The organism is Spongiibacter pelagi, from assembly GCF_014705705.1.
GTDB classification, from domain to species: Bacteria; Pseudomonadota; Gammaproteobacteria; order Pseudomonadales; family Spongiibacteraceae; genus Spongiibacter; species Spongiibacter pelagi.
This window is the reverse complement of sequence record NZ_JACXLD010000008.1, coordinates 57,672-105,409: the sequence shown is the minus strand read 5'-3', so window position 1 is coordinate 105,409 and position 47,738 is coordinate 57,672. Positions and strand designations below refer to the sequence as shown.

General features: G+C 51.8%; 42 protein-coding genes (1 of these 42 only partly in view). 34 read left to right on the top strand and 8 right to left on the bottom strand.

Annotated elements, in window-relative coordinates:
• Positions 1 to 240: 240 nt before the first annotated feature.
• Genes IB286_RS15750 through IB286_RS13165 form a run of 4 tightly spaced genes read left to right on the top strand, consistent with a single transcriptional unit; the run spans position 241 to position 3,265 of the window.
• Entirely contained in the window at positions 241 to 1,884 is a 1,644-nt protein-coding gene (locus IB286_RS15750; protein WP_190766316.1) for a hypothetical protein, read from the top strand.
• A 10-nt stretch (positions 1,885 to 1,894) separates the two neighbouring features.
• Entirely contained in the window at positions 1,895 to 2,290 is a 396-nt protein-coding gene (locus tag IB286_RS13175) for a hypothetical protein (protein WP_190766314.1), read from the top strand.
• Positions 2,291 to 2,332: 42 nt separating this feature from the next.
• Positions 2,333 to 2,821 carry a tRNA adenosine(34) deaminase TadA gene (gene tadA, locus IB286_RS13170; RefSeq protein WP_263399083.1) on the top strand — a complete coding sequence of 163 codons (489 nt, stop codon included), beginning with the start codon at positions 2,333 to 2,335 and terminating at the stop codon, positions 2,819 to 2,821.
• A gap of 21 nt (positions 2,822 to 2,842) precedes the next feature.
• Positions 2,843 to 3,265, top strand: a complete 423-nt coding sequence (locus IB286_RS13165; protein ID WP_190766309.1) for a GFA family protein — start codon at positions 2,843 to 2,845, stop codon at positions 3,263 to 3,265.
• A 29-nt stretch (positions 3,266 to 3,294) separates the two neighbouring features.
• Here the strand turns inward: IB286_RS13165 and mltF are convergent, their stop codons facing one another.
• Together mltF and IB286_RS13155 are read right to left on the bottom strand one after the other, a co-directional pair.
• Positions 3,295 to 4,734 carry a membrane-bound lytic murein transglycosylase MltF gene (gene mltF / locus IB286_RS13160; RefSeq protein ID WP_190766307.1) on the bottom strand — a complete coding sequence of 480 codons (1,440 nt, stop codon included), beginning with the start codon at positions 4,732 to 4,734 and terminating at the stop codon, positions 3,295 to 3,297.
• On the bottom strand, positions 4,731 to 5,357 hold the full coding sequence (locus tag IB286_RS13155; RefSeq protein WP_190766305.1) for a 2OG-Fe(II) oxygenase family protein: 627 nt from the start codon (positions 5,355 to 5,357) through the stop codon (positions 4,731 to 4,733). Before IB286_RS13155 ends, mltF begins: the two co-directional genes overlap by 4 nt.
• A 233-nt stretch (positions 5,358 to 5,590) precedes the next feature.
• On the opposite strand from IB286_RS13155, the gene purL reads away from it, so the two are divergent.
• From purL to IB286_RS13135, 4 genes are all read left to right on the top strand, one after another.
• Complete coding sequence (gene purL / locus IB286_RS13150; RefSeq protein WP_190766303.1) at positions 5,591 to 9,538, top strand: phosphoribosylformylglycinamidine synthase; 3,948 nt, start codon at positions 5,591 to 5,593, stop codon at positions 9,536 to 9,538.
• A 136-nt stretch (positions 9,539 to 9,674) separates the two neighbouring features.
• On the top strand, positions 9,675 to 11,549 hold the full coding sequence (secD, locus tag IB286_RS13145) for a protein translocase subunit SecD (protein ID WP_190766300.1): 1,875 nt from the start codon (positions 9,675 to 9,677) through the stop codon (positions 11,547 to 11,549).
• A 9-nt stretch (positions 11,550 to 11,558) separates the two neighbouring features.
• Entirely contained in the window at positions 11,559 to 12,482 is a 924-nt protein-coding gene (secF, locus tag IB286_RS13140) for a protein translocase subunit SecF (RefSeq protein ID WP_190766299.1), read from the top strand.
• A 71-nt stretch (positions 12,483 to 12,553) separates the two neighbouring features.
• Positions 12,554 to 12,862 carry a c-type cytochrome gene (locus IB286_RS13135; RefSeq protein ID WP_190766297.1) on the top strand — a complete coding sequence of 103 codons (309 nt, stop codon included), beginning with the start codon at positions 12,554 to 12,556 and terminating at the stop codon, positions 12,860 to 12,862.
• An 81-nt stretch (positions 12,863 to 12,943) separates the two neighbouring features.
• Here IB286_RS13135 and IB286_RS13130 read toward each other — a convergent pair whose 3' ends face one another.
• The gene (locus IB286_RS13130) at positions 12,944 to 13,747 is read right to left on the bottom strand and encodes an inositol monophosphatase family protein (RefSeq protein WP_190766295.1); all 804 of its coding nucleotides are present in this window, start codon (positions 13,745 to 13,747) and stop codon (positions 12,944 to 12,946) included.
• A gap of 301 nt (positions 13,748 to 14,048) precedes the next feature.
• On the opposite strand from IB286_RS13130, the gene IB286_RS13125 reads away from it, so the two are divergent.
• From IB286_RS13125 to IB286_RS13070, 12 genes are all read left to right on the top strand, one after another.
• The gene (locus IB286_RS13125) at positions 14,049 to 15,671 is read left to right on the top strand and encodes a CTP synthase (protein ID WP_190766293.1); all 1,623 of its coding nucleotides are present in this window, start codon (positions 14,049 to 14,051) and stop codon (positions 15,669 to 15,671) included.
• Positions 15,672 to 15,696: 25 nt separating this feature from the next.
• On the top strand, positions 15,697 to 16,548 hold the full coding sequence (kdsA, locus tag IB286_RS13120) for a 3-deoxy-8-phosphooctulonate synthase (RefSeq protein WP_190766291.1): 852 nt from the start codon (positions 15,697 to 15,699) through the stop codon (positions 16,546 to 16,548).
• Between the two features lie 52 nt (positions 16,549 to 16,600).
• Entirely contained in the window at positions 16,601 to 17,884 is a 1,284-nt protein-coding gene (gene eno / locus IB286_RS13115) for a phosphopyruvate hydratase (RefSeq protein WP_190766289.1), read from the top strand.
• Positions 17,885 to 17,951: 67 nt separating this feature from the next.
• Positions 17,952 to 18,236: a cell division protein FtsB gene (gene ftsB, locus IB286_RS13110; RefSeq protein ID WP_190766339.1), complete on the top strand. Its 285-nt coding sequence runs from the start codon at positions 17,952 to 17,954 to the stop codon at positions 18,234 to 18,236.
• A complete protein-coding gene (gene ispD / locus IB286_RS13105) occupies positions 18,236 to 18,952 on the top strand; it encodes a 2-C-methyl-D-erythritol 4-phosphate cytidylyltransferase (protein ID WP_190766288.1) in 717 nt (238 codons plus the stop codon). Before ftsB ends, ispD begins: the two co-directional genes overlap by 1 nt.
• Positions 18,949 to 19,449 (top strand): 2-C-methyl-D-erythritol 2,4-cyclodiphosphate synthase, encoded by a 501-nt coding sequence (gene ispF / locus IB286_RS13100; RefSeq protein WP_190766286.1) that lies wholly within the window; start codon positions 18,949 to 18,951, stop codon positions 19,447 to 19,449. Before ispD ends, ispF begins: the two co-directional genes overlap by 4 nt.
• 2 nt (positions 19,450 to 19,451) lie before the next feature.
• On the top strand, positions 19,452 to 20,537 hold the full coding sequence (gene truD, locus IB286_RS13095) for a tRNA pseudouridine(13) synthase TruD (protein WP_190766284.1): 1,086 nt from the start codon (positions 19,452 to 19,454) through the stop codon (positions 20,535 to 20,537).
• A 54-nt stretch (positions 20,538 to 20,591) separates the two neighbouring features.
• On the top strand, positions 20,592 to 21,230 hold the full coding sequence (locus IB286_RS13090) for a protein-L-isoaspartate(D-aspartate) O-methyltransferase (RefSeq protein WP_190766282.1): 639 nt from the start codon (positions 20,592 to 20,594) through the stop codon (positions 21,228 to 21,230).
• A 25-nt stretch (positions 21,231 to 21,255) separates the two neighbouring features.
• The gene (locus IB286_RS13085) at positions 21,256 to 22,179 is read left to right on the top strand and encodes a DUF368 domain-containing protein (protein ID WP_223826389.1); all 924 of its coding nucleotides are present in this window, start codon (positions 21,256 to 21,258) and stop codon (positions 22,177 to 22,179) included.
• Between the two features lie 56 nt (positions 22,180 to 22,235).
• Positions 22,236 to 23,048, top strand: a complete 813-nt coding sequence (locus tag IB286_RS13080) for a peptidoglycan DD-metalloendopeptidase family protein (RefSeq protein ID WP_317889765.1) — start codon at positions 22,236 to 22,238, stop codon at positions 23,046 to 23,048.
• Positions 23,049 to 23,160: 112 nt separating this feature from the next.
• On the top strand, positions 23,161 to 24,138 hold the full coding sequence (rpoS, locus tag IB286_RS13075; protein ID WP_190766278.1) for an RNA polymerase sigma factor RpoS: 978 nt from the start codon (positions 23,161 to 23,163) through the stop codon (positions 24,136 to 24,138).
• Positions 24,139 to 24,273: 135 nt separating this feature from the next.
• Positions 24,274 to 25,449 (top strand): pyridoxal-phosphate-dependent aminotransferase family protein, encoded by a 1,176-nt coding sequence (locus IB286_RS13070; protein WP_190766276.1) that lies wholly within the window; start codon positions 24,274 to 24,276, stop codon positions 25,447 to 25,449.
• 68 nt (positions 25,450 to 25,517) lie between these two features.
• Here the strand turns inward: IB286_RS13070 and IB286_RS13065 are convergent, their stop codons facing one another.
• Complete coding sequence (locus IB286_RS13065; protein ID WP_190766274.1) at positions 25,518 to 26,597, bottom strand: hypothetical protein; 1,080 nt, start codon at positions 26,595 to 26,597, stop codon at positions 25,518 to 25,520.
• 183 nt (positions 26,598 to 26,780) lie between these two features.
• On the opposite strand from IB286_RS13065, the gene IB286_RS13060 reads away from it, so the two are divergent.
• From IB286_RS13060 to IB286_RS13035, 6 genes are all read left to right on the top strand, one after another.
• Entirely contained in the window at positions 26,781 to 27,938 is a 1,158-nt protein-coding gene (locus IB286_RS13060) for an efflux RND transporter periplasmic adaptor subunit (protein ID WP_223826388.1), read from the top strand.
• A 2-nt stretch (positions 27,939 to 27,940) separates the two neighbouring features.
• Positions 27,941 to 28,618 carry an ABC transporter ATP-binding protein gene (locus IB286_RS13055; protein WP_190766272.1) on the top strand — a complete coding sequence of 226 codons (678 nt, stop codon included), beginning with the start codon at positions 27,941 to 27,943 and terminating at the stop codon, positions 28,616 to 28,618.
• Positions 28,619 to 29,830 (top strand): ABC transporter permease, encoded by a 1,212-nt coding sequence (locus IB286_RS13050; protein WP_190766269.1) that lies wholly within the window; start codon positions 28,619 to 28,621, stop codon positions 29,828 to 29,830.
• Between the two features lie 5 nt (positions 29,831 to 29,835).
• On the top strand, positions 29,836 to 31,032 hold the full coding sequence (locus IB286_RS13045) for an ABC transporter permease (protein ID WP_190766267.1): 1,197 nt from the start codon (positions 29,836 to 29,838) through the stop codon (positions 31,030 to 31,032).
• Between the two features lie 47 nt (positions 31,033 to 31,079).
• On the top strand, positions 31,080 to 32,213 hold the full coding sequence (locus IB286_RS13040; RefSeq protein ID WP_190766265.1) for a cation:proton antiporter: 1,134 nt from the start codon (positions 31,080 to 31,082) through the stop codon (positions 32,211 to 32,213).
• A 149-nt stretch (positions 32,214 to 32,362) separates the two neighbouring features.
• Positions 32,363 to 33,208, top strand: coding sequence for an HDOD domain-containing protein (locus IB286_RS13035; protein WP_190766263.1), 846 nt, complete (start codon positions 32,363 to 32,365; stop codon positions 33,206 to 33,208).
• A gap of 38 nt (positions 33,209 to 33,246) precedes the next feature.
• On the opposite strand, the gene IB286_RS13030 is transcribed toward IB286_RS13035, so the two are convergent.
• The 4 genes from IB286_RS13030 to IB286_RS13015 are packed head-to-tail and all read right to left on the bottom strand — an operon-like array spanning position 33,247 to position 36,770.
• Complete coding sequence (locus IB286_RS13030) at positions 33,247 to 34,011, bottom strand: YciK family oxidoreductase (RefSeq protein WP_190766261.1); 765 nt, start codon at positions 34,009 to 34,011, stop codon at positions 33,247 to 33,249.
• Between the two features lie 35 nt (positions 34,012 to 34,046).
• Positions 34,047 to 34,709 carry an HAD family hydrolase gene (locus IB286_RS13025; protein ID WP_190766259.1) on the bottom strand — a complete coding sequence of 221 codons (663 nt, stop codon included), beginning with the start codon at positions 34,707 to 34,709 and terminating at the stop codon, positions 34,047 to 34,049.
• A 3-nt stretch (positions 34,710 to 34,712) separates the two neighbouring features.
• Positions 34,713 to 35,429 carry a bifunctional 2-polyprenyl-6-hydroxyphenol methylase/3-demethylubiquinol 3-O-methyltransferase UbiG gene (gene ubiG, locus IB286_RS13020; RefSeq protein ID WP_190766257.1) on the bottom strand — a complete coding sequence of 239 codons (717 nt, stop codon included), beginning with the start codon at positions 35,427 to 35,429 and terminating at the stop codon, positions 34,713 to 34,715.
• A gap of 24 nt (positions 35,430 to 35,453) precedes the next feature.
• Positions 35,454 to 36,770, bottom strand: a complete 1,317-nt coding sequence (locus IB286_RS13015; RefSeq protein ID WP_190766255.1) for a TRZ/ATZ family hydrolase — start codon at positions 36,768 to 36,770, stop codon at positions 35,454 to 35,456.
• Between the two features lie 260 nt (positions 36,771 to 37,030).
• Here IB286_RS13015 and gyrA point away from each other — a divergent pair, with 260 nt between their 5' ends.
• The 8 genes from gyrA to rpsA form a co-directional block, all read left to right on the top strand.
• Positions 37,031 to 39,697 carry a DNA gyrase subunit A gene (gyrA, locus tag IB286_RS13010; RefSeq protein ID WP_190766253.1) on the top strand — a complete coding sequence of 889 codons (2,667 nt, stop codon included), beginning with the start codon at positions 37,031 to 37,033 and terminating at the stop codon, positions 39,695 to 39,697.
• 39 nt (positions 39,698 to 39,736) lie between these two features.
• Positions 39,737 to 40,816, top strand: a complete 1,080-nt coding sequence (gene serC / locus IB286_RS13005; RefSeq protein ID WP_190766251.1) for a 3-phosphoserine/phosphohydroxythreonine transaminase — start codon at positions 39,737 to 39,739, stop codon at positions 40,814 to 40,816.
• A gap of 21 nt (positions 40,817 to 40,837) precedes the next feature.
• Positions 40,838 to 41,986, top strand: a complete 1,149-nt coding sequence (pheA, locus tag IB286_RS13000; RefSeq protein WP_190766249.1) for a prephenate dehydratase — start codon at positions 40,838 to 40,840, stop codon at positions 41,984 to 41,986.
• A gap of 27 nt (positions 41,987 to 42,013) precedes the next feature.
• On the top strand, positions 42,014 to 43,153 hold the full coding sequence (hisC, locus tag IB286_RS12995; protein WP_190766247.1) for a histidinol-phosphate transaminase: 1,140 nt from the start codon (positions 42,014 to 42,016) through the stop codon (positions 43,151 to 43,153).
• Positions 43,150 to 44,067: a prephenate dehydrogenase/arogenate dehydrogenase family protein gene (locus tag IB286_RS15505; protein WP_317889764.1), complete on the top strand. Its 918-nt coding sequence runs from the start codon at positions 43,150 to 43,152 to the stop codon at positions 44,065 to 44,067. The genes hisC and IB286_RS15505 overlap by 4 nt, the downstream gene beginning before the upstream one ends.
• Positions 44,068 to 44,078: 11 nt before the next feature.
• The gene (gene aroA / locus IB286_RS15500) at positions 44,079 to 45,386 is read left to right on the top strand and encodes a 3-phosphoshikimate 1-carboxyvinyltransferase (RefSeq protein ID WP_317889763.1); all 1,308 of its coding nucleotides are present in this window, start codon (positions 44,079 to 44,081) and stop codon (positions 45,384 to 45,386) included.
• An 11-nt stretch (positions 45,387 to 45,397) separates the two neighbouring features.
• Positions 45,398 to 46,090 (top strand): (d)CMP kinase, encoded by a 693-nt coding sequence (cmk, locus tag IB286_RS12985; RefSeq protein WP_190766334.1) that lies wholly within the window; start codon positions 45,398 to 45,400, stop codon positions 46,088 to 46,090.
• Positions 46,091 to 46,227: 137 nt separating this feature from the next.
• On the top strand, positions 46,228 to 47,738 hold the 5' portion of the coding sequence (gene rpsA, locus IB286_RS12980) for a 30S ribosomal protein S1 (protein ID WP_190766245.1). Its footprint extends 166 nt past the window's final position; the window shows 1,511 of its 1,677 coding nt (coding positions 1–1,511); it begins with the start codon at positions 46,228 to 46,230; the stop codon falls past the right edge of the window.

Below are 47,738 nucleotides of genomic sequence, written 5' to 3'. Positions count from 1 at the left end.
GAGTGGCTCTGGATGTACAACAATGAACGGCCCAACTCGGCGATAGGAGGCATACCTCCAAGACAACTGCTAAAAGCAGCTTAAATTCTACGAATAGCTGTTGCGGTAAATGGGGGGATTACAAAGTCAATAAATTTTGATTGCGGCGATGCGCAAGGCCGAGTAAAAAGATCATCTGACAACTCGCTGATGAGGCGTATGATGAGCAAGGACGGTTTCTTTAAGCTTGGCATAATTCTAGTGCTTAGCACGTTTATCACTGCTTGTAGTTTGAATCAAAAAGTCGCCACCTCCCCATTGGCGCTCCCTCAAGATGGCCGGCAACCGGCTGATTATCGAAGCTTGGCCCTAGAGTATTTTCCACTGCATCAATATGCCGCGTTTCGAGAACAATTGGCGCCCGCGCTGACGGCGGCGCCCTCGAATGCAGAACTCAATTATCTAAATGCACTGAGTTATCACCTTGAAGGGGGTGATGCGAACTTGGCGCTTGCGCAAGTGGGCTATCGCATTGCCAGTTCGGTTGGCACACCTTCAGAGCTCGTCGCTCAGGCGAGCTATCTATTGGGTTTGCTCGAATTGCAACGCGGCCAGCCCGCGATGGCGAATCAACAATTGACCCGCGCAATTATTGAAGATCCCTTTAACTCAGATTATCAACGCAGCTTGTTAGCCAGCTCGACCCTTGTTGGCGATGGCGCTATGGCGCTGGCATTGGCTTTGTCACTTCATGAGTCGGCGCAGCTCGACCCCTTGAGCTGGCGTGTTGCGGTGCTACTCGCGGCGCAATTGCCGCAAGAGGAGCGCGCCGAGCTTTGGGCGCTACTGGAATCGAATGGTCTGGATGCGGATTTTTCAAATCAGACTCGGCTTCGCCAGAATGAGTTAATTCAACTCGCTCAATTTGACGCCAATATCGGTATTGCTGAGTCGAGCAGCTCACTGCCGGGGCCGGTCATGTTGAATCGCCAGATGGGGGTCGAGGTAACGCTGATTTTATCCGATGAGCGCCGAACCAAGGCTTATGGCCTCAACTTGTTGGACGGATTGACGGCGCAGTATGGGACGGAGCATTTAAAAACCTCGATTCGAGATACCGCCTTTCAGCAGCGGCAAACGCAAATAACCCGTGCGCTGCGGATTCCTGAAATTACCTACAATCTAAATCTCTTTAATCGTGGCAACCTCTGGTACGACGTGGTCGCAAGACCGTCAATTACCGCTGTAGAAGGCACGACCTCTCGCTTTTTTGTTGGCGAGCAAGTGTTGTTGGAAACCTCCGGGGTCAATGTGGCGAGTTTGGATCAGGTTGATATTGGCGTGGGGTTGCAGCTCTTGCCAATGCAAATTCGTGAAGATGGCGCACTGTTAAGCGTTGTGGCCGAGCGGAGTTTCTTTAGTGACCAGTCGGTTGGTACCTTCATCGAGCAGTTGCCTACCTTCAAACAGCGGGTTGAAGCGACGGCGGACGTGAAGTTTGGCGAAACGCTGGTGTTAAGCGGCTTATCTGAAAATGTACGCGATGGGCGCAAGAGTAAAACCCCTTTGTTGGGCGATATTCCGGGGCCGGATATTCTGTTTAGTCGGCAAACAGAATTAACGCGCAACCGCTCGGTGATCGTACTGATTACGCCCTTGACGGCGGTTTCCGTAGCGGCCGATGATCCAACCCAGCTTATTCGGGAGCGGCTGATGGAATATATACGAAAGGCCAATTTGAATAAGCCTGGGGTATTGAGCGCCTTAAATACCTTGAGTAAAAAGCGCGACGTAAAATCACGAATCACGGCGGCAGATGCTGGATTGACGCCAATGATATTGCAGCAACGGGTTAGGCAGGTGGCGGAGACCTTGGGGCAGCCTTCTATTAAAACGACAATTTAGGGGATTTATTATGGTGAGTCGCAGCGTTTTGGGTTTACTGGGATTGTTTTGTATTGGTCTGGGTAGCAGCGCGGTATTCGCTGATGCGAGCAGTGATCAGCGCATTGCATTATTAGAACGACGGCTTGCGGTATTAGAAGCTGCTCTTGGTGTGACTAGTACAGGCGCGCCTGGAGATGCGAATATGGCGCCTAGAAATCTCAATATAAATGTTCAGGGTCGAACCCGCGTAATGGGCGGCAAAAAGCTGGAGTTACAAGCACTGGATGAAATTGTGCTGAGGGTTGGCAAGTCCCAAATCAGCATGAATAAAAGCGGTGATATTGAAATTAATGGCAGAGATGTTTCTGTTAAAGCGAATCAACAGGAATTACTGGTTAAAGGTTCCAAAGTCAGTGGCAACTAAGCCATCCGTATCAATAAACAGGAAAAAAAGAGCTAGCGAGTTTTGATAGGTTCAGAGGATGAAAAATGGATGGCGCGAGCGCTGGAGCTCGCCGCCAAAGCCGCCGAGATTGATGAGGTGCCGGTGGGGGCGCTCGTGGTTCGTGGTGATCACGTTTTGGGTGAGGGTTATAACGAGCCTATTTCCAGTCATGACCCAACCGCTCACGCCGAGATTATTGCCATTCGTCAAGCCGCGCAGTTACAGGAGAATTATCGTCTGCCCGGTTCTACGCTTTACGTGACTATTGAACCCTGTGCGATGTGTGCCGGCGCGATTGTGCATTCACGCATTGAGCGCGTGGTGTTTGCGGCAACTGAGCCCAAAGCAGGCGCGGTTTGTAGTCATCTACATTTTTTTGATCAGCCCCAGTTAAATCATGTAACGGCGTGGACTGGCGGTGTGATGGCTGAGCAGGCGACTGATTTGATTCAGGCTTTTTTCGCTCGGCGTCGGCAAGAGAAAAAACAAGCGCGCCAGCAAAACTCATAAATAAACAAAAGGGAGAATTCCGTGGCTGAAGCGAACTATCCGATTTCCGGTTCTTGTCAGTGTGGTGGGGTGACGTATCAATTACTGGAAGCGCCCTTGGCGGTGCTGGCCTGTCACTGCAAAGAATGTCAGAAGCTTTCCACCAGCGCCTTTAGTATTACTGCCTTGGTTAAGCCGGAAAGCGTGGTGTTTTCTGGTGAGCTGAAGGAGTGGCAGCGTTGGGCTGAAAGTGGCAATAAGAACTTTGCCAAGTTCTGTCCCGAATGTGGAAACCGGATATATCACTTTGACCCAGATCGCAACGATTTTATTAAACTCAAACCCGCCAACCTCGACGATACCTCTATTATTCAGCCGAGCTTACATATTTGGGTGAGTGAAAAGCAGGATTGGTTTCAACTGCCAGAAGGGGTAGAGGTTTGTATGGGGCAGCCAGAGCTTTAGGCTTAGGTTTTAAAAAGAGGCGCTAAGACCTACAGACCGTGAATACTTTCTATGAGTGAGGCGGGGAGGTGATCGGCCACTCGGCGTGGTGGGGGAGTTCGATACTGGTTGAGTTCATCCCAGGTGAGCAGTGAGTAATACTTGCGGATATTCTCCACATAAATCACCGCTTCATCACCGCGAGCGAAACCAAATTTTAATTGTTTGTGCCATTTTCTCTGTCGCAGCAGAGGTAAATTTTCTTTAACGTCTCGCCACAAACTAGGATCGCCGCCATTCATTTCAGTGAGTTTGCGCGCGTCTCTAAGGTGTCCAATTCCCATATTGTAGGCGGCAAGCGCGAACCATTTTTTCTCGCTTGGCGGAATGGATTTGCTGAGTCGGTTGTAGAGCTGCAAATAATATCTGGCACCGCCGCGCAAACTCTGCAAAGTGTCGAGCCGGTCATCAACATCGAGTTCTTCAGCGGTGGGTAGCGTCAACATCATAAAGCCGCGCACCCCGGTGGGGGATTTGGCCTTGGGATTCCAGTGAGATTCTTGATAGCTGATCGCTGCAAGCAATCGCCAGTCAATATCGTATTCCACCGCAACTTGCTCAATAAGCTGACGATATTTGGGTAGCCGCTTGTTTTTTAGCTCCATAAAAGTGTGGGTGTTAATAAAGCGGATGTCTTCATCGAGATTGAAAAACTGATCCTTCAGTGAGCTGAGTCGGTGGTTGGTTTCAATTTTGTCGAAATAGGCCTGTATCTCATTGAGCAGTGACGCAGACTGCGCGCCTTTGGCCATTGCCCACGCCACTTGAACGGTGTCACCGCCGAGCAGTGCGATGCGAAAGTCGGGATAAAAGGGGCGATTGGTATAGAAGTCGCTGGAGTCGGCGATGGTCAGGTCGATCTCGCCGCTACTGAGCATCTCAAAGAGATCGACGGGTTCCTGATCCTGGCTTTCTTCCCATCTAAGTTCGGGATGATCGATTTTAAGTTGGTTTAATAGCTCGGCATGGGCGCTATTGCCAATTACCCGGATACGTCGACCGATAAGGTCATTAATGCTGCCAATCGGTTCGGAGAACGCCCGGTTGTAGACAAATAGCTGTTTAACATCGAGGTAGGGTGGGCCAAAATCGAGGAATTGTTCTCGAGCCGGGGTTTTGGTTAGGCCCGCTGCGGCAATATCTCCTTTGCCGGCTTTGATGGCGTCAAAAATGTCGTTGAGGTTGACCAGAGGGATAATTTCCAGCTCCACGCCAAGCTGGTTGGCAAATCCCTTGGCGAGGTGGTATTCAAAGCCCGTTGGTCGTCCCTGATTTTCATAATAAGTGGTGGCGCCATTGCGGGTGAGAACCCGTAGAACCCCGCGCTCTTTAACTTGTTCAAGGGTGTCTGGCGGCTCACTGCAAGCCGTCAATAGTAGCCCTGCGTTGATAATCAAGCAGGGCATTAACTTGGCAAGTCTGCGTATCAAAGCCGTCTGCGAAGTTTTTTCAGCTTGGCGCTGATGCCGTGAAAAAAGCGATGCTTTTTATTGGCGCCTTCACCGGTCAGAAAATTAATTTGAATAGACTGGCGTGGGCCAACAAAAGAGGGGTAGCCATGCCAGCCATTATCGGTGACCTTAAACGCCAAAAGGCTGCCGGGGCCGGGCTCAATTTCAGTGACGTAGTCTTCCATATCGGTTTGACTGCGCAATACCCGCAGGCGACCCGTGTCGGCATTCCAGTCGTGATTTAAGTAAATCAGAATGGTTAATACCTTGGTTTTGGAATCGGAATGGATTCGACCATCTTTTGCTCTAGAGTGACCGCGCAAGGTCATCATCATTGGCAAATTCATCACATCAACATCGAATTTTTCGCACAGCAACTGGCGAAATTCCACGCTGTCTATGGCGCGGGTAAATTCCTCGAAGGCCGGTGCGGACTCGGTGTCTTCAAGGTTGTAACTGCCGCCATCAGGCAGTGCAGGGAAGGCATTAATAATATTGTCTACTTTCTCGCTATTGATGCTGCGATCAAGCGTAAAAAAGGGATAGGGATCAAGTTGTAGCGGGGCGTCTTTGATAGCTTGGAGGTTTAATATGGCGCTCATAATCTTTTTTAGGCTATTTTTGGGGTGATAAATGGTCGCCTATTATGGCATGTGAATATGACAAGTCGTGTTCACCCCTTTATTCTTAGTCTGGGAATATATCTTTGGGGGGCGACGAAGTCTAGGCGGCCGCCACAGCTAGTGATCATCAAAAGCAAGTTTTCGATAAAAATTCGGCGTTAATTCAGCTACAATGCACGGCTTTCCAGATCCACACTAAGGTTCAGTCACGCATGTTAATCCTTCCTGGTGCCCAGGCCTTATCCGATTTTCGGATTGAAAAACTTCTTGCTTCTCTGCAACAGCAGATTCCAGATATCAAGGGTATTCATGCCCGCTTTGTGCATCTGGCAAAATGTTCCGAGACACTCTCGCCTGAACAGTTGACCGTGCTTAGTAAGTTGCTTGTGTACGGTCCCGCCGGTGAGGTTGAAGAGCCCAGTGGCACGGCATTTTTTGTGGTGCCGCGTCCGGGAACGATTTCCCCTTGGTCTAGCAAGGCCACGGATATTGCCAAAAATTGTGGTCTGAACATGATTCAGCGGCTTGAGCGCGGTGTGTTATTCACTGTTGAAGGGCCGGCGTTAACTGAGGCGCAAACTCGACTGATTAAAGCCGCAATTCACGACCGCATGGTCGAGGTGGTGCTCGACAGCCCAGACGCGGCTGAGATTTTGTTTTCCGAGCAGGCGCCTGCCCCTATGGGGACTGTGGATGTGCTGGGGCAGGGTGCGCCGGCTTTGGTTGAGGCAAACAAAACCTTGGGCTTGGCACTGGCTGATGATGAGATCGATTATCTCGCTGACAGCTTCCAACAATTGGGGCGCAATCCCAACGATGTCGAATTAATGATGTTTGCTCAGGCCAACTCTGAGCATTGTCGCCACAAGATTTTCAATGCCAGTTGGACTATTGATGGCGAAGATCAGTCGCTGTCTTTGTTTAAGATGATTAAAAACACCAATGAGTGCGGCGGTGAAGGGGTGCTCAGCGCCTATTCCGATAATGCCGCTGTGGTGGCGGGGCCGACCACGGCGCGTTTTTATCCTCAAACAGAATCCACCGCCTATGGCTTTAATGAAGAAGCCATCAATATTTTGATGAAGGTGGAAACCCATAATCACCCCACGGCAATTGCACCTTTCCCCGGCGCAGGTACCGGTGCCGGTGGTGAAATTCGCGATGAAGGCGCGGTGGGACGCGGTTCAAAACCCAAGGCGGGGTTGACCGGATTTAGTGTGTCTAATTTGCAGATTCCCGATTTTTCACACAGTTGGGAGCAGGACTACGGCAAGCCCGGTCGTATTGTGACGGCGCTGGATATTATGCTGGAAGGCCCCATTGGCGGCGCCGCATTTAATAATGAATTTGGCCGTCCGAACCTGTGTGGCTATTTCCGCAGCTATGAATTGGATGTCAATACCGCCAGCGGCAGTGAGCGCCGCGGCTATCACAAGCCAATCATGATTGCCGGTGGTTACGGCAATATCAAATCCGAACATGTGATCAAAGAGCCTTTTGCTGCTGGTTATCAGTTGGTGGTTCTTGGTGGCCCGGCCATGCTGATTGGTCTGGGTGGCGGTGCTGCGTCGTCAATGAGTAGCGGGCAGTCCAGCGAAGATTTGGATTTTGCCTCGGTGCAGCGTCAGAACCCTGAGATTGAACGCCGTTGTCAGGAAGTGATCGACCGTTGCTGGGCGATGGCTGAGAACAACCCGATTGCGTTCATTCACGATGTGGGTGCTGGCGGCTTGTCTAATGCCTTCCCTGAACTGGTGAAAGACGGCGGTTGTGGTGGTCATTTCGAGCTGCGTAATGTACCCAACGACGAGCCGGGTATGTCGCCGCTGGAAATCTGGTGTAACGAATCTCAAGAGCGTTATGTTATTGCCATTGCGCCACAGGATGTCGACACCTTTACCGCGATTTGTGGCCGTGAGCGGGCACCGTTTTCGATTGTTGGTGAGGCGACTGAAGAAAAAATTCTGCGCTTAGGCGATCGTCATTTCGACAATATGCCGGTCGATTTGCCCATGTCCGTATTATTCGGCAAGCCGCCGAAAATGCACCGCGAAGTTAATCGTCTTCCAGAGTCCTTGCAGCCGCTAAATTTTGACGGTGTTAGCGTTGAGCAGGCACTGGATAAATTACTGTGCTTGCCAACGATTGCTGCGAAGCACTTCCTGATCACCATTGGCGACCGCTCAGTGACGGGTATGGTGCACCGCGATCAGATGGTTGGCCCTTGGCAGGTACCGGTAGCCGATTGCGCTGTCACTACCTCGGGTTATCAAGGTTATACCGGCGAAGCGATGTCGATGGGCGAGCGCACACCGGCGGCACTGGTTAATGCGGCGGCCTCAGCGCGCATGGCCGTGGCTGAAGCCATTACCAATATTGCGGCAACGCGTATTGCAGATATTTCTGATGTCGCTGTGGCGGCGAGTTATCAATCGGGTGCGACCCCCAATATCGGCAGCTTGGCGGACATTAAACTGTCGGCGAACTGGATGTGCGCGGCCGGGGTTGGCGATGAAGATGCGCGTTTATACGACGCCGTAAAAACCGTGGGCATGGAGTTCTGCCCGGCGCTGGGTATTACTATTCCGGTAGGCAAAGACAGTATGTCTATGCGCACCGCATGGAATGAAAACGGTGAAGATAAAGCCGTTACTGCGCCAATGTCCTTGATTATTTCAGCGTTTGCGCCCGTGTGCGATGTGCGTAAAACCGTCACTCCCCAGTTGCAATTGGATGCGGGTGAGAGCGTGTTGCTGGCGGTAAATCTGGCGCCGGGTATGCAGCGCTTGGGTGCGAGTTGCTTGGCTCAAGTGTACGGTCAAGTCGGTGATGCGGTTGCGGATATTGAAAATCCAGCTTTGTTAAGTGGCTTCTACAATGCCATGCAGAACCTGCTTGAAGCCGGGGACATTCTGTCCTACCACGATCGTTCCGATGGCGGTTTGTTGGTAACACTGTTGGAAATGGCCTTTGCTGGTCACTGTGGCTTGGATGTTTCTCTGCCAGAGCAGGGCAGTGCCTTGGGGGCATTGTTTGCCGAAGAGGCCGGCGCCGTGATCCAAGTACGTCGCGATCGTGTCGATGCGGTTCTGCAAGTATTCGCTGATCAAGGTTTGAGCGGTGATGCGGTAGCGACGATTGGTCAGCCAGTTAAGGGCGCATCTGTTGTCGTTCGTTTTGGCGATCAAGAAGTATTGAATGCGGATCGTCTCGCTCTGCAAAAACGCTGGACGGAAACCAGTTTCCGTATGCAGTCGCTGCGCGATAACCCTGAGTGTGCCCAACAGGAATATGACAGCCTCACTGAAAATGATCCGGGATTAAGTGTCAATCTAACGTTTAATCCTGCTGAAGATATTGCGGCGCCGTATATTAATCGCGGTGAGCGTCCGCGTATTGCCATTCTGCGGGAGCAGGGTGTGAACGGCCAGATGGAAATGGCGGCGGCGTTTGATCGCGCAGGTTTTGCCGCTTTCGATGTGCATATGAGCGATATTCTTGAGGGTCGTGTCAGCCTTGAAGATTTCAAAGGCCTCGCCGCCTGCGGTGGTTTCTCTTACGGTGATGTGCTGGGTGCCGGCGAGGGCTGGGCGAAAACGGTTCTCTTTAATGCTCGGGCAAGAGAGCAATTTGAGCAATTCTTCCACCGCGCAGATAGTTTTGCCTTGGGTGTGTGTAACGGCTGCCAGATGATGTCCAATCTGCACGAGCTGATTCCCGGTGCTGAAAATTGGCCGCGTTTTGTGCGAAATCGCTCAGAACAGTTCGAAGCTCGCTTCTCACTGGTTGAAATTCCAGAATCACCCTCCATCTTATTCTCTGGGATGGCGGGAACGCAGATGCCAGTCGCTGTCGCTCATGGTGAAGGGCGTGCTGAATTTGCCTCGGCGGATCAACTGGCCCAGTTGCAAGCTGGCGGTCAGATGAGCCTGCGCTTTATTGATAATCACCTACAAGCTACTGAGCAGTATCCTGCCAACCCTAATGGTTCGCCGGAAGGTCTGACCGGGGTGTGTAGTAAAGACGGTCGAGTGACCATCATGATGCCGCATCCTGAGCGGGTGTTCCGTACGATCAGCCAGTCTTGGGCGCCGAAAGGCAGTGCTGAAGATAGTGGTTGGATGCGTATGTTCCGCAATGCCCGTGTTTGGGTGGACTAAGTCAGGCTCAAACTACCCGGCAAGACCGTTAAGTTGTAATAGAAAATCACAATAATGCCGCCCATTTATGGGGTCGTGCCCTATACGTTGGGAACATGAAGCCGGGAACCTACCCGGCTCGGAAATTGGAAATACTATGCTGAATAAATATCCTCTCTGGAAATACCTGCTGATTGTTTTTGTGCTGGGTATTGGTTTGTTGTATTCCGCGCCGAACCTGTATCGCCCTGACCCCGCTATTCAGGTGTCGGGAGAAAACAGCGGTACCGTGATCGATCAGGCCACCATGACTCGGGTATCTGCAGCGCTGGATGCTGCAGGTATTGAACATTTTGGCGAGGCGGCCGATGCCAGTGGTAAGAGCGGTTTAGTGCGTCTGTATGATAAAGACATGCAGCTTCGCGCCCAGAAAATTATTCAACGCGCACTGGGCGATTCTTATATTGTCGCGCTGAACTTGGCCTCAAATGTGCCGGATTGGCTGCTGGCTGCTGGTGCGCAACCCATGAAGTTGGGGCTGGATTTGAGTGGCGGTGTGCACTTTCTGTTGGAAGTAGACACGGATTCTGCTATTGCGACTCGTTTGGAGCATTACACCACTGGCATTAAAAAATCCCTACGCGAAGAGGGTGTGCGTGGTTTGGTCAGCCTTGATGAAAACGGTGTGATTCATGGCAAGTTCCGCACGGAAGAAAGCCGCGATCAGGCCTACTCGTTGATTCGCAAAAACTATCAGGAATTGCAGACCACTCGAGATGAAGCGGGTAGCGAAAGCGATGGCTTTGCTCTGAGTGCCATTATTACTGAAGGCAAGCGTAAAGAAATTGAAGACTATGCAGTGTCGCAAAACTTGACGACCCTGCGTAATCGGGTCAACGAATTGGGCGTATCTGAACCCTTGGTTCAGCGCCAAGGTCGCAACCGTATTGTGGTGGAGCTGCCCGGTATTCAAGACACAGCTGAGGCAAAACGGATTCTGGGCAAAACTGCGAATCTGGAGTTCCGTCTAGAGGCGCGCTTTGATGCGGCGCCCGGTGACCGCGAGCAGTTTGAATTCCGCAACCCCGGCAATGGTGAGCCCAATGCTTGGCTGGAGCGCGAAGTGGTTATTACCGGTGAGCAAGTTGCCAATGCTCAGGCCAGTTTTGATGAAAATGGTCGTCCACAGGTGAACATCACCCTCGACAGTGAGGGCGGTACGCTGATGCACCGGGTAACGCGGCACAATATTAACCGCCGTTTGGGTGTGTTGTTTATCGAGCGTAAAAGTCGCACCCGTTATGAGCGCGATGAAGCTGGGGTCGAGCAGGCGATTCGTATTCCCTACGATGAAAAGAAAATCATCAGTCTGGCGACTATCAAAGATGCGTTAGGCGTGCAGTTCCGTATTACTGGTCTGGATAATCCCGGAGAAGCGCCCGAATTGGCACTCTTGCTCCGGGCGGGTGCACTGGCTGCGCCAATCGATTTTGTTGAAGAACGCACGGTTGGACCTTCACTCGGGGCGGAAAATATTGCCGCTGGTTTGAAGTCGGTACAGATCGGCCTCGGCATGGTTGCCCTGTTTATGCTGGTTTACTACCGTTTATTTGGTGGTATTGCGGTGTTGGCATTGGGTGCGAACCTTGTGTTGCTCGTTGGCTGTATGTCGATTCTTGGGGCGACGCTAACCTTGCCCGGTATTGCCGGTATCGTTCTGACTGTAGGTATGGCGGTTGACGCCAATGTGCTGATTTTCTCGCGGATAAGAGAGGAGTTGGCCTCAGGGACATCGCCTCAACATGCGATCGATCAAGGTTATGGTCGCGCCTTTGTGACCATTATGGATGCCAATATCACCACCTTATTGGTGGCGGTTATTCTCTACGCTATTGGCACCGGCCCGGTGAAAGGTTTTGCGGTGACCCTGTCGCTGGGTATTGTGACCTCGATGTTCACCGCCATTATGGGCACCCGCGCCATTGTCAATTTGATCTACGGCGGACGCCGTGTTGAAAAGCTGTCTATCTAAGGATTTGCCATGACTGAGTCACCAAAAATCATCAAGTTTATGGCCCTCCGTAAGGTGGCCACTTTTTTATCAGCGGCATTGGTTTTAGCCTCTATTATTGAACTGGGTTTTAACGGCCTGAACTTCGGCTTGGACTTCACTGGCGGTACGCTAATTGAAGTGATGTACGAGGACGCCCCCAAGCTTGAAGACGTTAGAAGTGAGCTTTCTGCTGCCGGTTATGAAAGTGCGGTAGTGGTTAATTTCGGCTCTGATACCGATGTACTGGTGCGCCTGCCACAGGGCATGACCCCGAAATTGGGCGAGCAGGTATTGGGAGTGCTACAGGAAAGTAGTGCCTCTCATGTCGAGTTGCAGCGTATTGAGTTTGTTGGCCCGCAAGTTGGCGAAGAACTGCGCGAGCAGGGCGGTATGGCCGTATTGATGGCACTGATTGTGGTGCTGATTTACGTGGCCATGCGTTTTCAGCTCAAGTTCGCGGTAGGCGCGGTTGTCGCCTTGGCTCACGATGTGGTGATCACCGTGGGCATGTTCTCACTGGTTGGCTGGGATTTTGACCTGACGGTACTGGCAGCACTTTTGGCCGTTATCGGTTACTCGCTGAATGACTCGATTGTAGTTGCTGACCGTATCCGTGAAAACTTGCTCAAACTACGCGGTCATACCACCGAGGAAGTCATCAATATCTCACTCACCGAAACCTTGGGTCGTACCTTAATTACCTCGGGCACGACCTTGTTGGTATTGGTGGCGCTGGCGCTGGTGGGCGGCGATATGATTCACAGCTTTGCGCTGGCGCTGTTGATCGGTATTGGCGTGGGCACGTATTCGTCTATTTACGTAGTGGCAAGCCTGCTGGTAAGTATGAAAATTACCCCAGAAGATCTCATCGTCTTGGAAAAAGAAGATGGTAAGATCGACGATCTGCCTTAATCGTCTTTTTTGATTTTTTTATAGTGTGGTGGCCAGCTCCAGGGTGGGCTGGTTCGAAAGAGGAAAACAAAATGAAAAAACTGAACATTGCAATGGCACTGCTGCTGAGTGCTTCCGCGAATTTCGCACTGGCTGGCGACGCCGCTGCGGGCAAGGCAAAATCGGCAATGTGTGCTGCTTGTCACGGTCAGGATGGCGTATCAATGGTGCCAATGTACCCAAATCTGAAAGGTCAGAAAGAGCAATATCTGATTTCTTCACTCAAGGCTTATAAAGCCGGTCAGCGTCAGGGCGGCATGGCTTCTACTATGCAGGGTATGGCTTCTGGCCTGAGCGATGCAGATATTGAAAATCTGGCAGCGTACTACTCTGGCTTGTAAGTGCCCGTGTAATATCTGCAAGTTCGCAGCACAAAAAAGGGGAAGCCAATGGCTTCCCCTTTTATTTTGTGACGCTGTTCTTTACTTAATATGACCCAAGTGCGGCTTAGTGGCCTGTAATAAACTTTTCAGGCACTTTGGGTTGGCGGCAACAATATTGCCGGTTTCATAGTAACTGCCGCCACCTTGGAAATCGCTCAGCAGACCGCCGGCTTCACGCACCAGCAAAATGCCGGCAGCAATATCCCATTTGTTCAGGCCAATTTCCCAAAATCCGTCTAAACGGCCGGCCGCAACATAGGCCAGATCCAGCGCTGCCGAACCTGCCCGGCGAATGCCTGCGGTAGAGGAGGCTACAGCTTCCAAACTTTTCATATAAGCGGGAATGTGTTGTTCGGAGCGGGCTTTAAAGGGAATGCCGGTGCCGATGAGTGCGCCTTCCAAGCTGTTGACCATGGTAACGCGAACCCGGCGACCATTAACCTGAGCGCCGCGACCGCGACTGGCGGTAAATTCTTCCCGGCGAATGGGGTCAAGAACCACGGCATGTTCCAGTTGGCCCTGATAAACACATGCGATGGAAACGCAGTAGTGGGGAATACCGTGAATAAAATTGGTGGTGCCATCAATCGGATCGATGATCCATTTGTAGTCACTGTCAGGGTTGCCGGTTTCGCCAGATTCTTCACAGATAAAAGCGTGGTCGGGGTAGGCTTTTTGAAGGTGGGCTATGATTTCCTGTTCGGCCTTGAGGTCGATTTCAGTTACAAAGTTGTTTTCACCTTTGGTCTGAATTTTGACCCGGTCGATCTGCTCGGAAGCACGAGCGACAATCTCTCCGGCCCGGCGCGCCGCGCGCAGGGCAATATTTAACATCGGTTGCATAAACTAAGGCCTTGAATGTACGAGCAATGTGGCGGCGATTATAGCAGACAGTCGCGTCCTCATAGAGAGGGAGTTAGGTCTTGTTTGGAAATAATGCAAGATATTGATAGCAGTGATTATTTCCCTAAGTAAGAGTTGGGTTCGAGTATTAACAGCACTGGCTCAAGCTGGTAAACTGAGCCCCCATCTCAGGTAGGGCTTTCACTGGTCCTGCTAGCGGGGGCAAGCGCAAGCATTTACGTCGAGTAAGTTGCTGCTCTGTTATGGCCCTGTTCACTTCAATTGCTAACAAAGGCATGACATGGCGCGTTTTATTTTCGTCACTGGCGGTGTTGTTTCTTCTCTTGGAAAAGGCATCGCTTCGGCTTCATTGGGGGCGATTCTTGAAGCCCGCGGCTTAAACGTAACCATGCTCAAACTGGATCCCTATATTAATGTGGATCCGGGCACCATGAGCCCCTTCCAGCACGGTGAGGTGTTTGTCACCGACGATGGCGCCGAGACCGATCTGGACTTGGGCCACTACGAGCGCTTTGTTCGCGCTCGTATGAGCAAGCGCAATAACTTCACCACCGGCCGCGTTTATGAAACCGTGCTGCGCAAAGAGCGCCGTGGTGATTATCTGGGCGGAACGGTTCAGGTTATTCCCCATATCACTGATGAAATCAAACGCCGGGTCATTGCCGGTGCTGGTGATGCGGATATCGCGATTATCGAAATCGGCGGCACCGTGGGTGACATTGAAGGTCTGCCGTTCTTTGAAGCGGCCCGTCAGCTTAAAGTGGAAATGGGCCCAACCCGCGCCATGCTGATGCACCTAACCTTGGTGCCTTATATTGCGACCGCCGGTGAGACCAAAACTAAACCGACCCAGCACTCGGTAAAAGAGCTGCGTTCCATCGGTTTGCAACCCGATATTCTGCTGTGCCGCTCTGATCATGAAGTGGATCTTGGCAGCCGTCAGAAAATTGCTCTGTTTACCAACGTTGAATCCCGTGCAGTTATTCCCCTGCGCGATGTAGATTCTATTTACCGTATTCCTTCACTACTGAGCAGTGAAGGCTTGGACGACCTTATTGTTGAGCGTTTCGGCCTCGATTGTCCTGCGGCGGATTTGTCTGAATGGGAAAAAGTGATCGATGGTGATTTGAATCCCAAGCAGGAAATCACTATCGCCATGGTCGGTAAGTACATGGAATTGCTGGATGCGTATAAATCGCTCAATGAAGCGCTTAAGCACGCCGGTATCCACACCCATACCAAGGTCAAAATTAATTACATCGATTCTGAAACCATCGAAACCAACGGCACTGGAGTGTTGGACGGTGTAGACGGTATTTTGGTGCCCGGCGGTTTTGGTAATCGTGGGGTTGAAGGCAAAATTCGCACCGTACAATACGCCCGTGAAAACAAGATTCCTTATCTGGGTATTTGTCTGGGTATGCAGGTAGCGGTTATTGAATTTGCCCGCAATGTGCTCGGCCTGAAAGACGCCAACAGCACTGAGTTTGTAGAAAACTGCCCCAATCCGGTGGTCGGTCTGATTACCGAATGGACCACGAGTGAAGGCGGGGTAGAGCAGCGCGATAACAGCTCTGACCTAGGCGGAACCATGCGCCTGGGTGCCCAGCTCTGCCATCTCAACGAAGGCTCACGGGTCAAAGATATTTACGGTAACGCCGAGATCACCGAGCGCCACCGTCATCGCTATGAAGTGAACAATAAATATGTGAGCCAGATGCAGGAGCAAGGCTTGCGCATCGGTGGCTGGTCAACCGATAAGAGTCTGGTTGAAGTGGTAGAAGTTGAAGACCACCCTTGGTTTGTTGCCTGTCAGTTCCACCCGGAATTTACCTCAACACCCCGTGATGGCCATCCACTGTTCACCGGATTTATCAACGCGGCATTAGCCCATAAAGGCTGATAAAGGCCCGAGCCAAGGAATAATTATGCAAGATAAAATCATTGATGTGGCGGGCCTGCAGGTCGCCAATAACCTGCCGTTCACGTTATTTGGCGGTATGAATGTGCTGGAATCCCGCGATATGGCGATGAAAGTCGCCGAGAAATATGTGGAAGTTTGTAGCCGCTTGAATATCCCCTATGTATTCAAAGCGTCTTTCGATAAGGCCAACCGCTCATCGATTCATTCCTTCCGTGGCCCCGGCATGGAACAGGGTTTGAAAATCTTTCAAGAGATTAAAGATACCTTCAAAATCCCGGTGATTACCGATATCCACGAAATCTATCAGGCAGCTCCGGTTGCCGAAGTGTGCGATGTTATTCAGTTGCCGGCTTTCCTTGCCAGACAAACAGATCTGGTTCGCGCCATGGCTGAAACTGATGCCGTGATTAACGTGAAAAAACCGCAATTCCTCAGCCCATCGCAAATGAAAAATATCGTTGAGAAATTCGCAGAGTGCGGCAACGAGAAAATCATGCTTTGCGAACGCGGCAGCAATTTTGGCTACGACAATTTGGTTGTCGATATGCTGGGCTTTCGCACCATGCGCGAAGTCAGCGGCGGTGCGCCATTGATTTTTGATGTTACCCACGCCTTGCAATGTCGCGATCCTATGGGCGCGGCCTCTGGCGGTCGTCGTCATCAAGTTGCCGAGCTGGGTCGTGCCGGCATGGTGTTGGGCCTTGCAGGTCTGTTTCTTGAAGCCCACCCCGATCCAGACAAAGCCAAATGTGATGGCCCAAGCGCTTTGCCACTAACGGCACTGGAGCCTTTCTTGGCGCAAATGAAAGCGGTTGATGAGCTGGCAAAAAATCTGCCCGAGCTAGACATCAAATAATCAATTTAGACATTTTTAACAACAAGATTTAACACTATCAGGGAGTCTGGCCATGGCCGAAATCGTCGATATTAAAGCATTTGAAGTAATGGATTCACGGGGCAACCCAACTGTGGAAGCCGAGGTTGTACTGGCCTCTGGTGCCACCGGTTCGGCCTGTGCGCCTTCAGGTGCTTCTACCGGTTCTCGCGAAGCGCTGGAACTGCGTGACGGCGATAAATCCCGTTACCTTGGCAAGGGTGTATTGAAAGCGGTTGGTAACATCAACACTACAATTCGCGATCTGCTGATGGGTATGGATGCCGACGACCAGCGCGCCCTGGATAAAGCGATGATTGATGCCGATGGCACTGAAAACAAAGCGAATCTGGGTGCTAACGCAATTTTGGCGGTATCTCTGGCGGCGGCAAAAGCGACGGCGATTGAAAAAGGCATTCCCCTGTATCAGCGTATTGCCCAGATCAATGGCACTGAAGGCCAGTACAGCATGCCTGTGCCGATGATGAATATCCTTAACGGTGGCGAGCACGCCGATAACAACGTTGATATTCAAGAATTCATGGTTCAACCCGTTGGTGCGCCCAGCTTTACCGAAGCCCTGCGTGTCGGTGCGGAAATTTTCCACGCACTGAAAAAAGTTTTAGTTGCACGTGGCTTGAATACTGCCGTTGGTGATGAAGGTGGCTTTGCGCCTAACTTGCCGTCAAACGAAGCGGCACTGGAAGTGATTGCAGAAGCAGTTGCCAATGCCGGTTACAAACTGGGTGAAGATGTTACGCTGGCACTGGATTGCGCTTCATCAGAGTTTTACAAAGACGGCAAATACTGCCTGAGCGGTGAAGGTAAAGAGTTTGATGCAGAAGGTTTTGCCGACTACCTGGCTGAGCTGAGCAGCAAATACCCCATCATCTCTATCGAAGACGGTATGGACGAAAGCGATTGGGACGGCTGGAAAGCCCTGACCGATAAAATTGGCGATCGTGTGCAACTGGTGGGTGATGACTTGTTTGTTACCAATACCAGTATTCTGAAGCGCGGTATCGACAATAACATCGCCAACTCAATTCTGATCAAGTTCAACCAGATCGGCTCTTTGAGTGAAACACTCGATGCGATCCAAATGGCTAAAGATGCGGGCTACACCGCCGTGATTTCACACCGCAGTGGCGAAACCGAAGACACCACTATTGCCGATTTGGCCGTGGCGACTGCGGCGGGCCAAATCAAAACCGGTTCACTGTGCCGTTCTGACCGCGTAGCCAAATACAACCGCCTGCTCCGCATTGAAGCGGAACTGGGTGCGGTTTACCGTGGCCGCGACGAATTCCGCGCCTGATCCCGATAGGGCAGTGGCGGTTTTTCAAGCCGCGCTGCCCCTGTCTTTGCGTATTGAACGCCTCCTCATGACACGCCGCCGTTTGCTTTTTCTGCTTCTCATCATGCTTGCCTATCTGCAGTATCGGCTGTGGTTTGGCCCCGGAAGCTGGGAGCAAGTGGTCAGTCTGAATCGCGAAATCGCCCATCAACAGCAAGAAAACCAAAAGCTGCAAACACGAAATGATCGTCTAGCCGGTGAGGTCGAGAGCCTTAAAACCGATTTAGATAGCATCGAAGAAAAAGCCCGCAATGATATGGGGCTGGTCAAAAAGGGCGAAACCTTCTATCGCGTTGTGGAGCCAGAAAAATAATGGCTGCCAAGCTTTGGGCCGTGGTGCCGGCGGCTGGAGCGGGGCGTCGCTTTGGTGTCGAAACGCCAAAACAATACCTGCCTCTGCTCGACAAAACCGTTTTTGAACACAGTCTAGGTGTCTTATTTGGTATTGCTGAGTTGGCAAAAATTGTTGTCGCCTTGAGTGCCGATGATGCTTATTTCGATTCCCTTGTCATTGCTAACTCTGATCGCCTACTCAAAGTGAATGGTGGGGCAGAGCGCGCAGACTCGGTGCTGGCGGGTTTGCAAGGCTTGAATGGCTTGGCTGCTGATGATGACTGGGTGCTGGTACATGATGCCGCGCGGCCCTGTGTTTCCGCTGAAGAGATGAATCGCCTATTGGCCCTGCGCGATGGTTCAAATGGTATTGGTGGTTTATTGGCGTTGCCAGTAGTGGACACCTTAAAGCGGGTCGATGATCACTATAAGGTGGTAAACACCGTTGATCGCAATGCGCTTTGGCGTGCACTAACACCGCAATTATTCCGCTTTGCTGAGCTAAAGCAGGCCCTTGAATATTGTCTGGCTAGAGGTTTGCCGGTTACCGATGAGGCCTCTGCAATCGAGCAGTTTGGCAAACAGGCCAAAGTGGTGTTGGGTAATGCCCGCAATATTAAAATCACCTACCCACAGGACTTGGCATTGGCGGCACACTTTTTATCTTTGCAGCAGGCGGAGGAGAGCGCTTTATGAGTCGGCTTCGTATCGGTCATGGCTATGATGTTCACCGTTTTGCTGATGATGGCAGCGCTGATGCCTTTATTACTTTATGCGGTGTAAAGGTCCCGGCTGAGCGGCCCTTGCTTGCCCATTCCGATGGCGATGTGGCGCTGCACGCGCTGACGGATGCCTTGCTCGGAGCACTGGCGCTGGGTGATATTGGTAAACACTTTCCCGATACTGATCCACAATACAAAGGCGCTGATAGCGGTCAGTTATTGGCGCATTGCTACGCATTAATTTACGAAAAGGGCTATCAGCTTGGTAATGCAGATATCACTATTGCCGCGCAAAAACCCAAGCTGGCGCCGTTTATTGTGGCGATGCGTCAGCGTATTGCCGAGCTGCTTAAGGTGGATATTGACCAGATCAGCGTAAAAGCCACGACCACTGAAAAGCTGGGTTTTGTTGGTCGCTGTGAAGGTATTGCGGTCGATGCAGTAGTGTTGCTCGAGAAGATAAGCGCTTAAAAATGTCTGAAAGCAGCCCGCAATTTGATCCTCTGAAAATAGCTTTTGCCTACGGCGGGCCAGCTTGTCGTGGCAGCCTTCGCGAGCATCCTGACGATTTCGAAGTTGAAGAAATTTTCGAGGTCGAGTTCAGCGAAGATGGCGAATTCGATTGGCTGTGGGTCGAGAAGCGGGGCGAAAATACCGCCTTTGTCGCCAAACAGCTAGCGCGTTTAGCTGGGGTGACTGAGCGAGCGGTGACCTATTCTGGTTTAAAAGATCGTCAGGCATTAACCCGGCAGTGGTTTTGTGTTCATAAACCCGGCAAACAGGGGCGCGATTGGCAAGATTGTTTTAGCTGGCAAATTTCTACCGGGCAGCTCGAAGAGGAATTTGCGGGTTGGCGTGTTTTACGCGCCGGGCGGCATCGGCAAAAGCTGCGCATTGGTAGCCACCGTGGTAATCGTTTTCACCTTAAATTAGGCAATGTGCAGGGGAATCAATCGCGCCTTATCGAGCAGCTTGAGCTTATCAAGCAGGGCTTCCCGAATTATTTTGGCGAGCAACGTTTTGGTCGAAATGCCGGGAATCTATACGGCGCCTTGGCTTGGGCGCAAGGCAAAAGCCCGGCGGGGCGTCAGCAGCGCAGCCTGTTTTTATCCTCTGCGCGGTCCTATTTGTTCAATCAGGTATTGTCTGCACGTATTGCAAAGGGCAGTTGGAACCAGGGCTTATCTGGCGAGCTGTTTTGTCTTCGCGATAGCGGTAGTGTTTTTTCAGCCGAGCTAGATGCAGAAATTGCACAGCGGCTACAGTCAGGTGATATTCACGCCTCTGGGCCACTGTTTGGCAAGCCGGGCAAGCTGCAAGTAGCAGATGAGGTAGACGCGCTGGAGCAAGATGTCTTTTCTCACTATCCCGAGTTTTGTGAATTGCTGATCGCCAATGGCCTGAAAGCAGAGCGGCGCAGCTTACGGGTCATTCCCAAAGCGCTGGACGGCGCTTTAAATGGCGATCAATTAAGTCTCAGTTTTAGCTTGCCTAGGGGCTGTTTCGCTACCGCCCTTGTGCGAGAATTGGTAGATTATCATCCAGCCCCTGTCGTTTAACGAGGCAGCAGTTTTTACGAGAAACTCACATTGAGCAATTTACGCGGTATCGGGATGACATCCCAACGTACCCGAGACAGACTGATTGGTCGTCTCAAGGAGCAGGGTATACAAAACACGGATGTGTTGGATGTGATTCGCAATACCCCGCGACATATATTTCTCGATGAGGCGCTCGCCCATCGCGCCTACGAAGACAGTGCACTCCCCATCGGCTTTCAGCAAACCCTCTCCCAACCTTATATTGTCGCCCGAATGACCGAGCTGTTATTACAAAATGGCCCGCGCGAGAAAGTGTTAGAAGTGGGTTCCGGTTCGGGCTACCAAACGGCGATTCTCGCCCAATTGTGCGGCACCATTTATAGCGTTGAGCGTATATTGCCGCTGATGGAAAAAGCCCGTGGTCGGATGCGCCAACTTGGCTTTCGCAATGTGCATCTTCGTCATGCCGATGGCGGAATGGGCTGGCCCCAGCGCGGGCCCTTTGATGCGATTTTATCCGCCGCTGCGCCGGAGGTTGTCCCTCAGGATTTGCTCGATCAATTAGCGGTCGGCGGACGTTTGGTGATTCCCATTGGCCCCCAAGGACAGCGCCAGTACTTGCATGTTTTCGATCGCACCGAGAAGGGTATTGAAGAAACCAAGGTTGAGCCGGTGTTGTTTGTCCCCTTAGTGTCAGGTGTGATCGCCTGAACTCTGCTCTCAATGGATTGATAAAATGAATTCCCATTATTTCGGCGTTTTTTTTCGTGGCATGGCAATGGGCGCCGCAGACGTGGTTCCCGGTGTTTCCGGTGGCACGGTTGCGTTCATTACCAATATCTACGACGAGCTGATAGAAAGCATTAAATCTTGTAATCTCGTCGCCCTAAAAGCGCTGTTTCAACAAGGGCCTTCCGCTTTTTGGCAGCACATAAATGGCAATTTTTTGCTGTGCTTGTTTTTGGGCATTGCGGTAAGCGTTGTCTCCTTGGCGAAATTTATAAGCTATGGCCTCGAGCAATATCCGCAATTTGTTTCCGCGTTTTTCTTCGGTTTGATTTTGGCCTCAGCTTGGTTTGTCTATCGACAAATTCCTGCGGCCAAAGGTCGATTGCTTTGGTTGTTGGGCGGTGTTGCTGCTGCAATAGGTATTGGTGTTATTCATCCGGGCCAGTTAACCGTCACGCCGCTGACTGTATTTCTGTCAGGCGCATTGGCGATTTGTGCCATGATTCTGCCGGGCATTTCTGGCAGTTTTATTCTGCTGCTAATGGGTATGTACGAGCCCATTATCGGTGCCATTAAGTCTTTTGATATTACGATAGCCCTGTGTTTTGCCTTGGGTTGCGCCTGTGGTTTGCTCGCTTTTGTGCGGGTGCTTTCATGGTTATTGCATCAGCATCGCGCGCCATTATTGGCACTGCTGACCGGGATTTTGCTTGGCTCTCTAAGCATTATCTGGCCCTGGAAAGCTTTAGGTGACTTGCAAGATGGTCATGGCTCAATGGTCACGGCGGCAAATATTTTACCGTGGCAAAGTGAGATGTCCTTGGCGGGCATTGCGCTGTGTGTGTTGCTGATGATCGCTGGTCTGCTATTAGTGCTGGGCTTGGAATCGATCTCGCAGCGCAAGCAGGAACAACAGCCGGAATCCTACTGATGGGTGTGGTAGGCTTTACTCTTCGTTAAATTTTTTTGTAGATGCGTAAGCCCTTTGTGAGTAGGTTTAGAAAGCCTTTTGTAATTTGGTGTTTTCTTGCGGTGTTGAGTGCGTGTTCAACACCGAAACCGGCTGCCCCGATTGTTGATCGCTACAACCCCTCAGAAAAACCGCCCAGCCATTATGTGGTTGTGCAAAATGACACCTTGTTTTCCATTGCTTGGCGCTACGGTTTTGATCTTGATCGCTTGGCGACCGCGAATAATCTGGATCAGCCGTATACCATTTTTCCCGGCCAAACTTTAATTCTTCAAGAAGCATCTCACGCCTTGGTTGCCAAGCCGGTAATCCCAGGCAGACCAGTTCAAACAGCGACCTCAAAATCCGCAAGTCGTGGGAAAAACGGAACGGCTGTGGCGCCAGTACTTACGCCAAAAGTCACACCAACCGTAACGCCAAAAGTGGTTGTTCCCAAACCTATTGTGATTGCCAATGATCGCTCACCTTGGCGCTGGCCTCACTCAGGGCCAATTGTTCGCCGTTTTGTGGCGGCAGGGCAGGCGCACAAAGGCATTGATCTTAAGGGAAAAATAGGCGAGCCTGTAACAGCGTCAAAGGCCGGCGTGGTAGTTTATTCGGGTAGCGGCTTAGTCGGTTACGGAAATTTGCTGATTATCAAACACTCGGAAAATTATTTAAGTGCCTATGGCCATAATCGTCGCTTGCTTAAAAAGGAAGGAGAGCAAGTGGCTGCCGGCGAAACCATCGCTGAGCTAGGTGATTCGGGAACGGACATTCCTAAATTACATTTTGAAATCCGCAAGAATGGCAAACCCATTGATCCGGTCACGGTTTTGCCAAGAAGATAATTTGAACATAAAGGGGGGATATAAAAACTGCGGTAAGTACGGATGACATTTCGGTCATCCCATTATAAAAAGTAGTCGTCGGAACAAAACCAACTCAAATAAGGGGTTCGACATGCGTACCAGTGAACAAGACAAGGATGCTTTTTCTCTGCAGGAAGTGGATTTCGATTACGAGGATGACTCGCCATCGGAAAGCCCACCCAAGCCTGAGTTTCGAGCACCTACCCAAGGGCGCCGAGATAATACCAGTCTCGATGCCACTCAGATGTATCTCAATGAAATTGGCTTTTCGCCACTGCTGAGCGCAGATGAAGAAAAGTACTACGCGCGACTTGCCCGCAAGGGTGATGAGAGTGGTCGCCAGCGGATGATCGAGAGTAATCTTCGTCTGGTAGTTAAAATTTCTCGCCGTTATCTCAATCGCGGCTTAAGCCTTTTGGATCTCGTTGAAGAGGGTAATCTCGGCCTGATTCGCGCGGTAGAAAAATTTGATCCAGAGCGGGGCTTTCGATTTTCAACTTACGCCACCTGGTGGATTCGGCAGACGATTGAACGGGCGATCATGAATCAAACCCGTACCATTCGCTTGCCGATTCATGTGGTTAAAGAGCTGAATAGCTATCTGCGAGTTGAGCGTGAATTAAGTCAGAAACTTGATCATATTCCTTCGCCGGAAGAAATGGCGCGGGAATTAAATTGTCCTCTGGCTGATACCAAACGCCTGTGTAATCTCAAAGAGCGAGTCGGCTCGGTCGATGCTCCGCTAGGGCAGGGCTCAGACCAAATTCTACTGGATACCCTCGCCGACACTCAGGCACAAAACCCCAGTGATATTTTGCAAAGTGAAAACCTTGCCGACAGTATTGATCGTTGGTTGGATACGCTTACAGATAAACAATGCGAGGTGGTTGTGCGGCGCTTTGGTCTGCGCGGGCATGACTCTTCAACATTGGAAGAGGTGGGCCGAGAAATTGGTTTGACCCGTGAGCGGGTTAGGCAGATTCAGGTGGAAGCGCTTAAGTTAATGCGCACGGCTTTTGAAGAAAGTGGCTTGAATGCCCACGCAATATTTCAGGATACGGAGTTTTAGCTTTCCTGAGCTTCGATAACAGCGGTATTTAAGCCGGATACCGCTGTTATTGAATTACTCCAAAGTCCCGGCTGGGCTTTTCCCTCCCAAGTCTCTAAAATTCACCCCCAGTTTGACAGATACTGAGACACGATTATGCCTATTACTTCTTTTCATCCACCGCATCGCACCCTGATGGGTCCCGGTCCTTCTGACGTTCACCCAAGAATTTTGGAAGCATTGGGCCGTCCTACCATTGGTCATTTGGATCCGCTGTTTGTCGGCATGATGGATGAGTGTAAAGCCTTGCTGAAATACGCATTTCAGACCGAAAATGCCCTGACTTTGCCGGTGTCTGCGCCGGGTTCGGCGGGTATGGAAGCGTGTTTTGTCAATTTGTTGGAGCGCGGCGACAAGGCTATTGTCTGTGTTAACGGTGTGTTCGGTACTCGGATGATCGAGAACGTAGTGCGCTGCGGTGCGGAAGCGATTCGCGTTGATACCGATTGGGGTAAACCGGTTGATGTGGCAGCGGTTGAGGCTGCGCTTAAGGCGAATCCAGATGCAAAGGTGTTGGCATTTGTTCATGCAGAAACCTCTACGGGTGCGGTAAGTGATGCTGAAAAACTGTGTCAGCTCGCCCAGCAATACGATTGCCTAAGCATTGTCGATACTGTGACCTCACTTGGCGGTGTGCCGCTTTATGTCGATAAATGGGGTGTCGATGCGGTGTACTCCGGCACTCAAAAATGTCTTTCCTGTACGCCGGGTATTTCTCCCGTGAGCTTTAGCGATAAAGCCATTGCCGTTATCAAATCACGCAAGCAGCCAGTACAAAGCTGGTTCTTGGATATGAATTTGATTTTGGGATATTGGGGTGAGGGCGGTAAACGCGCTTACCACCATACAGCGCCAATCAATGCCTTGTACGGTTTGCATGAATCGCTGGTGATGTTGCAGGAAGAAGGTTTGGAGCATGCTTGGGCGCGCCACCGCACAATGCACAATGCACTGGCCGCCGGCTTGAATGCGCTGGGCATTGAGTTTGTGGTGGATGCGGAATATCGCCTCCCACAACTTAATAGTGTTTGGATTCCTGAAGGCGTGGACGACGCCAAGGTGAGAGCACAACTGCTAGAAGAGTTTAGCTTGGAGATTGGTGCGGGCTTGGGTGATTTTGCCGGTAAGGTATGGCGCATTGGCCTAATGGGTTTCAGTGCCCGCGCTGAGAATGTTCGCCTGCTGATTTCGGCATTGGCGAAAGCGATGCAGGATCAAGGCTATCAATGTGATGTTGAAGCGGCCTTGGCTGCGGCGGAAGCGCTTCTTTAAAAACGCGATTTTAAAAGAAAGCGAAAATGCAAAAGGCCATCTAAATGATGGCCTTTTGCATATCTGAATTACGGAAAACTCACTCTTAATAAACGGTCTCCAGCATAGGAACCGACATAGATATCTTTGCCATTTTGTACACCTACGGTGCCGGCGCCCATCGGTGCGCCTTCATGTCGATAGAGTATTTCGCTCTCTAATGTATCGGGATCAACAGCAACAAGTTTAAACGGCGAGGGGCAATAACTATTCTCGACACTGGTGCAAATGGTGGGGAGAAAACCGCCCATTTCCTGAGAAGTTACCAGTAGACGGCCATCCTGCAGCCAAGCGCTATTGTCGGGATAACTGATTGAGACTCGGCCGAGCACGGTGCCACTGCGACGGTCGACTTTTACGACTTCGCCATCCGCCCACATATTAATAAACAAATAGCGGCCATCGGGACTGATTTGCAGGCCATTGGCAAAGCTGCCTTCACTGCCCATCAGCACTTCAGGCATTTGATTGCGGCGCCAATACCACACATGACCGTGATTGCTGCCGAATAAGGATTGAATCAGTTCGAGCTTGCTGTGCTTGTCAAACATATGACTTACCAGCAGTCCACCTTCGGGGCTGGCGACAACATCATTAAGGTAACTGCCTTCAGGAAATTGAGCGCAGCCTCGCCACAAAATTTCCTTGCTGTTTGGCAACCATTCAAAAAATTCCACGGCCTCGCGATTGCCGTGATTTACGACAAGCAGCTGCCAGCGCTGATCACCGCGTTGCGAAAGATGTATACCGTGTGGAGAGAAACTCGCCGCTGGTGGCGTAATACAGTTTTCATCGCCCCAAAGCTCTGTAGAAGACATATCTTGATTTTGATCAAGGGGAAACAGCGTGCGATGGCTAGAATCTAAGGTATCGAAAAGACCTATGCTGCCAGAATGTGCGCTGGTCAGTCCGCCAAAATGAGACAAAATCAGATAGCGACCATCAGGTGTGGATTCAATATCCTCGGGAGCCTGCAGGCCACAATAAGGCGTGGCGTTATCAACAGCATCGCAGGGCGCATTATGGATACTGCCGTCACAGGCGGTTAATCCAAAAACGAGGGCAGGCAGGGCAAGTATTCGCAATAGCTGGGAGTGCAGAAGAGTCACCGAATATTTTCCTTATTTATATTATGTTGTTCAGACAGAAAATAATGTTCTGGGCGAGTGTTCTACTGCTCTGTAAGTATGTCAAGAAAGCGGGGTGATATTTGCTCGGTTTGATTTGCTATTAACGGCTGCATGGCAGTAATGTAATTCGGGCGATAACAGTCTGCAGATGAGGACATTCTGTTGATACATAAAAAGCGTTGGTTACTGTTGCTTTCCGTTGTGCTTATTAGCGTCGTCGTATTGTGGCGCTGGCTGCCGAAAGAACCGGTGCCGGTTTGGTTGGTTACGGTTGAGCAGGGCGTGGTCGAAGCCACCGTATCTAATACCCGCGCGGGTACAGTGAAAGCGTGTCGACGTTCAAGATTATCCATGCCGATAGGCGGTGTTGTAGATCGCTTATTAGTGAAAAAGGGCGATAAAGTCGACAGCGGACAATTATTGCTAGAGCTGTGGAATAAGGATCGCGAAGCGGAAGTTGTTCAAGCTCAACAACTCGTGACCTCCGCAATAAATGAATCTCAAAATGCCTGTTTAATGGCTGACTTACGGCAGCGCGAGGCGAAGCGCATAGAATCATTGCGTAGTAAAAAACTGGCCTCGATCGAAAATTTGGATACCGCCCAAACCGCCGCGCAGTCACAGCAGCGGCTTTGTGATGCCGCTCGCGGGCAAGTAGGTGTGGCCGAGGCCCGCTTGCAGTTGGCGCAGGCGATCTTGGATCGAAGCCGTTTACACGCTCCCTTTGCTGGAATTGTTGCCGAAATAAACGGCGAAGTTGGGGAGTATATAACCCCCTCTCCGCCGGGCATTCCAACCCCGGCTGCAGTGGATTTGATCGATTACAGCTGCCTGTATGTGTCTGCGCCGATAGATGAAATCGATGCCAGTAATTTGCGCCTGGATATGCCCGCAGTCATTACATTAGACGCCTTTCGCAATCGTGAATTACAGGGGCGGGTTCGGCGCATTGCCCCCTATGTATTAGATCTTGAGCGACAAGCGCGCACCGTGGAAGTTGAGGTTCAGCTTGAAACCTTGCCTGAAGATATTGCACTGCTGGTCGGTTATAGCGCGGACTTGTTGTTGATTGAGGCGCGCCATGAAAATGTGCTGCGCATACCTAGTGAAGCGCTATTGCCAGATAACAGCGTTTGGCTGGTTGACGAACAGCAGCGGCTGCAACGGCGAGCGGTTAGCAAAGGTCTTTCAAACTGGACTTATACTGAAATTGTGTCGGGTTTAAAAGAAGGTGAGCGTATTGTGCGCAGCCCAGACGAACCCGGTTTGCAAGAAGGCGCGGCGGTGCGCGAACAAACAGATTCGCTAGAGCAGCGCTAGGCATGATTGAGCTGGATAAAGTCTGCAAAACCTTTTATCTCGGTGATCAGTCGGTTCACGCGCTGGATTCGGTAAGTCTGCATATTAATCAGGGCGAGTATATTTCGGTCATGGGGCCTTCCGGTTCGGGTAAATCGACCTTGCTAAATATGCTTGGTTTGCTGGATCAAATCGACTCTGGACGCTATTGCCTAGATACCGTAGACACGACGACGCTTTCTGAGCCCGAACGCGCAGCAACGCGCAGTGAAAAAATTGGTTTTGTTTTTCAGGCCTATCACCTTATCCCACGCCTAAGCGCGAGAGAAAATATTGAACTGCCAATGATGTTGGTCGGCGTGCCGCCGAAGGAGCGACGACATTTGGCTGAACAGGCCATGACCAGACTGGGTATTGCCGATCGCGCCGATCACCTGCCGCGTCAATTATCTGGTGGTCAGCGCCAGCGAGTGGCCTTGGCTAGAGCGATTGTAAGACGGCCAAAACTTCTGCTTGCCGATGAACCTACCGGAAATTTGGATAGCCGCTCCGGCGCTGAAGTTATCGATCTTATTGAAGAATTAAATAGTGAGGGCATTACCTTGTTGGTGGTAACTCACGATCCTCAACTCGGCTCCCGCGCCCATCGAAAAATCACCATGGTCGATGGGCGAATTGCCAGCGACAGCAGTGGTGAGTGAATGCGAAGCTGGGATCTGGTGCTTTTTAGTCTGCAGTCATTAATTCGCTATCGATTTCGCAGTGCGATGGTGCTGTTGGCTATCGGCCTAGGTGTTGCCGCTGTGGTGGTTTTGACCGCGTTAGGCGATGGTGCTCGTCGCTATGTAATGGATGAGTTTTCCTTTCTCGGCAAAGATATTCTCGCGGTGTTACCCGGCCGCAATGAAACCACGGGCGGCCTGCCGCCGGTCACCGGTGTTGCCGCGCGGGATATTACCTTGGACGAGGCTTACCTGTTAAAACAGCGTTTGCCGGCGGTATTGGATGTCGCGCCAATGGTCGTGGGCTCAGCGGAGGTTTCCTATCAAGACCGAGCCCGTGAAGTCTTGGTATTAGGTAGTACCGGCAGCTTGTTGGATATTCGTCAACTCAGCTTGGCACAGGGTAGAAACTTTACTGCCAGCGATATACGAGACAGTTCAGAAGAGTGCTTGATTGGGGAGACCCTGCGCGATGAATTGTTCGGTGCTAGCGCCAAGGTTATTGGTGAAAATCTGCGGATTGCCGACTATCGCTGCCATGTGATTGGTGTGCTGGCAGGGCGCGGCGATGCCATGGGCACGGATTTGAGTGATGCGGTGTTGATTCCCGTTGCTGCCGCACAGCGTATTTTTAATACCCAAGGTTTGTTTCGTTTGGTGGTTCGCCTTGCGCCGGGCTTGTCGGTAGAGCGTTCAACTGCGCTGATATTGGCCGCAATGACACAGTTTCATCAGGGCGAAGAGGACGTTACGGTGGTCAGCCCGGATGCCATGCTCAGCAGTTTTGATCAGGTCTTGGGTGTAATGACCCTCGGGGTAGGTTTAATCGCTTCGGTCAGTTTGTTGGTGGCGGGTGTGTTGGTGATGAATATTGCCTTGATCAGTGTTGGGCAGCGCACCGATGAAATTGGCTTACTAAAAGCGCTTGGGGCTTCCACCGCGCAGGTCGCCAAAATATTTCTGTTGGAATCGGTTATCAGCAGTTTTATTGGTGCCGCGCTGGGCTTACTACTTGCCCTTATTATCTTAATTCTTGCTACCCAGATTTTACCGGGACTTACTTTGCGGCCGCCGCTATGGGCGCCTTTGGTGGCGGTGGGCATCGCTATTGCGGCGGGCTTGGTATTCGCATGGCTGCCAGTTAAAAAAGCCACGGCCTTGGCGCCGATTCAGGCCTTGCAGAAAGGCTGAATGTGATGAGATGGCTGGATATTGTGCAGTGGATCTGGCGCTCGGTAACGAGTGGCAAACAGCGCAGTAGTTTGACCATTACCGGTATTGCCATTGGCATTATGGCAGTGGCGATGTTGACCTCGGTGGGAGAGGGTTTACGGCATTATTTGCTGGAAAGTTTTTCTCAATTTGGCACCCGGATTATTGCGGTTACGCCGGGCAAGTCGAGTACATTAGGTGCCAGTGGTGTGGTCAATTCCGTGCGTCCTTTGAGTTTGGATGATGCCAAATCACTCCGTGAGTTGCCCTTTGTCGAGACGGTGGTTCCGGTTATTTCTGGCACCGCCCGAGTCGAGGCGGGCCGTTACACACGAAATACCAATGTATTTGGGGTGGGGCCGCAGGCCGCAGAAGCATGGTTAATCGGTGTCAGTAAAGGCAGCTTTTTACCCGATGATAAATTGGAGTCTGCCCGGTCTTTAGCTGTGCTAGGTGCGGGTCTCAAAAAAGAGTTGTTTGGCTTACAAAACCCCTTGGGGCAATTAGTGCGTGTCGGTCACTCTCGCTTTAGAGTGGTTGGCGTGATGGAATCCAAGGGCCAGCTTTTGGGTTTTGATCTGGACGATGCGATTTATATTCCCATAAGTCGCGCGCAGCAATTATTTAATCGCGATGGCTTGATGGAAGTGGATGTCGTGTTTTCCGAGCAGGGCAATTCAAGGCGGATTTCAGCCTTGGTGAAAGAGCGTTTGATCGCTCGTCACGGCGCGGAAGATTTCACCCTGTTTACCCAAGAGGATATGCTCGGCAGCTTGGATAAAATCCTCAATATTATGACTTTGATCGTTGCCGCGCTTGGCGGTATTTCGCTGCTGGTCGGCGGTGTTGGTGTGCTCACCATTATGACCACGGCGCTGCAAGAGCGCACTCGTGAAATTGGCCTGCTGTGCGCGCTCGGCGCAAACTCAAAACAGATTGTGTTGCTGTTTTTGGGTGAGGCTATTGTGCTTGCCGCATCCGGCGGTGTAATTGGTTTGTTTTTGGTGGTTGTTCTCGTGCTGGGGGTTAACGTCTTTGCGCCAGATATTCCGCTGGCGCTGAATGGTTTTTATCTGTTTCTGGCATTGGGCTTGTCAATGTTGGTCGGCTTGTTGGCGGGCATTGGCCCGGCACTCAGGGCGGCCCACTTAAATCCAATCGCTGCGCTGCACACTGAATAGAGGTAAATACTCTGGCTACTGAACCCAATATCATCGCCCAATCTCTTTTGTTAATTGGTGCTCTATTGGCCTTGGGCTTGCTCGGGGAAAGTGTGGGGCGCAAAACCCAATTGCCGCGGGTCACTATTCTGATTTTATTGGGTGTGGTGGTTGGCCCTGTGGGTTTTGATGTGCTGCCGGCACTGGGCAATGCCTGGTTTGATTATGTGGCTACCATCGCCTTGACCCTGATCGGCTTTCTTTTGGGAGCGAAATTAGATGGTGAAACACTCGCGCAATATGGACTGAAATCGTTGTGGTTGGCTTTGGGTATCACTCTTGTCACTTTTGGGGTGGTGGTGGCTGGTTTAGGCTTACTCGGTGTGGCGCTTCCAATTGCCTTGGTTTTGGGCGGAGTCAGTTTGGCAACAGACCCTTTAGCTACCACTGATGTGATTGAGGAGTCGGGTAAAGACACTCATTTAACCCGGTTATTAACTGCGATTGTCGCCCTCGATGATGTTTGGGGCTTGATGCTGTTTGGCTTATTACTAAGTGGCCTGAGTTTGGTTATTAACGGGAATTATGAACCCCATTTTATTCTTGAAGGCATGCGAGAAATGCTGGGGGGAATTGCACTGGGTGCGGCACTGGGTATTCCTATGGCGTTTTTGTCAGGGCGGATTCAGGAGGGCGAACCGACCTTGGTAGAAGCCTTGGCAATGGTGTTTCTGTGCTCCGGTTTGGCGCTCTATCTCGATGTCTCCTATTTGCTTGCGGCGATTACCATGGGCATGGTGGTGGGGCGGCTGGCCAAGCACCACGATATTGCGTTTCACGAAATTCGGCATATCGAGTGGCCGGTGTTGATCGTATTTTTGATTCTGGTTGGGGTGAGTTTTAAGCCTGAGCATCTATACGACACTTGGCCACTGGTGCTGATGTATCTGGTGTTTAGAACACTCGGTCGAGTGTTGGGCGGGTATTTTTTCGCCCGAGGCTTTAATTTTTCGGCCCGACAGCGTGCTGAGTTGGGATTTTGTCTTTTGCCGCAGGCGGGTGTCGCCTTGGCTGCGGCCCTTTATGCAGGTCAGGAATTTCCCCAGTTGTCAGAGGTTATTTTCTCAGTCACGGTGATGGCGACGGTGCTGTTTGAAATTATCGGCCCCATGGCAACCCGCTGGGTGCTTGCAAATAAATGAGCATTGCAAGTGCCACCGACGACTGAGATTGCAAACGCAGTAATTAATCAGAGGTTCCCTAGAAGTTCCCAAGATAAGTACTTATAGGGATAGTGCCAAAATCGCTTTCTGCTAGCCTTTGTTAAAACGTGTCAAAGGGGATTCCTCCAGTGTCTGCAGCTCGCCAACTTATTGATCAAGTTCGAGAAGACTTGTTCAGCGCGATTGAAAACGATTCTATTACTCTGCCTACCTTGCCAGAAGTGGCGCTGGAAATCCGTGCGGCTGCCAATGACCCAGAGATCAGTGTTGCGGCTTTGGCGGCCATTATTGAGCAAGACGGTTCAATTGCGACCCGCTTGATTCGGGTCGGTAATAGCTCTTTATTGCGTGGCTTGGAAGCGGTGTCTGATGTGAAAGGCGCCATTAGTCGTATCGGGCTTTCTTATACTTCTACGCTGGTCACGACCATGGCCATGCAGCAAATTTTCCTCTCAACCAAGGAAGCGCTCAATAAGCGGATGCGGGCGATCTGGGTGCATAGCACCGATGTGGCGGCAATCTGCCATACCCTGGCGAAAGGGCAAAAAGGCTTAAAGCCAGAGCTGGCGACGCTGGCCGGTGTGGTTCATCAAATTGGTGCCTTGCCGATTTTGAATTATGCGGTAGGTCGTGGTTTTTTGCGTGATCATCCGGAGGCGCTGGATCAGGTCTTAATTGACTTAACCCCGATTATTGGTCGGCAGATTTTAGAGTCTTGGGGATTTGCACCAGAGCTGGTGATTATTCCAGAAGAGCATTTGAATTTTGATCGCCGCCCTGAGAAAGCCGATTACGCTGATTTGGTGATGGTGGCAAATCTACACAGCTATGTGGGCACCAATCATCCGCTGGCTGAAGTCGATTGGGCGACCGTGCCAGCGTTTGAACGCTTGGGGCTTCCCGTAAAGCCCGGTGAGCAGAGCGACTCTTATTACGAGCAGGTTGAAACTATGCAGGAATTACTGCGGGGCTGATTTTCTATCAAGTAGCCTGTAATCTTAATGCCTTCCGCTCAGCCTTTCGGCTGAGCGTCAAACTGCTGACCATTCACGTCAGCACCCTCTGCACTCATTAAATACAAATACAGTGGCATTAGCGCCTCAGGATCGGGATTGGTGCTGGGGTCTTCGCCCGGATAGGCGGTGCGGCGCATGGTGGTATTGGTGGCGCCGGGATTAATGCTGTTACAGCGAATTCCGTTTAGCTCAAACTCCTCGTCTGCCAGAATCTGCATCATCGCTTCATTGGCAAATTTTGAGACCGCATAAGCGCCCCAGAATGCCCGGCCTTTTCTGCCAACGCTGGACGAGGTGAAGATAATGGAGGCGGAGTTCGATTTTGCCATCAAAGGCAGCAGCGCCTGCGTCAGCATAAAGGGCGCGTTGACATTAACCTGCATGACTTCTTCCCAGCTATCTAGCGTAGTTTGTGCCAGGCTGCGGCGTTGGCCGAGGACGGCGGCATTGTGTAGCAAGCCATCTAATCGGCCAAACTCGCGCTCTAGGGTGTCTGCCAGTGCTTCAAAATCGTGGGCCGTTGCCCCGCGTAAATGCATGGGGTAAATGGCGGGTTGTGGGTGTCCGCCGGCTTCAATTTCATCGTAAACCGCTTCCAGCTTGTCGGTGGTTCTACCAAGCAAAATCACTGTGGCACCGTGTTTGGCAAAGCTGAGTGCGGCGGCGCGGCCTATGCCATCGCCTGCACCAGTCACCAGAATGACTTTATCTTGCAAGCAATCGGAGGAGGGGGCGTAGTTGGCGGGAAGCGTTTGGGCCACGTTAGGTCCTTTTGAATAAACAGTAATCAGAAATATTAAGCGGAAAGGCGGGTCAGTAAGGTGCCTAGGTCTTGGGCGGAGTCGACAATGTGATCGGCCTGCCAATCTTCAATATTTTCATCCTCGGCAATATAACCGTAGCGGCAGGCAATGGTGGCCATGCCGGCATTGCGACCGGATTCGATATCGCGCAGGTGATCGCCGATATAAATGCCTTCGCTTACTGCGCTATTAAGCTGGCTACAAGCTAATAGAATGGGCTCGGCATGGGGTTTGCGATGAGTCACATGATCTGGGCAAATCGCAACGGCGCAGCGCTCCGCCAAGCCTATCTGTTCAAGCAGCGGTAGTGTAAAACGCGAAGGTTTATTGGTAACAATGCCCCATTGCTGTCCGCGTTGTTCAATCTCGGCAAGCACCGTGTCCATACCCTCAAACAAGCTGGTTTCATCCGCGAGATTGTCGGCATAGCGATCCAGAAAGGCCTCGAGCCGAGCTTGAAAATCCGGGTGCTCGGGCGTAATCCCAAAACCCAGCTCAACCACGGCGCGGGCACCATTGGAGACTTGTGTGCGAACTTCTGAATATTGCCGAGCTGGCAGATTATGTTCTGCCAGCATGCCGTTTAACACGCGGGTAAAGTCGGCGGCGGTGTCGAGCAAGGTGCCATCCAAATCAAACAGTATGGTTTTAAGCATGGTTTACGCCGGCTTTTTAACATGAACCATATAGTTCACATCGACGTCGTTATCGTTTAAGCGATAGTTTTTGGTAATCGGGTTGTAGACCAAGCCGGTCATATGGCGCAGTTGTAAATCAGCGTCGCGAATCCAGTTAGATAATTCCGCTGGGCGAATGAATTTGGCAAATTCATGGGTACCTCTGGGCAGCATGCGCAAAATATATTCCGCGCCAACAATGGCGAAGGCGAAGGATTTTGGATTGCGGTTGATGGTGGAAAAATAAATATCGCCACCGGGCTTGCAGAGTTTGGCGCAGGCGCGAATCACCGAGCTGGGATCAGGCACGTGTTCCAGCATTTCTAAACAAGTGACTACATCATATTGCTCGGGCTGTTGTTCGCTCAGGGCTTCAGCGGTGATTTGCTGATAATCCACTTCCAGTCCGGATTCTAAAAGGTGTAATCGGGCAACAGACAGGGGGGCTTCACCCATATCGATGCCGCTCACAGTGGCGCCGCGTTGTGCCATGGCCTCGGATAAAATGCCGCCGCCGCAGCCGACATCCAGCACTTTTTTACCGTTTAGTGGTGAAAAGCCATCAATGTAATTCACACGCAGTGGATTGATATCGTGCAGGGGTTTGAATTCGCTGTGCCGGTCCCACCAGCGGTGTGCAAGCTCTTCAAATTTGGCGATTTCAGCGGGGTCTACATTGGGTAATGTGCTTGATGACATAGGGTGACTCATTAAGATCAATAATTATTGGGCGTTTGAAATGTTGGACTGCCAGTATTGGGCGCGTTTAATCACTTCGTTAATGTCGAGCGTGGTGAGCTGGCCATCCTTAAGCAGCGCTTTGCCGCGTACCCAGCTGTGGCGAACTCGGCTCGCCATATTGGTGTAAACCAATTGCGATACCGGTGAGTACAGCGGTTGCTGCTCCAGCGCAGACATATCTAGGGCGATCAGGTCAGCTTGCTTGCCGATTTCGAGGCTGCCGGTGAGGTGATCAATTCCTAATGCACGGGCACCATTAATGGTTGCCATCTCAATGGCGTAATAATCGGGAACGGCGGCGGCGTCTTTTGCCACGGCCTTGCCCAGCAGGGCGGCGCTGCGCAGTTCGCCAAACAGGTCTAGGTCATTATTACTGGCGGCGCCATCGGTGCCGAGGGCGACGTTGATGCCGGCACGGCGCATTTTTTCTACCGGGCTAAAACCGCTGGCCAATTTTAAATTGGATTCTGGGCAGTGGACAGCGTGGCAGTTGTACTGGGCGAGCAGGGCGATATCGTCGTCGTTCAGATTAGCAACGTGTACACACTGGGTTCGTGGGCCGAGTACCCCTAGTTTTTCCAGTCGCTGAACTGGCGAGAGTTGATGCTGGGCCAAGCTGTCTTGAATTTCTTGCTCGGTTTCATTCAGGTGAATCTGGATGTTGGCGTCTAGCTCGGCGGCTAGCATCGCCACTTTGCTTAGCGGCTCGTCGCTGACGGTATAGGGCGCATGGGGGCCAAAGGCGATTTGAATCAGCTCGTTGTGCTTGTAGCTGTCGCGTAGTGCCAAGCCTTTTTGAAAGTAATCTTCAGGGCCGCTACCCCAAGCGCAGGGGAAGTCGAAAATCGGAAAGCTGAGCTGGGCGCGCATGCCGACTTTGCGAATTTGCTCGGCGGCGGTTTCCGGGAAGAAGTACATATCGCTGAAGCAGGTGGTGCCGGAGCGCAGCATTTCCGCCATCGCTAATTGAATGCCGTCAGCGACAAATTCTTCATTTACCCAGCGACCTTCGGCGGGCCAGATATGGTCGTTAAGCCAAATATGCAGGGGTTGGTCATCGGCCATGCCACGGAACAGGCTCATTGCTGCGTGGCCGTGGGTATTGATCAGGCCGGGCATCAATAGCTGATTTTCAAGGTCCAGCGTTTCTTTGGCATCAATAGCACCGGCATCGGCGGTGGGTAGAATGGCGACAATTTGCCCTTCTCGAATAGCCAAGCTGTGATTTTCCAGTACCGGAAAACCCTCGGTTACGGGCAAAATCCAGCGGGCGTTGATCAATAAATCGGCAGATGTCATTCAGCGTTTGAATCTTGTTTGTCGGTGGAAGCCGCCATTATAGAGAGCGAGCTGCGAGCTGTCCCAATTCTTCGTAAAAATCTGGTGCTAACTGGGCGCATTAACTCAGTTAAGCCCTTGTTTTACGTCGAATGATGCTGTCTTAGTGCACTCTGCATGTGTTAATATTGCGGTTTTATTTCGTCGCTTTTGGGGTGCTGGTTACGTCAGTAATTAAAGCGGCGGGCGCAGTTGACAAAGAATAAGGAATCTCGCGGTAAATGGCTGATAACGCAAAAGAAATTCTAGCGGTCAATATCGAAGACGAACTCAAGCAATCCTATTTGGATTACGCGATGAGCGTTATTGTTGGCCGGGCTCTGCCAGACGTGCGGGATGGTCTCAAGCCGGTTCACCGTCGCGTGCTGTTCGCGATGAGCGAACTGGGTAATGACTGGAACAAGGCCTATAAGAAATCTGCCCGTGTGGTGGGTGACGTTATCGGTAAATACCACCCTCACGGTGACTCTGCGGTGTACGACACCATTGTTCGTATGGCGCAGCCTTTCTCGCTGCGTTACATGCTGGTTGATGGTCAGGGTAACTTCGGTTCTATTGACGGCGATAACGCGGCAGCCATGCGTTACACCGAAATCCGTATGCAGAAAATCTCCCACGAGATGCTGGCGGATCTGGATAAAGAAACGGTTGATTGGGTGCCTAACTACGACGGCACTGAACAAATTCCCGACGTTTTGCCAACCAAGCTGCCCGGCCTGCTGATTAACGGCTCCTCGGGTATCGCGGTAGGTATGGCGACCAATATTCCGCCTCACAACCTAACCGAAGTCATTAATGGCTGTTTGGCGCTACTGGATAATGCCGATATCACCGTTGATGAGCTGATGGAGCACATTCCGGGCCCCGATTTCCCAACGGCCGCGATTATCAATGGTCGCGCCGGTATTGTTGAGGCGTATAAAACCGGTCGTGGACGTATTTACGTTCGCGCCCGCGCCGAAGTCATCAGCAATGAAAAGACCAATAAAGACACCATTATCGTTACCGAGCTGCCGTATCAGGTGAATAAAGCGCGCCTGATCGAGAAAATTGCCGATCTGGTTAAAGAAAAGAAGATCGAAGGCATTTCCGAGCTGCGTGACGAGTCTGATAAAGACGGTTTGCGCGTCGTTATTGAAATGAAGCGCGGCGAAAGCGGCGAGGTGGTGTTGAACAACCTTTACGCCCAAACCCAGCTCCAGAGCGTGTTCGGTATCAATATCGTGGCCTTGGTGGATAATCAGCCGCGCATTCTCAATCTCAAGCAATTGCTGGAATACTTTGTACGTCACCGCCGTGAAGTGGTGACTCGCCGTACCATTTATTTGCTGCGCAAAGCCCGCGAGCGCGGTCATGTTTTGGAAGGTCTGGCGGTTGCGATCTCCAATATCGATGAAGTTATTGCCACTATTAAATCCTCGGCCACTACTCAAGAAGCCAAGGATAATTTGATTGGTCGCGGCTGGCAGGTAGGCGAAGTTAGCGCCATGCTGGAGCGCGCCGGTGAAGATGCTTGTCGCCCAGATGATCTGGAAGATAACTTCGGCTTCCGTGATGGCCAATACTGGCTGTCGCCAGCACAAGTACAAGCCATTTTGGATCTGCGCTTGCAGAAGTTGACCGGGCTTGAGCACGAAAAACTGCTGGAAGAATACCAAGTCAAACTCACTGAAATTGCCGAGTACCTGAATATTCTGGGTAACCCAAGTGTGTTGCTGGACGTAATTCGCACAGAGCTGAATGAGGTTGTCACCAATTTTGGCGACGAGCGTCGTACCGAGATTGTGGCATCTCAGCTTGATCTGACCCACGAAGACCTGATTCCTGAAGAGGATCGGGTGGTAACCATCTCCCATGGCGGTTATGCCAAATCACAGCCGCTGGATACCTATCAGGCCCAGCGCCGTGGTGGTATGGGTAAATCGGCAACGGCAGTGAAGGAAGAGGATTTCGTCGAGCACTTATTGGTGGCCAATACCCACGACACCATTCTGTGCTTCAGCAATATCGGCAAGGTTTACTGGCTCAAGGTCTATCAAATTCCGGTTGCCGGTCGCAATTCCCGTGGTCGCCCCATGGTTAATCTGCTGCCGCTAGAGGAAGAAGAACGCATTACTTCTATTTTGCCGGTCTCCGAATATACCGAAGGCTTCTTCATCTTTATGGCGACGGCCCAAGGCACGGTTAAGAAAACCCCGTTGGAGGCATTCTCGCGTCCACGCAGTGTCGGTTTGCGCGCCGTTGAGTTGGATGAAGGCGATGTCTTGATCGGTACAGAAATCACTCACGGTAGCGACGATGTCATGCTGCTGACCAGCGGCGGCAAAGCTGCCCGTTTTGCGGAAGGTGATGTGCGCGCCATGGGCCGTACCGCGCGCGGTGTTCGCGGCGTGCGTATGGATGAAGGCCAGCAAGTCATCTCCATGATTATTCCGAAAGAGGGCGGCAAAGTGCTGACGCTCTCTGAAAATGGCTACGGTAAGCGCACCCCGGTTGAAGATTTCCCCTGTAAGGGTCGAGGTAACCGCGGTGTAATCGCCATGACCATGAGCGAGCGTAACGGTAGCTTGGTAGGTGCGGTTCAGGTTTTCGAAGGCGATGACCTGATGCTGATTACCGATCAAGGCACCTTGGTGCGTACCCGTACTAGCGAGGTTTCTCAGTCTGGCCGAAACACTCAGGGTGTGCGCGTGATTCGTCTGCGCGATGAAGAGCACTTGGTAGGCGTACAGCGCGTTGCTGAAAATGATGTTGCCGAGGGCGAATTGGCTGAAGGCGAAATTGCAGAAGGTGAGATGCCTGAAGGTCAAGAGGGGCAAATTCCCGCGCCAGAGGCCCCGACTACTGGTGGTGATGAAGCGCCGCAAGCAGATACTGATTTAGATTAAGTAATAGTCATAACTGACTGGTTTTATTGGAGTTATAGAATGTCTCGTCGTTTTAATTTCTGTGCTGGCCCCGCGGCCATTCCCGAAGTTGTTTTGCAGCAAGCTCGCGAAGAGATGCTGGATTGGCAGGGGCACGGATTGTCGGTCATGGAAATGAGCCACCGTAGCCCGGAGATGGTCGGCATTGCCGAACAGGCCGAAGCTGATTTGCGTGAGCTGATGGGAATTTCCGATGACTACGCGGTGTTGTTTCTACAGGGCGGTGCTAGCACCCAATTTGCTTCGATTCCATTGAATCTGGCTGCGGCAGATCAAACGGCGGACTACATCAATACCGGGGAATGGTCTAAAAAAGCGATTAAAGAAGCCAAGCGCTACGTTAACGTAAATGTGGCGGCCAGCGCTGAAGCGAGCAATTTCAGCACCATTCCGGCTTTCGATAGCTGGCAGCTCAGTGATAATGCAGCCTATGTTCACTACACGCCGAATGAAACCATTGGTGGTGTTGAGTTCTTCTGGACCCCCGAAGTAAAAGCGCCGCTGGTAGCGGATATGTCTTCGACTATTTTGTCGCGCCCTGTAGATGTAAACCAATTTGGCCTTATCTACGCTGGTGCCCAGAAAAATATCGGCCCTGCCGGTTTGACCATTGTTATCGTTCGTCGCGACCTGCTTGGCAAGGCGCAAGGCATTACGCCGACCATGCTGGATTACAAAACCGCCGCCGACAATGATTCTATGTACAACACGCCGCCAACTCTGGCCTGGTATCTGGCTGGCTTGGTATTTAAGTGGCTGAAAGGCCAAGGGGGCTTGCAGGCCATGGAAGTGATTAACCGTCGCAAGGCAGAGAAACTCTACGGTTATATCGACAATAGCGGTTTCTATCGCAACCCTGTAGAAGTGGCCAGTCGCTCCTTGATGAATGTGCCTTTTGTGCTGGCTGATGACGCTTTGGACAAGGCCTTCCTCGCCGGTGCCGATGAGGCGGGCTTGCTGAACCTTAAGGGTCACCGTTCTGTGGGTGGTATGCGCGCCAGTATCTACAATGCGGTGCCAGAAGAGGCGGTAGACGCGCTGATTGCCTATATGCAGGATTTCGCCCAGCGCAACGGCTAAGTCTGAGGACAGAGAACACTTATGCCCAAAGAACCGCCTAAGACTGATTCGGTATCGCTGGATGATCTGCGTCAGCAGATCGACAGTATCGATACTCAAATTCACAGCCTGCTAAACCAGCGTGCCAGCTGCGCCCAGCAGGTTGCTGTGGTGAAACAGCGCGAGTTTGAACAAGCCCAAAAATTTGAATCGGGTAGCGATAGCAGTAGTGCTCAGCAATTATTGTTCTATCGTCCCGAACGCGAAGCGCAGGTGCTGGAGCGAGTTAAGAAGGCCAATAATGGCCCCTTGGCTGATGACACCGTCGCCTATATTTTTCGGGAAATCATGTCGGCCTGTCTGGCGCTGGAAAAGCCGATGGAAGTGGCTTATCTCGGCCCGGAGGGAACTTTCACGCAGGCCGCCGCCTTGAAACATTTTGGGGCGTCGGTGATTAGTGTTCCGCAGGCGACGATTGATGCGGTTTTTGCTCAGGTTGAATCGGGGCAGTGCAATTACGGTGTGGTGCCGGTTGAGAACTCTACCGAGGGTATGGTTTCTCACACACTTGACGCTTTTATGAATTCCCGCCTGAAAATCTGTGGCGAAGCGGAGTTACGCGTGCGGCTGAATTTACTGGTGGCGCAGGGTGGTGGCGAAGGCGTTAAGCGTATCTGCGCCCATCAGCAAGCGCTGGCCCAGAGTCGCCGCTGGTTGGATGCAAACTTCCCAAAAATTGAACGGGTTGCGGTGAGCAGCAATGGCGAAGCGGCGCGGATGGCTTCGCAAGATCCGGCAACTGCGGCGATTGCCGGTGATTTGGCCGCCAATCAATACGGTTTGAGCAAGCTGGCCAGTGATATTGAAGATCAGCCTGACAATACCACGCGCTTCTTGGTGATTGGCCGGGAGGATGTGGCTGCCAGTGGTCGCGATAAAACCTCGATAGTGGTTTCCGCCCACAACCGCCCCGGTGCTTTGTTTCATCTGCTTGAGCCTTTTGAGCAGGCCAATGTGATGTTGACGCGCATTGATACCCGACCTTCCCGCACTGAGCCTTGGAACTACGTCTTCTTTATGGAATTTGAGGGGCATCAACAAGATCCCAAAGTTGCCGAGATTCTTCAGCAAATCGAACAGCAGTGCGTGATGTTTAAAATTCTGGGCTCCTATCCCAAGGCCGCCCTCTAGGAATAGGCAATAAAAGAGTGATCGCCAATGCAGTGTGATTTTATCGATCTCGCCAACGATGGGGTTCAGGGCTTGTCTCCATACCAGCCTGGTAAGCCCATTGAGGAGCTGGAGCGCGAGCTCGGTCTGAAAGATGTGGTCAAACTGGCCAGCAATGAAAATCCCTTGGGCGTGTCGCCACTGGCGTTGAAAGCCTACCAGCAAGTGGGAAATAAGCTGCATCTCTACCCGGATGCCAGTGGCTATGAACTCAAACGCTGCTTGGCGGAAAGTTTGGAAGTCGAACCCGAACAAATTACCCTCGGCAATGGCTCCAACGATATTCTCGATCTGCTGGCGCGGGTGTTTCTCGATGCCGACAGCGCAGGTTTATATTCCCAGCACGGTTTTGTGGTGTATCCCATTGCTATTCAGGCGCAGGGGGCGCAAGCCATTGTGGTTCCGGCAAGGGACTGGGGCCACGATCTTGAGGCGATGGCGGCGGCAATTACCGATAAAACCCGCTTGGTCTTTATCGCCAACCCCAATAACCCTACCGGCACTTGGCTGAAAAAGGCGGAGCTGGAGGCTTTTCTTAAAAAAGTCCCTGAAACCGTGGTGGTGGTTTTGGACGAAGCCTATTTTGAATATGTGGGCGAGGGCGAGTACCCCGACGGCGTCACCCTGTTGCAGGATTTCGCGAATTTGGTGGTAACCCGCACTTTTTCCAAGGCCTATGGCTTGGCGGGATTGCGCATTGGCTATTCAATTAGTCATCCCCAAATTGCTGATTTGCTTAACCGTATTCGCGCTCCGTTCAATGTTAATCTGCCGGCCCTAGCGGCGGCGCAAGCGGCGTACAACGACGTGGATTTTCTGCGCCGCTCGCTAAAAACTAATCAAGCCGGACTCAAACAACTGGCGGCAGGCTTTGCCGAACTGGGTTTGGATTTTATTCCCTCGGTGGGTAATTTTATTGCGGTCGAGATGCCGGTGGGTAACGATCCTGCCGGTGCCATGAGTTATTACAACGCGCTGCTTAAAAAAGGCGTGATTACTCGCCCGGTCGGCGTTTATCAAATGCCGAACCACCTGCGTATTTCGGTGGGCTTAGAGCAGGAAAATCAGCGTTGTTTGCAGGCCTTGAAGGAAGTGTTGGCTGAACTCGGCAGTGGTGGCAGCGCGTGATTTCTGAACGCCAGAAAATTGCCAAGCTGACCATTCTCGGTCTCGGTTTGATGGGTGGCTCGCTGGCGCGGGCGCTCAAGGCCAATAATCTGGTGGAGCATGTCTGTGGCTGGGGGCGGCGTAGTCCCTCCTTGGAGCGCGGTCTTGAACTCGGTGTTATTGATAGCTGGACATTGGATTTAGCTGAGGCGGTTAAAGATGCCACTGTGGTGGTGATCTGTACGCCAACCTTGGTGGCTGAGTCCGTATTGCGTGATTTAGAGCCCTTGCTCAGTGGCGATACCGTGCTCACCGATGTCGCCAGTGTTAAGGGCAATATTCTCTCAGCGGCTGAGCGGGTGTTTGGTCACCTGCCGGAAAATTTTGTGCTGGGCCATCCTATTGCCGGCTCTGAACAAAGTGGCGTGGATGCGGCGCGTACCGATTTATTTGTCGATCATCGCGTGATTTTGACGCCGCTCGCCTCAAATAATCCCGAGGCAGTCGCCTTGGTTAATGCCATGTGGCAGTGCGCCGGTGCCGAAGTGGTCGAGATGGACGTGGCCCAGCACGACGCGGTGTTGGCGGCAACCAGTCACTTACCCCATGTTTTGGCTTATACCCTTGTTGATGCCTTGGCGGCTGAGGGTGCGGCGGCGGATATTTTTCGTTTTGCGGCGGGCGGCTTTCGTGACTTCACCCGTATTGCGTCCAGCGATCCGCAAATGTGGCACGATATTGTGCTGGCCAATAAAGCGGCGGTGCTGGCGGGTATCGATAAATTCAGCCAGCATTTGGCGATGGTCAGAACGGCAATTGCCGATGAGCAGGGCGAGCAGATTCTTACGATTTTCGATCGCGCTAAAACCGCGCGCGATGAACATTTCCTCGGGCAGTATATGAAGCCCGCTAAACCTTCTAAATCCTCCGATTAAGAGAACTTATTGTGGAATTTCTAGCACAACCCGGTGGGAGCCTGCGCGGTCGCGTTCGTGTTCCCGGCGATAAATCCATTTCTCACCGCTCCATTATGCTGGGCGCCATTGCCGATGGTGTTACTACGGTTGATGGTTTTTTAGAAGGTGAAGATGCGCTCTCTACCCTGAAAGCCTTTCAAGCGATGGGTGTACAGATAGAAGGCCCGGAAAACGGTCGCGTCGTGATTCACGGTGTGGGTCGCGATGGTCTGCAGGCCCCCAAGGGTGAGCTGTATGTGGGTAACTCAGGCACCTCGATGCGCTTATTGGCAGGTCTGCTGGCAGGGCAAGCATTTGATGTCACCATGACCGGGGACGTGTCGCTCAGCAAGCGTCCGATGGAGCGCGTAGCCGTGCCATTGCGGGAAATGGGCGCTGTGGTTGAAACCGGGGAGGGTGGTCGTCCACCGCTAACCCTGCGCGGCGGTCAAAAGCTAAAAGGTATTGATTACGTGCTGCCTATGGCGAGTGCACAGGTGAAATCCTGTGTCTTGTTGGCAGGTATTTACGCTGAAGGCGAAACCCGTACCACTGAGCCTGCGCCAACGAGGGATCACAGCGAGCGGATGTTGCGCGGTTTTGGTTACGATGTCGCAGTCGATGGCGCAGTAGCCAGCTTAAGTGGCGGTGGTCGTTTAAGCGCCCAGCATATTGATGTACCTGCGGATATTTCGTCGGCGGCATTTTTTATGGTCGCGGCCAGCATTACCCCGGCTGCGGATATCACTCTTGAGCATGTCGGCATCAACCCAACCCGTATCGGCGTGATTAATATCCTGCGTGAGATGGGCGCCAATCTCGAGGTGCTCAATGAGCGCGAAGTGGGTGGTGAGCCGGTGGCGGATATTCGGGTTCAATACGCGCCGTTGAAAGGGATCGAAATTCCAGAGGATCAAGTGCCGCTGGCGATTGATGAGTTTCCTGTGCTGTTTGTGGCGGCGGCCTGCGCCGAGGGTACCACCATTTTGCGTGGTGCCGAGGAATTGCGGGTTAAGGAAAGTGACCGAATTCAAGTGATGGCGGATGGTTTGGCTACCTTGGGAATCAAGGCTGAGCCGACCCCTGATGGCATTATTATTGAGGGCGGCCAGATGGGTGGCGGCGTGATTGATAGTCATCACGACCATCGTATTGCCATGTCATTCTCGGTGGCATCGCTGCGCGCCAATGCCGATATTCGCATTTTGGAGTGCGATAACGTGGCAACTTCATTCCCTAATTTTGTTAGTCTTTCTAATGGCTTAGGAATGAATATTAAAGTTATGGAGAATGTCTAGTGTCGACCTGGATGTCTGAGCCAGCCCCTGCGGCGGTTATCGCCATTGATGGCCCCAGTGGCTCCGGTAAGGGAACCCTTTGCCAAAAGCTGGCTAAACAATTGGCTTGGCATCTCTTAGATAGCGGTGCCTTATACCGCCTAACCGGCCTAGCGGCGCATCGCCGTGGTATTGCGCTGGATAATGAATTGGCCGTTGCCGAGCTGGCCGCCAATCTCGATGTGCGCTTTGTGCCGGGAGAAGAGGGGCAGCCCACCCGAGTGCTATTGGATGGCGACGATGTCAGCGCGGTGTTGCGTACCGAAGAAACCGGTAGTTTGGCTTCACAAGTAGCGGTTTTGGCTGAAGTTCGTGCCGCCTTGTTGGGTCGTCAACGAGATTTCGCGCAAGCGCCGGGCTTGGTTGCCGATGGTCGCGATATGGGCACGGTAGTGTTCCCAAATGCCCCACTAAAGATATTTCTCACCGCCAGTGCCGAGGCTCGCGCGGAGCGGCGCTTCAAGCAGTTGAAAGATAAGGGTGAAAGTGTTACCCTCGCCGCCCTTTTAGAGGATATCCAGGCTCGGGATAAGCGTGACTCAGAACGTGAGTTGGCGCCGCTCAAGCCGGCGGATGATGCGATACAGCTCGATAGTACCGCCCTCGGGATTGATGAAGTGTTTGAGCAAGTACTGGCGCTAGCCAAAAAACGCTTAAGCCTCTAATCAATCTACATACTGTTTCTTTATTTACGTGTCTGATCGGCAGTAAGCCAGCTGGCTGCCGAATGGGCTATTTAAACTGACCCGCATTGGCTGGAAATGCGGCGAAACGTGGCTAAAGCCACATACAGGTATGAAGAATGAGCGAAAGCTTTGCTGAACTGTTTGAAGAAAGCCTAAAAACCATCGATATGAAACCCGGTTCAATCGTAACCGGCGTAATCATCGACATCGATAGCGACTGGGTTACTGTACACGCCGGTTTGAAATCAGAAGGCGTGATTCCACGTGACCAGTTTGTTGCAGAAGGTGGTGAATTCACTCTGCAAATTGGCGACGAAGTTCAGGTAGCACTGGAATCCGTAGAAGACGGTTTCGGTGAGACCAAATTGTCCCGCGAAAAAGCCAAGCGTGCTGAGGCGTGGACTGCTCTGGAAGCGGCTCACGAAGCCGAAGAAACCGTTGTCGGTATCATTAACGGCAAAGTTAAAGGCGGTTTCACCGTTGATATCAACAGCATTCGCGCATTCCTGCCAGGCTCTCTGGTTGATGTTCGCCCTGTGCGCGACACCCTTCACCTGGAAGGCAAAGAGCTGGAATTCAAAGTTATCAAGCTGGACCAGAAGCGCAACAACGTTGTTGTTTCTCGTCGTGCCGTACTGGAGAGCGTAAACAGCGAAGAGCGCGATGCGCTGCTGGCCTCTCTGCAAGAAGGTATGGTTGTTAAAGGTATCGTTAAGAACCTGACCGACTACGGTGCATTCGTAGATCTGGGTGGTATCGACGGCCTGCTGCACATCACCGACATGGCTTGGAAGCGCATCAAGCACCCAAGCGAAATCGTCAATGTTGGCGATGAAATCGACGTGCGCATCCTGAAGTTTGACCGTGAGCGCAACCGCGTTTCTCTGGGTCTGAAACAACTGGGTGAAGATCCATGGGTTGCTATCAAAGCGCGTTACCCAGAAAACAGCCGCGTGAAAGCGACTATCACCAACCTGACCGATTACGGCTGCTTTGCTGAAATTGAAGAGGGCGTTGAAGGTCTGGTTCACGTTTCTGAAATGGATTGGACCAACAAGAACATCCACCCATCTAAAGTCGTACAACTGGGCGACGAAGTGGAAGTGATGATTCTGGACATCGACGAAGAGCGTCGTCGTATTTCTCTGGGTATCAAGCAGTGTCAGCAAAACCCATGGGATGCTTTCGGTTCACAATTCACCAAGGGCGACAAGATCAGCGGTGCTATCAAGTCTATCACTGACTTCGGTATCTTCATCGGTCTGGACGGCAACATCGACGGTCTGGTTCACCTGTCAGACATCTCTTGGAACGAAGCTGGCGAAGAAGCCGTACGCAAGTTCAAGAAAGGTGACGAGATTGAGACTGTAATCCTGTCTATCGATCCTGAGCGTGAGCGCATCTCTCTGGGCATCAAGCAACTGGAAGACGATCCGTTCTCAAACTACGTGTCTATCAACGACAAAGGCAGTGTTGTAACCGGTACTGTTAAAGAAGTTGATGCTAAAGCGGCAATCATCACTCTGGCCGAGGAAGTAGAGGGCGTACTGAAAGCGTCTGAAATCAGCCTCGAGAAAGTTGAAGATGCACGCAATGTCCTGAAAGAAGGCGACAGTGTTGAAGTTAA

Excerpts from the sequence above, each read along its gene's own strand:
- IB286_RS13135 (WP_190766297.1), top strand. The coding sequence starts at position 12,554 with ATGAAAAAACTGAACATTGCAATGGCACTGCTGCTGAGTGCTTCCGCG.
- eno (WP_190766289.1), top strand. The coding sequence starts at position 16,601 with ATGGCCGAAATCGTCGATATTAAAGCATTTGAAGTAATGGATTCACGG.
- IB286_RS13090 (WP_190766282.1), top strand. The coding sequence starts at position 20,592 with ATGACATCCCAACGTACCCGAGACAGACTGATTGGTCGTCTCAAGGAG.
- IB286_RS13045 (WP_190766267.1), top strand. The coding sequence starts at position 29,836 with ATGAGATGGCTGGATATTGTGCAGTGGATCTGGCGCTCGGTAACGAGT.
- hisC (WP_190766247.1), top strand. The coding sequence starts at position 42,014 with ATGCAGTGTGATTTTATCGATCTCGCCAACGATGGGGTTCAGGGCTTG.
- IB286_RS13175 (WP_190766314.1), top strand. The coding sequence starts at position 1,895 with ATGGTGAGTCGCAGCGTTTTGGGTTTACTGGGATTGTTTTGTATTGGT.
- IB286_RS13155 (WP_190766305.1), bottom strand. The coding sequence starts at position 5,357 with ATGAGCGCCATATTAAACCTCCAAGCTATCAAAGACGCCCCGCTACAA.
- ispD (WP_190766288.1), top strand. The coding sequence starts at position 18,236 with ATGGCTGCCAAGCTTTGGGCCGTGGTGCCGGCGGCTGGAGCGGGGCGT.
- secF (WP_190766299.1), top strand. The coding sequence starts at position 11,559 with ATGACTGAGTCACCAAAAATCATCAAGTTTATGGCCCTCCGTAAGGTG.
- rpoS (WP_190766278.1), top strand. The coding sequence starts at position 23,161 with ATGCGTACCAGTGAACAAGACAAGGATGCTTTTTCTCTGCAGGAAGTG.
- ftsB (WP_190766339.1), top strand. The coding sequence starts at position 17,952 with ATGACACGCCGCCGTTTGCTTTTTCTGCTTCTCATCATGCTTGCCTAT.
- IB286_RS13055 (WP_190766272.1), top strand. The coding sequence starts at position 27,941 with ATGATTGAGCTGGATAAAGTCTGCAAAACCTTTTATCTCGGTGATCAG.
- IB286_RS13125 (WP_190766293.1), top strand. The coding sequence starts at position 14,049 with ATGGCGCGTTTTATTTTCGTCACTGGCGGTGTTGTTTCTTCTCTTGGA.
- kdsA (WP_190766291.1), top strand. The coding sequence starts at position 15,697 with ATGCAAGATAAAATCATTGATGTGGCGGGCCTGCAGGTCGCCAATAAC.
- IB286_RS13070 (WP_190766276.1), top strand. The coding sequence starts at position 24,274 with ATGCCTATTACTTCTTTTCATCCACCGCATCGCACCCTGATGGGTCCC.
- IB286_RS13015 (WP_190766255.1), bottom strand. The coding sequence starts at position 36,770 with ATGACATCTGCCGATTTATTGATCAACGCCCGCTGGATTTTGCCCGTA.
- ubiG (WP_190766257.1), bottom strand. The coding sequence starts at position 35,429 with ATGTCATCAAGCACATTACCCAATGTAGACCCCGCTGAAATCGCCAAA.
- cmk (WP_190766334.1), top strand. The coding sequence starts at position 45,398 with ATGTCTGAGCCAGCCCCTGCGGCGGTTATCGCCATTGATGGCCCCAGT.
- IB286_RS13050 (WP_190766269.1), top strand. The coding sequence starts at position 28,619 with ATGCGAAGCTGGGATCTGGTGCTTTTTAGTCTGCAGTCATTAATTCGC.
- gyrA (WP_190766253.1), top strand. The coding sequence starts at position 37,031 with ATGGCTGATAACGCAAAAGAAATTCTAGCGGTCAATATCGAAGACGAA.
- serC (WP_190766251.1), top strand. The coding sequence starts at position 39,737 with ATGTCTCGTCGTTTTAATTTCTGTGCTGGCCCCGCGGCCATTCCCGAA.
- ispF (WP_190766286.1), top strand. The coding sequence starts at position 18,949 with ATGAGTCGGCTTCGTATCGGTCATGGCTATGATGTTCACCGTTTTGCT.
- IB286_RS13130 (WP_190766295.1), bottom strand. The coding sequence starts at position 13,747 with ATGCAACCGATGTTAAATATTGCCCTGCGCGCGGCGCGCCGGGCCGGA.
- pheA (WP_190766249.1), top strand. The coding sequence starts at position 40,838 with ATGCCCAAAGAACCGCCTAAGACTGATTCGGTATCGCTGGATGATCTG.
- secD (WP_190766300.1), top strand. The coding sequence starts at position 9,675 with ATGCTGAATAAATATCCTCTCTGGAAATACCTGCTGATTGTTTTTGTG.
- purL (WP_190766303.1), top strand. The coding sequence starts at position 5,591 with ATGTTAATCCTTCCTGGTGCCCAGGCCTTATCCGATTTTCGGATTGAA.
- truD (WP_190766284.1), top strand. The coding sequence starts at position 19,452 with ATGTCTGAAAGCAGCCCGCAATTTGATCCTCTGAAAATAGCTTTTGCC.
- IB286_RS13085 (WP_223826389.1), top strand. The coding sequence starts at position 21,256 with ATGAATTCCCATTATTTCGGCGTTTTTTTTCGTGGCATGGCAATGGGC.
- IB286_RS13025 (WP_190766259.1), bottom strand. The coding sequence starts at position 34,709 with ATGCTTAAAACCATACTGTTTGATTTGGATGGCACCTTGCTCGACACC.